At 60.7% G+C, this 57,347-nt stretch carries 51 protein-coding genes and 2 tRNA genes (1 of these 53 only partly in view); 28 read left to right on the forward strand and 25 right to left on the reverse strand.

The window, feature by feature from the left end:
* Together glnL and ntrC are read left to right on the forward strand one after the other, a co-directional pair.
* Window positions 1–514 carry the end of a nitrogen regulation protein NR(II) gene (glnL, locus tag M2394_RS13145; protein WP_016979130.1) on the forward strand. It extends 572 nt beyond the left edge of the window, so 514 of the gene's 1,086 nt are visible here — the last part of the coding sequence; its start codon lies off the left edge, out of view; it ends in the stop codon at window positions 512–514.
* On the forward strand, window positions 511–1,947 hold the full coding sequence (ntrC, locus tag M2394_RS13150) for a nitrogen regulation protein NR(I) (RefSeq protein WP_017529547.1): 1,437 nt from the start codon (window positions 511–513) through the stop codon (window positions 1,945–1,947). Before glnL ends, ntrC begins: the two co-directional genes overlap by 4 nt.
* 624 nt (window positions 1,948–2,571) lie before the next feature.
* Here the strand turns inward: ntrC and M2394_RS13155 are convergent.
* Entirely contained in the window at window positions 2,572–3,012 is a 441-nt protein-coding gene (locus M2394_RS13155) for a hypothetical protein (RefSeq protein WP_178918549.1), read from the reverse strand.
* On the opposite strand from M2394_RS13155, the gene M2394_RS13160 reads away from it, so the two are divergent.
* The gene (locus M2394_RS13160) at window positions 3,011–3,466 is read left to right on the forward strand and encodes a tRNA (cytidine(34)-2'-O)-methyltransferase (protein ID WP_259172760.1); all 456 of its coding nucleotides are present in this window, start codon (window positions 3,011–3,013) and stop codon (window positions 3,464–3,466) included. The two genes, M2394_RS13155 and M2394_RS13160, sit on opposite strands and share 2 nt — an antisense overlap.
* A 120-nt stretch (window positions 3,467–3,586) precedes the next feature.
* On the opposite strand, the gene secB is transcribed toward M2394_RS13160, so the two are convergent.
* Genes secB through M2394_RS13175 form a run of 3 tightly spaced genes read right to left on the reverse strand, consistent with a single transcriptional unit; the run spans window position 3,587 to window position 4,778 of the window.
* Window positions 3,587–4,066, reverse strand: a complete 480-nt coding sequence (secB, locus tag M2394_RS13165; RefSeq protein ID WP_012721755.1) for a protein-export chaperone SecB — start codon at window positions 4,064–4,066, stop codon at window positions 3,587–3,589.
* Between the two features lie 42 nt (window positions 4,067–4,108).
* The gene (grxC, locus tag M2394_RS13170; RefSeq protein ID WP_259172761.1) at window positions 4,109–4,363 is read right to left on the reverse strand and encodes a glutaredoxin 3; all 255 of its coding nucleotides are present in this window, start codon (window positions 4,361–4,363) and stop codon (window positions 4,109–4,111) included.
* A gap of 1 nt (window position 4,364) precedes the next feature.
* A complete protein-coding gene (locus tag M2394_RS13175) occupies window positions 4,365–4,778 on the reverse strand; it encodes a rhodanese-like domain-containing protein (protein WP_176997282.1) in 414 nt (137 codons plus the stop codon).
* 151 nt (window positions 4,779–4,929) lie between these two features.
* Here M2394_RS13175 and gpmI point away from each other — a divergent pair, with 151 nt between their 5' ends.
* The 5 genes from gpmI to M2394_RS13200 all read left to right on the forward strand — a co-directional run bounded on the left by gpmI (window position 4,930) and on the right by M2394_RS13200 (window position 11,498).
* Window positions 4,930–6,456, forward strand: coding sequence for a 2,3-bisphosphoglycerate-independent phosphoglycerate mutase (gene gpmI, locus M2394_RS13180; RefSeq protein WP_178918548.1), 1,527 nt, complete (start codon window positions 4,930–4,932; stop codon window positions 6,454–6,456).
* A 256-nt stretch (window positions 6,457–6,712) separates the two neighbouring features.
* Window positions 6,713–8,008 carry a murein hydrolase activator EnvC gene (locus M2394_RS13185; RefSeq protein WP_178918547.1) on the forward strand — a complete coding sequence of 432 codons (1,296 nt, stop codon included), beginning with the start codon at window positions 6,713–6,715 and terminating at the stop codon, window positions 8,006–8,008.
* A 30-nt stretch (window positions 8,009–8,038) separates the two neighbouring features.
* Complete coding sequence (locus tag M2394_RS13190) at window positions 8,039–9,355, forward strand: S41 family peptidase (protein WP_178918546.1); 1,317 nt, start codon at window positions 8,039–8,041, stop codon at window positions 9,353–9,355.
* A 1-nt stretch (window position 9,356) separates the two neighbouring features.
* Entirely contained in the window at window positions 9,357–10,142 is a 786-nt protein-coding gene (locus M2394_RS13195; RefSeq protein ID WP_259172762.1) for a divergent polysaccharide deacetylase family protein, read from the forward strand.
* Window positions 10,143–10,205: 63 nt separating this feature from the next.
* Window positions 10,206–11,498 carry a Vps62-related protein gene (locus M2394_RS13200; RefSeq protein WP_259172763.1) on the forward strand — a complete coding sequence of 431 codons (1,293 nt, stop codon included), beginning with the start codon at window positions 10,206–10,208 and terminating at the stop codon, window positions 11,496–11,498.
* Here the strand turns inward: M2394_RS13200 and M2394_RS13205 are convergent.
* The 7 genes from M2394_RS13205 to M2394_RS13235 all read right to left on the reverse strand — a co-directional run bounded on the left by M2394_RS13205 (window position 11,451) and on the right by M2394_RS13235 (window position 17,276).
* The gene (locus M2394_RS13205) at window positions 11,451–12,206 is read right to left on the reverse strand and encodes an ABC transporter substrate-binding protein (RefSeq protein ID WP_178918543.1); all 756 of its coding nucleotides are present in this window, start codon (window positions 12,204–12,206) and stop codon (window positions 11,451–11,453) included. The genes M2394_RS13200 and M2394_RS13205 overlap by 48 nt on opposite strands.
* A 66-nt stretch (window positions 12,207–12,272) precedes the next feature.
* Window positions 12,273–13,043 carry an imidazole glycerol phosphate synthase subunit HisF gene (gene hisF, locus M2394_RS13210; RefSeq protein ID WP_016972251.1) on the reverse strand — a complete coding sequence of 257 codons (771 nt, stop codon included), beginning with the start codon at window positions 13,041–13,043 and terminating at the stop codon, window positions 12,273–12,275.
* A 9-nt stretch (window positions 13,044–13,052) separates the two neighbouring features.
* Entirely contained in the window at window positions 13,053–13,790 is a 738-nt protein-coding gene (gene hisA, locus M2394_RS13215; protein ID WP_008435688.1) for a 1-(5-phosphoribosyl)-5-[(5-phosphoribosylamino)methylideneamino]imidazole-4-carboxamide isomerase, read from the reverse strand.
* A 39-nt stretch (window positions 13,791–13,829) separates the two neighbouring features.
* Window positions 13,830–14,087, reverse strand: a complete 258-nt coding sequence (locus M2394_RS13220; protein ID WP_259172765.1) for a DUF2164 domain-containing protein — start codon at window positions 14,085–14,087, stop codon at window positions 13,830–13,832.
* Window positions 14,088–14,726, reverse strand: coding sequence for an imidazole glycerol phosphate synthase subunit HisH (hisH, locus tag M2394_RS13225; RefSeq protein ID WP_178918541.1), 639 nt, complete (start codon window positions 14,724–14,726; stop codon window positions 14,088–14,090).
* Window positions 14,726–15,319: an imidazoleglycerol-phosphate dehydratase HisB gene (gene hisB / locus M2394_RS13230; protein WP_017849940.1), complete on the reverse strand. Its 594-nt coding sequence runs from the start codon at window positions 15,317–15,319 to the stop codon at window positions 14,726–14,728. Before hisB ends, hisH begins: the two co-directional genes overlap by 1 nt.
* Window positions 15,320–15,614: 295 nt before the next feature.
* Entirely contained in the window at window positions 15,615–17,276 is a 1,662-nt protein-coding gene (locus M2394_RS13235) for an OFA family MFS transporter (protein ID WP_178918540.1), read from the reverse strand.
* Window positions 17,277–17,602: 326 nt separating this feature from the next.
* Between M2394_RS13235 and M2394_RS13240 the strand changes: the two genes are divergently transcribed.
* The 11 genes from M2394_RS13240 to M2394_RS13290 all read left to right on the forward strand — a co-directional run bounded on the left by M2394_RS13240 (window position 17,603) and on the right by M2394_RS13290 (window position 29,137).
* Complete coding sequence (locus M2394_RS13240) at window positions 17,603–19,813, forward strand: AsmA family protein (RefSeq protein ID WP_259172767.1); 2,211 nt, start codon at window positions 17,603–17,605, stop codon at window positions 19,811–19,813.
* The gene (mutY, locus tag M2394_RS13245; protein WP_259172768.1) at window positions 19,810–20,877 is read left to right on the forward strand and encodes an A/G-specific adenine glycosylase; all 1,068 of its coding nucleotides are present in this window, start codon (window positions 19,810–19,812) and stop codon (window positions 20,875–20,877) included. Before M2394_RS13240 ends, mutY begins: the two co-directional genes overlap by 4 nt.
* Window positions 20,874–21,146, forward strand: a complete 273-nt coding sequence (locus tag M2394_RS13250; protein ID WP_176997294.1) for an oxidative damage protection protein — start codon at window positions 20,874–20,876, stop codon at window positions 21,144–21,146. Before mutY ends, M2394_RS13250 begins: the two co-directional genes overlap by 4 nt.
* Window positions 21,147–21,249: 103 nt before the next feature.
* Window positions 21,250–21,325, forward strand: a tRNA-Phe gene (locus M2394_RS13255).
* 436 nt (window positions 21,326–21,761) lie between these two features.
* The gene (locus M2394_RS13260; RefSeq protein ID WP_259172769.1) at window positions 21,762–23,195 is read left to right on the forward strand and encodes a UbiA family prenyltransferase; all 1,434 of its coding nucleotides are present in this window, start codon (window positions 21,762–21,764) and stop codon (window positions 23,193–23,195) included.
* Window positions 23,192–24,505, forward strand: a complete 1,314-nt coding sequence (locus M2394_RS13265; RefSeq protein WP_259172770.1) for an FAD-binding oxidoreductase — start codon at window positions 23,192–23,194, stop codon at window positions 24,503–24,505. Before M2394_RS13260 ends, M2394_RS13265 begins: the two co-directional genes overlap by 4 nt.
* A complete protein-coding gene (locus tag M2394_RS13270) occupies window positions 24,502–25,242 on the forward strand; it encodes an SDR family oxidoreductase (RefSeq protein WP_259172771.1) in 741 nt (246 codons plus the stop codon). The genes M2394_RS13265 and M2394_RS13270 overlap by 4 nt, the downstream gene beginning before the upstream one ends.
* 73 nt (window positions 25,243–25,315) lie before the next feature.
* Window positions 25,316–26,512 carry a glycosyltransferase 87 family protein gene (locus tag M2394_RS13275; protein WP_259172772.1) on the forward strand — a complete coding sequence of 399 codons (1,197 nt, stop codon included), beginning with the start codon at window positions 25,316–25,318 and terminating at the stop codon, window positions 26,510–26,512.
* On the forward strand, window positions 26,509–27,450 hold the full coding sequence (locus M2394_RS13280; RefSeq protein ID WP_259172773.1) for an NAD(P)-dependent oxidoreductase: 942 nt from the start codon (window positions 26,509–26,511) through the stop codon (window positions 27,448–27,450). Before M2394_RS13275 ends, M2394_RS13280 begins: the two co-directional genes overlap by 4 nt.
* A 2-nt stretch (window positions 27,451–27,452) precedes the next feature.
* On the forward strand, window positions 27,453–28,742 hold the full coding sequence (locus tag M2394_RS13285) for an NAD(P)/FAD-dependent oxidoreductase (protein ID WP_259172774.1): 1,290 nt from the start codon (window positions 27,453–27,455) through the stop codon (window positions 28,740–28,742).
* 26 nt (window positions 28,743–28,768) lie between these two features.
* On the forward strand, window positions 28,769–29,137 hold the full coding sequence (locus tag M2394_RS13290; RefSeq protein WP_259172775.1) for a GtrA family protein: 369 nt from the start codon (window positions 28,769–28,771) through the stop codon (window positions 29,135–29,137).
* A gap of 95 nt (window positions 29,138–29,232) precedes the next feature.
* Here the strand turns inward: M2394_RS13290 and M2394_RS13295 are convergent, their stop codons facing one another.
* Both M2394_RS13295 and M2394_RS13300 read right to left on the reverse strand, forming a co-directional pair.
* Window positions 29,233–30,840: a glycosyltransferase family 39 protein gene (locus M2394_RS13295; RefSeq protein ID WP_259172776.1), complete on the reverse strand. Its 1,608-nt coding sequence runs from the start codon at window positions 30,838–30,840 to the stop codon at window positions 29,233–29,235.
* A gap of 87 nt (window positions 30,841–30,927) precedes the next feature.
* A complete protein-coding gene (locus M2394_RS13300) occupies window positions 30,928–31,893 on the reverse strand; it encodes an arsenic resistance protein (protein WP_259172777.1) in 966 nt (321 codons plus the stop codon).
* A gap of 175 nt (window positions 31,894–32,068) precedes the next feature.
* Between M2394_RS13300 and M2394_RS13305 the strand changes: the two genes are divergently transcribed.
* Both M2394_RS13305 and M2394_RS13310 read left to right on the forward strand, forming a co-directional pair.
* Window positions 32,069–32,989, forward strand: a complete 921-nt coding sequence (locus M2394_RS13305) for an alpha/beta fold hydrolase (protein WP_259172778.1) — start codon at window positions 32,069–32,071, stop codon at window positions 32,987–32,989.
* A gap of 71 nt (window positions 32,990–33,060) precedes the next feature.
* Window positions 33,061–33,468, forward strand: coding sequence for a hypothetical protein (locus tag M2394_RS13310; RefSeq protein WP_178918533.1), 408 nt, complete (start codon window positions 33,061–33,063; stop codon window positions 33,466–33,468).
* 77 nt (window positions 33,469–33,545) lie between these two features.
* On the opposite strand, the gene gabP is transcribed toward M2394_RS13310, so the two are convergent.
* Window positions 33,546–34,937 carry a GABA permease gene (gene gabP, locus M2394_RS13315; RefSeq protein ID WP_259172779.1) on the reverse strand — a complete coding sequence of 464 codons (1,392 nt, stop codon included), beginning with the start codon at window positions 34,935–34,937 and terminating at the stop codon, window positions 33,546–33,548.
* Window positions 34,938–35,492: 555 nt separating this feature from the next.
* On the opposite strand from gabP, the gene M2394_RS13320 reads away from it, so the two are divergent.
* The 5 genes from M2394_RS13320 (at window position 35,493) to M2394_RS13340 (ending at window position 39,696) form a co-directional block, all read left to right on the forward strand.
* Entirely contained in the window at window positions 35,493–36,266 is a 774-nt protein-coding gene (locus M2394_RS13320; RefSeq protein WP_178918531.1) for an ABC transporter ATP-binding protein, read from the forward strand.
* A gap of 13 nt (window positions 36,267–36,279) precedes the next feature.
* Complete coding sequence (locus tag M2394_RS13325; protein WP_060754625.1) at window positions 36,280–37,032, forward strand: ABC transporter substrate-binding protein; 753 nt, start codon at window positions 36,280–36,282, stop codon at window positions 37,030–37,032.
* 72 nt (window positions 37,033–37,104) lie between these two features.
* A complete protein-coding gene (locus M2394_RS13330) occupies window positions 37,105–37,800 on the forward strand; it encodes an ABC transporter permease (RefSeq protein ID WP_178918530.1) in 696 nt (231 codons plus the stop codon).
* Between the two features lie 38 nt (window positions 37,801–37,838).
* Window positions 37,839–38,528, forward strand: a complete 690-nt coding sequence (locus M2394_RS13335) for an ABC transporter permease (RefSeq protein ID WP_259172908.1) — start codon at window positions 37,839–37,841, stop codon at window positions 38,526–38,528.
* On the forward strand, window positions 38,509–39,696 hold the full coding sequence (locus tag M2394_RS13340; RefSeq protein WP_259172781.1) for an SAM-dependent methyltransferase: 1,188 nt from the start codon (window positions 38,509–38,511) through the stop codon (window positions 39,694–39,696). The genes M2394_RS13335 and M2394_RS13340 overlap by 20 nt, the downstream gene beginning before the upstream one ends.
* A gap of 240 nt (window positions 39,697–39,936) precedes the next feature.
* On the opposite strand, the gene bcsQ (M2394_RS13345) is transcribed toward M2394_RS13340, so the two are convergent.
* The 10 genes from bcsQ (M2394_RS13345) to bcsQ (M2394_RS13390) form a co-directional block, all read right to left on the reverse strand.
* Window positions 39,937–40,863 carry a cellulose biosynthesis protein BcsQ gene (bcsQ, locus tag M2394_RS13345; RefSeq protein ID WP_259172782.1) on the reverse strand — a complete coding sequence of 309 codons (927 nt, stop codon included), beginning with the start codon at window positions 40,861–40,863 and terminating at the stop codon, window positions 39,937–39,939.
* Window positions 40,864–41,040: 177 nt separating this feature from the next.
* Window positions 41,041–42,165 (reverse strand): alginate O-acetyltransferase AlgX-related protein, encoded by a 1,125-nt coding sequence (locus M2394_RS13350; protein WP_259172783.1) that lies wholly within the window; start codon window positions 42,163–42,165, stop codon window positions 41,041–41,043.
* A 12-nt stretch (window positions 42,166–42,177) separates the two neighbouring features.
* Window positions 42,178–43,593, reverse strand: coding sequence for an MBOAT family protein (locus M2394_RS13355; protein WP_259172784.1), 1,416 nt, complete (start codon window positions 43,591–43,593; stop codon window positions 42,178–42,180).
* Window positions 43,594–43,610: 17 nt separating this feature from the next.
* Window positions 43,611–44,276, reverse strand: coding sequence for an alginate O-acetyltransferase AlgF (locus tag M2394_RS13360; protein ID WP_178918525.1), 666 nt, complete (start codon window positions 44,274–44,276; stop codon window positions 43,611–43,613).
* The gene (locus tag M2394_RS13365; protein WP_176997313.1) at window positions 44,276–44,938 is read right to left on the reverse strand and encodes an SGNH/GDSL hydrolase family protein; all 663 of its coding nucleotides are present in this window, start codon (window positions 44,936–44,938) and stop codon (window positions 44,276–44,278) included. The genes M2394_RS13360 and M2394_RS13365 overlap by 1 nt, the downstream gene beginning before the upstream one ends.
* Window positions 44,939–44,954: 16 nt before the next feature.
* Window positions 44,955–48,845, reverse strand: coding sequence for a cellulose biosynthesis protein BcsC (locus M2394_RS13370; protein ID WP_259172785.1), 3,891 nt, complete (start codon window positions 48,843–48,845; stop codon window positions 44,955–44,957).
* Complete coding sequence (bcsZ, locus tag M2394_RS13375; protein ID WP_259172786.1) at window positions 48,827–50,023, reverse strand: cellulose synthase complex periplasmic endoglucanase BcsZ; 1,197 nt, start codon at window positions 50,021–50,023, stop codon at window positions 48,827–48,829. Before bcsZ ends, M2394_RS13370 begins: the two co-directional genes overlap by 19 nt.
* Entirely contained in the window at window positions 50,020–52,293 is a 2,274-nt protein-coding gene (gene bcsB, locus M2394_RS13380; protein WP_259172787.1) for a cellulose biosynthesis cyclic di-GMP-binding regulatory protein BcsB, read from the reverse strand. The genes bcsZ and bcsB overlap by 4 nt, the downstream gene beginning before the upstream one ends.
* Window positions 52,290–54,509 (reverse strand): UDP-forming cellulose synthase catalytic subunit, encoded by a 2,220-nt coding sequence (gene bcsA / locus M2394_RS13385; protein WP_178918521.1) that lies wholly within the window; start codon window positions 54,507–54,509, stop codon window positions 52,290–52,292. The genes bcsB and bcsA overlap by 4 nt, the downstream gene beginning before the upstream one ends.
* On the reverse strand, window positions 54,506–55,558 hold the full coding sequence (bcsQ, locus tag M2394_RS13390; protein WP_259172788.1) for a cellulose biosynthesis protein BcsQ: 1,053 nt from the start codon (window positions 55,556–55,558) through the stop codon (window positions 54,506–54,508). Before bcsQ (M2394_RS13390) ends, bcsA begins: the two co-directional genes overlap by 4 nt.
* 585 nt (window positions 55,559–56,143) lie before the next feature.
* Between bcsQ (M2394_RS13390) and M2394_RS13395 the strand changes: the two genes are divergently transcribed.
* Window positions 56,144–56,368, forward strand: coding sequence for a DUF2790 domain-containing protein (locus M2394_RS13395; protein ID WP_178918520.1), 225 nt, complete (start codon window positions 56,144–56,146; stop codon window positions 56,366–56,368).
* Between the two features lie 50 nt (window positions 56,369–56,418).
* Here the strand turns inward: M2394_RS13395 and M2394_RS13400 are convergent, their stop codons facing one another.
* Window positions 56,419–56,829, reverse strand: coding sequence for a hypothetical protein (locus M2394_RS13400; protein ID WP_259172789.1), 411 nt, complete (start codon window positions 56,827–56,829; stop codon window positions 56,419–56,421).
* Window positions 56,830–57,014: 185 nt separating this feature from the next.
* Between M2394_RS13400 and M2394_RS13405 the strand changes: the two genes are divergently transcribed.
* Window positions 57,015–57,090, forward strand: a tRNA-Thr gene (locus tag M2394_RS13405).
* The last annotated feature ends 257 nt before the right edge of the window (window positions 57,091–57,347 follow it).

Genomic DNA, 57,347 nt, shown 5'->3' on the forward strand with positions numbered 1-57,347 from the left:
CAACAAGTTGCCGTCGCTGGCGATGACCAACGTGCACGAAGTGCTCGAACGCGTCTGCCAGTTGGTGGAGGCCGAAAGCCAGGGCTGCATCACCTTGGTGCGCGACTATGACCCGAGCATTCCCGATGTCTTGATCGACCGCGAACAGATGATCCAGGCGGTGCTCAACATCGTGCGCAACGCCATGCAGGCCATCAGCAGCCAGAACGAGCTGCGCCTGGGCCGCATCAGCCTGCGCACCCGCGCCCTGCGCCAGTTCACCATCGGCCATGTACGCCATCGCCTGGTGACCAAGGTCGAGATCATCGACAACGGTCCGGGCATTCCTGCGGAACTTCAGGAAACCATCTTCTTTCCCATGGTCAGCGGCCGCCCGGATGGCACCGGGCTGGGCCTGGCCATTACCCAGAACATCATCAGCCAGCACCAGGGTCTGATCGAATGTGAGAGCCATCCTGGCCACACCACCTTCTCGATCTTTCTGCCTCTGGAACAAGGAGCCCCATCGACATGAGCCGTAGTGAAACTGTCTGGATCGTCGATGACGACCGTTCTATCCGCTGGGTCCTCGAGAAAGCCTTGCAACAGGAAGGCATGACCACCCAGAGCTTCGACAGCGCCGATGGGGTGATGAGCCGCCTGGCGCGTCAGCAACCGGATGTGATCATCTCCGATATCCGCATGCCCGGCGCCAGTGGCCTGGACTTGCTGGCGCGCATCCGCGAGCAGCACCCACGCTTGCCGGTGATCATCATGACCGCGCACTCGGACCTGGACAGCGCTGTCGCATCCTACCAGGGTGGCGCCTTTGAATACCTGCCCAAGCCGTTCGACGTGGACGAAGCGGTGGCACTGGTCAAACGCGCCAACCAGCACGCCCAGGAACAGCAGAACCAGGAAGCGCCGCCGACCCTGACCCGCACCCCGGAAATCATCGGCGAAGCGCCGGCGATGCAGGAAGTGTTTCGCGCCATCGGGCGTTTGAGCCACTCCAACATCACCGTGCTGATCAACGGCGAGTCGGGCACCGGTAAAGAGCTGGTGGCCCACGCCCTGCATCGCCACAGCCCACGGGCGGCCTCGCCGTTTATCGCGCTGAACATGGCGGCAATTCCCAAGGACTTGATGGAGTCCGAGCTGTTCGGCCATGAAAAAGGCGCCTTCACCGGTGCGGCCAACCTGCGCCGTGGGCGTTTTGAGCAGGCCGACGGCGGCACCTTGTTCCTCGATGAAATCGGCGACATGCCAGCCGACACTCAGACGCGCCTGCTGCGTGTACTGGCTGACGGCGAGTTCTATCGCGTGGGCGGGCACACACCGGTCAAGGTGGACGTGCGCATCATCGCCGCGACCCACCAGAACCTGGAAACCCTGGTGCACGCCGGCAAGTTCCGCGAGGACTTGTTCCACCGCCTTAATGTGATCCGCATCCATATTCCGCGTATGTCGGACCGTCGCGAAGACATCCCGACCCTCGCCCGCCACTTCCTCAGCCGCGCCGCCCAAGAGCTGGCCGTGGAGCCGAAGCTGCTGAAAAGCGAGACCGAGGAGTACCTGAAGAACCTGCCATGGCCCGGCAACGTGCGCCAGCTGGAGAACACCTGCCGCTGGATCACGGTGATGGCGTCCGGGCGCGAAGTGCACATCAGTGACCTGCCGCCCGAGCTGCTGAGCCTGCCGCAGGATTCGGCACCGGTGACCAACTGGGAGCAGGCCCTGCGCCAATGGGCCGACCAGGCCCTGGCACGCGGCCAATCGAATCTGCTGGACAGCGCCGTACCGGCGTTCGAGCGGATCATGATCGAGACCGCGCTCAAACACACCGCAGGTCGCCGCCGCGACGCCGCCGTGCTGCTGGGCTGGGGCCGCAACACCTTGACGCGCAAGATCAAGGAATTGGGGATGAAGGTTGATGGTGGGGATGATGACGAGGGCGATGAAGCCTGACCCCAATTTCTGAATTGCTGGAAATGTAATGTGGGAGCGGGCTTGCTCGCGAATGCGGTGGCTCAGACAGAACATCTGTGCCTGATATACCGCATTCGCGAGCAAGCCCGCTCCCACATTTGGATCTGCACAGGGCGCCATGACCGTGCACCGCTTCAATGCACCATGAACTAGCATCGGGCACGGATCCACTACCTGAAAGTCCCGCGATGCGGAAAAATTCCTGAAATCCAAAAACACCAAAGCCCCGTATTCCGGGGCTTTGCGCTTTCTGTAGAATTTTTTTGGCACAGCTCGGCCACTCTGGCACGCGCCCTGCAATAACCCTTGTACAACCCAGTTTCGGGGACCTTGGTACAGGCAGGCCGAGAATCCCCTCTTTACACCCGGGGTGCTTGATGCGAACCGCGTCGCGCTCCACACCGCTTTGGGGAACCTCGGTACAGGCAGGCCGGGGATTCCCTCTTTAACACCGAAGCCTTGAAGGCTTCACCCCGTTTTGGGAGCCCTGGTACAGGCAGGCCGGGAACTCCCTTCTTTACACCCGGGGCTTATGTGGCACAGCGCCCATAGCCCCAGCCCGTTTCGGGGACCTTGGTACAGGCAGGCCGGGGATTCCCTCTTTTATTGCTCTTGGAGATGGATCTCCAGCCGCCAGCGGCCATCGACCTTCTCCCCCTTCCACGCTCCACGCAACGGCCGGGCCGCCACCAGGTTCAGCAGCAGGCCGCCATCGGTCTTGCGGGTACGCCAATTCACATCCTTGTCATTGACCTTGAGCTGCCCGCTGGCCGCCTTGCCCTGGGCGTCGAACAGCAAGGCCACGGTGCCGTCGATATGCTCGCCGTGCAGCTTGGGTTCGCTGTTGAACCACACCACCACGCCATCCGCCGCCGTCTCGACCTGCTGCAGTTCGACGGGGTCGGGTGTGGTCAGGCGGCCGATCATCAAGCCGATCATCAGCCCCACAATCGCCAAAGAGCCCATCACTCGTGGCAATAGCTTCGGCCTTGGGTCGTCTTCAGGGGTAGAATGCAGCGCATCTTTACCTTCGGAGCCGTGCATGTTTCACGTCATCCTTTTTCAACCAGAAATTCCGCCGAACACCGGCAACGTTATCAGGCTGTGCGCCAACAGTGGCTGCCACCTGCATTTGATCGAGCCCCTGGGCTTCGACATGGACGACAAGCGCCTGCGCCGCGCCGGGCTGGACTACCACGAGTACGCCACCCTCCAGCGCCATGCCGACCTGGCCAGCTGCCTGGAAAGCCTGGGGAATCCACGGCTGTTCGCGTTCACCACCAAGGGCTCGCAGCCGTTCCATGATGTCAGCTTTGCCGAAGGCGACGCCTTCCTCTTCGGCCCGGAAAGCCGTGGCCTGCCGGCCGAGGTGCTGGACGCCCTGCCCGACGGCCATCGCCTGCGCTTGCCGATGCGCGAGGGCTGCCGCAGCCTGAACCTGTCCAACACCGTGGCGGTTGCCGTCTACGAGGGCTGGCGCCAACTCGGTTTCAAGTAACACCCATAACAAATGTGGGAGCGGGCTTGCTCGCGAAAGCGGTGTGTCAGTCAATGAAGATGTCGACTGAAGTACCGCATTCGCGAGCAAGCCCGCTCCCACATTTTTTACATCGTCGGCTTACTGAACCGTCGACGAACCTTCCTGTTGCATGCGCTGCAGCTCTTGAGCGTACAGGGCATCGAAGTTCACCGGAGCCAGCATCAACGCAGGGAACGAGCCACGGGTGACCAGGCTGTCCAGGGTCTCACGGGCATACGGGAACAGGATGTTCGGGCAGAACGCGCCCAGGGTGTGGCTCATGGACGCTTCGTCCAGGCCCTGGATCAGGAAGATACCGGCCTGTTGCACTTCAGCGATGAAAGCCACTTCTTCGCCGTTCTTGACGGTCACCGACAGGGTCAGCACGACTTCGTGGAAGTCACCTTCCAGGGCTTTCTGACGGGTGTTCAGGTCCAGCGCAACGCTTGGGGTCCATTCCTGGCGGAAGATCGCCGGGCTTTTCGGCGCTTCGAACGACAGGTCACGCACGTAGATCCGCTGCAGCGAAAACTGTGGGCCTTGAGCTTCTGCTGCTTCGGTGTTCTGTTGGTCAGTCATCGCAGATCCTTCTTGATCTTGGGGTCTTTTAGGGTTTAGGAGTCAGACGAGCAGCAGCGCATCGAGTTTACCGGCGCGCTCCAGGGCGAACAGGTCGTCGCAACCACCGATGTGCTTGGCGCCGATCCAGATCTGCGGCACAGACGTGCGCCCCGCCCTCTGGGCCATTTCGGCACGCACCTGGGGTTTGCCGTCGACCTTGATCTCTTCGAAGGCAACGCCCTTTTTCTCCAGCAGGGCCTTGGCCCGCATGCAGTAAGGGCACCAATCGCTGGAATACACGACAACCTGGCTCATATCACTTCACCAGCGGCAGGTTATCGGCGCGCCAGCTGCTGATACCACCAGACAGTTTGGCGGCGGTGAAACCGGTCTTGAGCATTTCGCGGGCATGGGTGCCGGCGTGCTGGCCTTGGGCGTCGACCAGGATGATGGTCTTGGCCTTGTGCTTTTCAAGCTCGGCCAGGCGCGCGATCAGCTTGTCCTGTGGAATGTTCAGGGCACCGACGATATGGCCGGTGGCGAATTCCTTGGCCGGGCGGATATCCACGACAACGGCCTCATCCTTGTTGACCAGCGCGGTCAGCTCCGCCGTGCTCAGGCTGCGGCCACCGCGGCTCAATTCATGAGCGATCAGCAGCGCCAGCAGGATGACGAAGGCACCCACGAGCAGGTAGTGGGCAGTGGCAAATGCAATCAGGTGATCAACCATCAAGGAGGTTCCAGGGCGTTAAAATGGCGGTAAGTATACACAGCCGTCAGGGGGGGCCAACCCCCGTAAAGCGGTGACGTCGTCGGAACTTCGCTTTAAACTGCCACTCCCTTTTCAATTGTCTTCCTTTATTACCGCCGCGAGAGGATCTATGACTACGACGCCTAAACCTTTGGTCCTGATAATTCTCGATGGCTTCGGACACAGTGAAAGCCACCACGACAACGCCGTGTACGCGGCCAACAAGCCGGTACTGGACCGCCTGACCGCCAGCGTACCCAACGGCCTGATCTCCGGTTCCGGCATGGACGTGGGCCTGCCCGACGGCCAGATGGGCAACTCGGAAGTCGGCCACATGAACCTCGGCGCCGGACGAGTGGTATATCAGGACTTCACCCGCGTGACCAAAGCCATCCGCGACGGCGAGTTCTTCGAGAACCCGACCATCTGCGCGGCGGTAGATAAAGCAGTTGCGGCTGGCAAGGCCGTGCACTTCATGGGCCTGTTGTCCGACGGCGGCGTCCATAGCCACCAAGACCACTTGGTCGCCATGGCCGAACTGGCCTTCAAGCGCGGCGCCGACAAGATCTACCTGCACGCCTTCCTCGACGGCCGTGACACGCCGCCAAAAAGCGCGCAATCGTCCATCGAACTGCTGGACGCCACGTTCGCGGCGCTGGGCAAAGGCCGCATCGCCAGCCTGGTCGGCCGCTACTTCGCCATGGACCGCGACAACCGCTGGGACCGCGTGTCCCAGGCCTACAACCTGATCGTCAACGGCCAGGCCGAATTCAACGCCGCCACCGCCCAGCAAGGCCTGGAAGCCGCCTACGCCCGTGGCGAGAGCGATGAGTTCGTCAAGGCCACCACCATCGGCGAACCGGTGAAGGTCGAAGACGGCGACGCCGTGGTGTTCATGAACTTCCGCGCCGACCGCGCCCGCGAACTGAGCCATGTGTTCGTCGATGACGGTTTCAAGGACTTCGAGCGCTCGCGCCAGCCGAAAGTCGAGTTCGTGATGCTCACCCAATACGCCGCCAACATCCCGGCCCCGTCGGCTTTTGCCCCGGGCAGCCTGGAAAACGTACTGGGCGACTACCTGGCGAAAAACGGCAAGACCCAGCTGCGCATCGCCGAAACCGAGAAATACGCCCACGTGACCTTCTTCTTCTCCGGCGGGCGCGAAGAACCGTTCCCGGGCGAAGAGCGCATCCTGATCCCGTCGCCAAAAGTCGCCACCTACGACCTGCAGCCAGAAATGAGCGCGCCGGAAGTGACCGACAAGATCGTCGACGCCATCGACAACCAGCGCTATGACGTGATCGTGGTCAATTACGCCAACGGCGACATGGTCGGCCATAGCGGCAATCTGGACGCCGCGATCAAGGCTGTGGAGTGCCTGGACACGTGCGTCGGCCGTATTGTCGACGCCCTGGAAAAGGTCGGCGGCGAAGCGCTGATCACCGCCGACCACGGTAACTGCGAGCAGATGTCCGACGAGTCCACCGGCCAAGCCCACACCGCTCACACCACCGAGCCGGTACCGTTCATCTATGTCGGCAAGCGCGACCTGAAAGTGCGCGAAGGCGGTGTGCTGGCAGATGTGGCGCCGACCATGCTGAAGCTGATGGGGCTGGAGAAGCCGGCCGAGATGACCGGTACATCGATCCTGGTTTAACCCTCACAAGCGCCGCGAGCCCCTGTGGGAGCTGGCTTGCCTGCGATAGCATCAACTCGGTATCGCTGAAACACCGAGGTGTCCGCATCGCAAGCAAGCGAGCTCCCACAAGGTCAAGAGGCGCTTTTGAGTATGTCTTTTTGCCATACCCCCACCACTCAGCACCTATCTTGCGGCCCAGCCCGAATTGGGCATTTTTTTTGCCGCGCTTGGCGGGCATACTAGGCCGTCCCTTTCCCTGGTGTCGCCCGCCTCTATGCTTCGCGCCTTGATTACCCTCGCTCTTGTCTGCCTGCTCCAACCGGCGTTTGCCGACGAGCGCGCACAAACCCAACAACAGTTGGACGCTACGCGTCAGGACATTACCGAGCTCAAAAAGCTGCTCGGCAAGCTCCAGGAAGAGAAATCCGGGGTACAGAAAGACCTGCGCGGCACGGAAACCGAGATGGGCAAGCTCGAGAAGCAGGTCCAGGAGCTACAAAAAGAATTAAAGAAGAGCGAGTCGGAACTGGAGCGACTCGACGCTGAGAAAAAAAAACTCCAGAGCGCACGCGTTGAACAGCAACGCCTGATCGCGATCCAGGCCCGCGCCGCCTACCAGAGCGGTCGCCAGGAATACCTGAAGCTGCTGCTCAACCAGCAGAACCCGGAAAAATTCGCCCGCACCCTCACCTATTACGACTACCTGAGCAAGGCACGCCTGGCGCAATTGAAGGGTTTCAACGAAACCCTGCGCCAACTGGCCAACGTCGAGCAGGAAATCGCCGACCAGCAGTCGCAACTGCTGGATCAGAAAACCGCTCTCGACACCCAGCGCGACCAGCTCGACAAAGTCCGTAAGGAACGCCAGCTGGCCCTGGCCAAGCTGAACGACGACGTAAAAGCCCGCGACGCCAAGCTGCAGGCACGCGAGCAGGACCAGGCCGACCTGGCCAAAGTGCTCAAGACCATCGAAGAAACCCTGGCCCGCCAGGCACGCGAGGCCGAAGAAGCGCGGCAAAAAGCGCTGATCGCCCAGCAGGAAGCCGAAAAAAAGCGCCAACGTGAGGCCGAGCTGGCAGCCAATTCGGATGCCCCGGCGCCCCGCAAACCGGCACATGCTGCGCCCGGCCCGCTGGTTTCCAGCAGCGGCGAGTCCTTCGGCGGCCCTTTTGCTTCAGCTCGCGGCAAACTTCCATGGCCAGTTGATGGTCGATTACTGGCACGCTTTGGTGAAACCCGCGGCGATGACACCCGGGCCAAGTGGGACGGCGTGATGATCAGCGCCGCTGCCGGCAGCCAGGTTCATGCGGTGCACGGTGGGCGCGTGGTGTTTGCCGATTGGCTGCGCGGGGCCGGTTTGTTGGTGATTCTTGACCACGGTAATGGCTATTTGAGCCTTTACGGCCACAATCAGACTTTACTCAAGTCGGCAGGTGATGTTGTAAAAGCCGGTGAATCCATCTCCACTGTGGGTAACAGTGGTGGCCAGGACACCCCGGCGCTGTACTTCGCTATTCGTCAGCAGGGTCGCCCGAGCGATCCTGCACAATGGTGCCGTTCCCAAGGATAGGGCCGCATCTACATTAGGAGTTCGTTCGACATGCTGCATTTGTCCCGCCTCACTTCGCTGGCCCTGACGATCGCCCTCGTGATCGGCGCGCCTCTGGCTTTCGCCGACCAGGCCGCACCGGCTGCGCCTGCCGCCACGGCAGCGACCACCAAGGCGCCGCTGCCGCTGGACGAGCTGCGCACCTTTGCCGAGGTCATGGACCGGATCAAGGCAGCCTATGTCGACCCTGTAGACGACAAAACCCTGCTGGAGAATGCCATCAAGGGCATGCTCAGCAACCTTGACCCGCACTCCGCCTACCTGGGGCCTGAAGACTTCGCCGAGCTGCAGGAAAGCACCAGCGGCGAGTTCGGCGGCCTGGGCATTGAAGTGGGCTCCGAAGACGGCAACATCAAGGTGGTGTCGCCGATCGATGACACCCCGGCGTCCAAGGCTGGCATCCAGGCCGGTGACTTCATCGTCAAGATCAACGGCCAGCCGACCCGTGGCCAGACCATGACCGAAGCCGTCGACAAGATGCGCGGCAAGATCGGCCAGAAAATCACCCTGACCCTGGTGCGCGACGGCGGCAACCCGTTTGACGTGACCCTGGCCCGCGCGACCATCACGGTCAAGAGCGTGAAGAGCCAGCTGCTGGAGTCGGGCTACGGCTACATCCGCATCACCCAGTTCCAGGTCAAGACCGGCGACGAAGTGGCCAAGGCCCTGGCCAAGCTGCGCAAGGACAACGGCAAGAAGCTCAACGGCATCGTGCTCGACCTGCGTAACAACCCAGGCGGCGTACTGCAGGCAGCGGTGGAAGTGGTCGACCACTTCATCACCAAAGGCCTGATCGTCTACACCAAGGGCCGTATCGCCAACTCCGAGCTGCGCTTCTCGGCCACCGGCAATGACCTCAGCGAAGGCGTGCCACTGGCCGTGCTGATCAACGGCGGCAGCGCCTCGGCTTCGGAAATCGTTGCCGGCGCCCTGCAAGACCAGAAACGCGGCGTGCTGATGGGCACCACCAGCTTCGGCAAAGGCTCGGTACAAACCGTATTGCCGCTGAACAACGATCGCGCACTGAAGATCACCACGGCGCTGTACTACACGCCGAATGGTCGCTCGATCCAGGCCCAGGGCATCGTTCCGGACATCGAAGTGCGCAAGGCCAAGATCACCAACGAGGCCGACAGCGAGTTCTACAAAGAGGCCGACCTGCAAGGTCACTTGGGCAATGGCAACGGTGGCGCCGACCAGCCTACCGGCAGCGGCACCAAAGCCAAGCCGATGCCGCAGGACGACGACTACCAACTGGCCCAGGCGCTGAGCCTGCTCAAGGGCTTGAGCATCACCCGCAGCCGTTGATATGCGTTTTGCCCTGATCATCGCTGTGCTGTGCAGCCTGGCCGGAGTCGCCCACGCGACCCCGGCCGGCGAGCCTCACAAAGCCTACCTCACCCTGATCATCGACGACCTGGGGCAGAACCTGCCCCGGGATCGGCGCGTGCTGGCCCTGCCTGGGCCGGTGACCACGGCGATCATGCCCGACACACCCCACGCCGCCGAATTCGCCCGCGAAGCCCACAAGGCCGGCAAGATCGTGATCCTGCACATGCCCATGGACCCGGCAACCGGCCCGTTCGCCTGGCACCCCGAGCTGCCCCTCGAAGAACTCGGCAAGCGCCTGGACGCCGCGTTCAAGGCCGTGCCCTATACCGCTGGCATCAACAACCACATGGGCAGCCGCATGACCGCACAGCCCGCCGCCATGGCATGGTTGATGGCCGAGCTGCAACGGCGCAACAAGTTCTTTGTCGACAGCCGTACCAGCGCGCAAACCGTCGCCGCCGCCGAGGCACAGAAGATTGGCCTGGCGCACGTCTCGCGGGATGTGTTCCTCGATGACGAACGCACGGAAGCAGCGATCACCACGCAACTGCAGACGGCCATCAAGCTGGCCCACAAGCAGGGTTCAGCCGTCATGATCGGCCACCCCTACCCCCAAACCCTCGCGGTGCTGGAGCGTGAGCTGCCCAAGCTCAAGGACCAGGGCGTTGACTGGATCGATATCAAGTTGATGATCAGCGTGCGCAGCAACCAGGCGATGGCGGCACATGGAAAAAACGGCACCTACCTTCCCGCGCGTAGATAGATACCACTCGGCGGCGCCCGCGCTGCTCGATAGTTGAGGCTTCAATCAACTGGAGAGCCCTCCATGAAGCCTCTGCAATTCAACGACCTGCTCATCAGCTTTACCAGCGAGTTCCTGCCCCTGTGGAATGACAAGGGCTCGGGTGCGCGCAAAGCCGTCAGCCTGTGGCGGCCCAGCGCAACGTCCGATGAGCTGAGCTCGTTTTTCTCCCTGGGGGATGTTGCGGTCGGTCATTACCGCAATATCAACCAAAACAAAGTCGTCGCCTTGGTCAGCGATGTCAACAAAACCGACGGCACCGCCCTGCGTCCGCCAGTCGACTACCAACGGGTATGGCATGACGAAGGAACCGGGGCGCGAAACAATGCGTCCATCTGGCGCCCACTGCCACCCGAAGGCTACGTGGCGATGGGGCTGGTGTTCGGGGTCGATTACGACAAGCCTTCACGCCATGCCGTGCGTTGTATCAGGGAAGACCTGGTGATGCCGGCTCAAGTAGGCGACCTGATCTGGAACGACAAAGGCAGCGGCTCCACCAACGACTTGAGTCTCTGGTCGACCGCCCTACCTGACGCTTGCGCAGGCGAACTCTATCTGGCGCCGGGTACATTCATCGGCACTGACAGCTATGCCAAGACGGGCCTTGCCGCCTATTCGCTGCGCCTGGCGCTCACTGCGCAGCTCAGCGACCTGCCACCGCCGCCCGCCCTCCTCGGGTATGAAAGCCCCCAGCAGGAGGAAACCGCCTCCGCGCTGCACGTGTGCGAATTGCCGTGGTTCTGCGTAAAAGACCTGGAACTGACGGCAACCGAGCAGCTCGGGACGTCGCCGGTTTATCGGCTGGAGCGTACTGATCGCCACGTGCTCGCAGGGTTTGGGCATAACACCGAGGCAACCAGCCAGCCGTTCATGTGGACAGCCACCAAAGGTGAGTTGGGTGGGAATGTCAAAGCATTGGCAGCCAACACCAGCGTGGAACTTGGCAAGGAATGGCCTGCGGGCGAACATGTCTTTGAGCTGAATTTTTCAGCGCATCTGGGTCGGGAGTTCACCCATACGCTGCGCTCGGCAAAAGGCTGGAGCCATTCTGCACCGCTTGAAATCATCACGTACGTGCCGCCGAAAAAAGCCGTTGCGGCTTACCTTCTGCACAGTGAATACCGTTTGCTGCGCGAGGATGGCAGCCAGGTGTCAGGCACCGTCGTCTATAACAATGGCGACCATGTGTACTTGAGCGAATCCTCCAACGTTGAGCCAACGCCCGAAGCGGTAACGCCAACGGTCGAAGTTCCTCAGGCAAAGCCGGAGCTAGAGGTAACGGGCCATGATCTGGTCGACAACACCCTCATTCCGTAACTGATCGAGTGCCGCCTGAAGCTTTGCGACCAGATCATCCGGTACGTCTTTGTTCAGCGCCAGGTACAACTGGGCACTGTTGAAGCGCAACACGGTTTTCAATTCGGTCACCCCGACCTGGCGGGCCAGGTAACGGCCCGCCGGATCACCGGTGGCCCACAGGTCGATCTGGCCATCCACCAGCTTTTGCGCGTTGTCCTGGTCGCGCAGGGCAACGATCGGGTTGAGGCCCTGCTTCTCCAGGGTCTCGGCGATGGCGTCACCTTTATAGGCCCCAATCTTGTAGCGCCGCGCCTGCTCCAGGTCGGCCAACTGGATCTTGCTGTCGGCCTTGGCCAGCATCACCCAATCGTCCGGGCCGATGGGGCCGACCCATTTGAACAGGGCTTCACGGTCTGGCAGGCGGGCCATCACGAACACGCCGTAACCGGGTTTTTCCAGGGCGAGCTTGTAGATTCGCTCCCAAGGGAATCGCAGGGTGAGGTTGTAGGAAACGCCGGCACGCTTGAAGGTCTCACGCACGATGTCCACGGCGATGCCTTCGATGTTCTCTTCCTTGGCGAAGTTCTTGCCGTTTTTCGCCATGTTGTAGGGCGGGAAATTTTCCGTCAGCAACACCAGGGCGGCGTCAGACGGCTCTTCGGCATGGGCCGAGCCCGCCAGGAAGATGGACGTACTGGCGAGGGCAAGCAGCAAGTGTTTGAACATGAAGGTTACCGAAATCCATGGCAAGCGCAGAGAGTGCCCCGCCCCTGCCATGGTGTCCAGCAGCGTTTAGCGAACGACGATACCGCGCGCCGCCATGTAGGCCTTGGCCTCGGGCACGGTGTATTCGCCAAAGTGGAAAATGCTCGCGGCCAGTACGGCACTGGCATGGCCTTCGGTCACGCCGTCGGCCAGGTGCTGCAGGTTGCCAACACCACCTGACGCGATCACCGGGATGCCCAGCGCATCGCTGATGGCGCGGGTCACGCCCAGGTCGAAGCCGTTTTTCATGCCGTCCTGGTCCATGCTGGTCAGCAGGATCTCACCGGCACCCAGGCCTTCCATCTTCATCGCCCACTCCACCGCATCCAGCCCGGTAGGTTTGCGGCCGCCATGGGTGAAGATCTCCCAGCGCGGGGTTTCGCCCGGGCCGGAAACCTTCTTGGCGTCGATGGCAACGACGATGCATTGGGAGCCGAAGTGCTGCGCGGCTTCGCCGACAAACTCCGGGTTGAACACCGCCGCCGTGTTGATCGAGACCTTGTCCGCGCCGGCGTTGAGCAGGTTGCGGATGTCTTGCACGGTGCGCACGCCACCGCCCACGGTCAGCGGGATGAAGACCTGGCTGGCCATGCGTTCCACGGTATGCAACGTAGTGTCGCGACCGTCGACGCTGGCGGTGATGTCGAGAAAGGTAATCTCGTCGGCACCCTGCTCATCGTAGCGACGGGCGATTTCCACCGGGTCACCGGCATCGCGGATGTTCTCGAACTTGACGCCCTTGACCACGCGACCGTTGTCGACGTCCAGGCAAGGGATGATGCGTTTGGCCAGCGCCATGGTCAGTCCTCAGCCGTTGTAGGCGTCGCAGTAAGCCTGGGCTTCGGCGACGTCCAGGGTGCCTTCATAGATCGCGCGGCCGGTGATGGCGCCGATGATGCCGGGCGCTTTGGCGTCCAGCAGCGACTTGATGTCACCCAGGTTGTGAATGCCACCGGAAGCGATCACCGGAATCCTGGTCGCGGCCGCCAGGGCAGCGGTGAACGGTACGTTACAGCCCTGCATCATGCCGTCTTTGGCGATGTCGGTATAAACGATGGCGGACACGCCGTCGGCTTCGAACTGCTTGGCCAGGTCGATCACCTGCACGGTGCTGATCTCAGCCCAGCCGTCGGTGGCGACAAAACCGTCCTTGGCGTCCAGGCCTACGATGACCTTGCCCGGGAACGCGCGGCAGGCTTCGGCGACGAAGGCCGGGTCTTTCACGGCCTTGGTGCCGATGATCACGTAGCTCACGCCCGCCTTGACGTAGTGCTCGATGGTTTCCAGGGAGCGGATACCGCCACCGATCTGGATCGGCAGGTTCGGGTAGCGCTTGGCGATCGCAGTGACCACTTCACCGTTGACTGGCTGGCCTTCGAAGGCGCCGTTCAGGTCCACCAGATGCAGGCGACGGCAGCCCCCTTCCACCCATTTGGCAGCCATGCTCACCGGGTCATCGGAAAACACGGTGGAGTCTTCCATGCGGCCTTGGCGCAGGCGTACACAAGCGCCGTCCTTGAGATCGATAGCGGGGATAATCAGCATCTGGCAAACCTTATTCGATATTCAGCAATGCTTGGGAAATCAGGGTTTCTCAAGCGACCACAGGTCGCTTTCGATGCTTTCGAACCTTTCCTTAAGGAGCGTCTGCGTGTCGAAAATCGCCCTGTTGTAATAGTGCGGCGCAACTTCGGTGGTAAACAGCTCAAGAATCTCGGCGACCTCGAACGAGCCCAGGCTGAGCTCGAAGCGGTCTTGCATGAAGCGCTTGATCTTCTGCGTCGCCTCACGCTCCTGTTCGGGCGTGAGGTTCAGGATCGGCAGCTTCGGCTTCTTGGCCATTTACCAGCGACCGTCCCACGCCGCGAAGTTCTGCAGCAATTGCAGGCCATGGGTATGGCTCTTCTCCGGGTGGAACTGCACGGCAAAGCGCGAACCTTCAGCCAGTGCGGCGGCAAAATCTACGCCGTAATGCCCGCCACCCACCACCTGGCGCGGGTTACCGGCGGCGATGTAGTAGCTGTGCACGAAGTAGAAACGCGCCAGGTCCGGAATGTTGTGCCACAGCGGGTGATCCACTGTCTGGCTGACTTCGTTCCAGCCCATGTGCGGGACTTTCAGGTGAGCGCCGTCTTCATGCAGATCTTTGCCGAAGAACTTCACCTGACCCGGGAACAGGCCGATGCAGTCGACGCCATCGTTCTCTTCACTGCGGTCGAGCAAGGCTTGCATGCCCACGCAGATGCCGAGAAACGGGCGGTCCTGGCTGACTTCACGCACCAAGCCGTCAAAGCCCAGGCGGCGGATCTCGGCCATGCAGTCGCGAATCGCGCCAACGCCCGGGAACACCACCCGGTCGGCTTCGCGAATCACGCTGGCATCGCTGGTAATCAGCACCTTGCCGGCACCTACGTGCTCGAGGGCCTTGGCCACCGAGTGCAGGTTACCCATGCCGTAATCGATAACCGCGACGGTTTGCATTACAGGACGCCCTTGGTCGAAGGCATTTGCCCGGCCATGCGCTCATCCAGCTCCACAGCCATGCGCAGCGCGCGGCCGAAAGCCTTGAACACGGTTTCGATCTGGTGGTGGGTGTTGGTGCCGCGCAGGTTGTCGATGTGCAAGCTGACGAGTGCGTGGTTGACGAAACCCTGGAAGAATTCCTGGAACAGGTCGACGTCGAAGCCGCCCACGGTGGCGCGGGTGTAGGGCACGTGCATCTGCAGGCCTGGGCGGCCGGAAAAATCGATAACCACGCGCGACAGCGCTTCGTCCAGCGGGACATAGGCATGGCCGTAGCGACGGATGCCTTTCTTGTCGCCGATGGCCTTGGCAAACGCCTGGCCGAGGGTGATGCCCACGTCTTCCACCGTGTGGTGGTCGTCGATGTGCAGGTCGCCCTTGCTGACGATATCCAGGTCGATCAGCCCGTGACGGGCGATCTGGTCCAGCATGTGCTCAAGAAAAGGTACACCGATATCAAATCGGGCCTTTCCGGTGCCATCCAGGTTGATCGAGGCTTTGATCTGGGTTTCCAGAGTGTCGCGCTCGACGGACGCCTTACGTTCGGCCATCACCAGCTCCGCAAAATCATTGGGCGAAAAAGGCAGCCATTATAGGGGCGCGGGCGCCAAACAGAAACATCGGAGGGGATAAGACTGACGAGTTGAAGCGAGGAATGTAGGGGATAGACATGTGCATACAAGCAAAAGCCGACTCATTGTAGTGAGCGGGCTTGCCCCGCGCCGGGCTGCGTAGCACCCCAACATCTCTCACCGCAGCATCACGGTGAATCTATTGGGGTCGCTTCGCGACCCAGCGGGAGCAAGCTCCCTCGCCACAACAAGCCGGCTCCTACAGGGGTTTACATCAGTGGAACAGTACGGCGGTTTTCTGCAGGGTGACCCACACGCCCCACGCCAGCGGGATGCCCACTACCAGCCAGGCCGCAATGGCCAATGGCACGGTGCCGGACGCGGCTTTCCACTCCAGGGAAGTGGTGGCATCCGCGCCTTTGTCGTGGCCCAGCGCCTGTTCGGCGGCCAGTTCGGCGTCGGTCATGAAGTACTTGTCGGCCACCGGGCGAACCAGCAGGTTGCAGAGGAAGCCCAGCACCAGCAGGCCAGCCAGGATGTATAGGGTGATGTCGTAGGCGGCAGCGCGTTCCACGCCGATGCTCAGCTGATACTCACGCAGGTAGTTCACCAGCACCGGGCCCAGTACGCCCGCAGCAGCCCAGGCCGTCAGCAGGCGGCCGTGGATCGCGCCCACCATCTGGGTGCCGAACAGGTCGGCCAGGTAAGCCGGAACGGTCGCAAAACCACCGCCGTACATCGACAGGATGATGCAGAACGCCGCCACGAACAGCGCCACGTTGCCCAGGTGCCCCAGGTTCGGGATCAGCGCGTACAGGGCAAAGCCCAGGGCGAAGAACACGAAATAGGTGTTTTTACGGCCCAGGTAGTCGGAGAACGACGCCCAGAAGAACCGTCCACCGATGTTGAACAGGCTCAACAGACCGGTGAAGCCTGCCGCGATCGCCGCGATGGACGCCAGTTGACCGGCGTCCAGTTGGCCGAACGGCACATCCACGCCCAGCAGCTTGCCGCCGAACACTTCCTGCAGCAGGGGCGAGGCCATGCCGAGGATGCCGATACCGGCGGAAACGTTCAGGCACAGCACCAGCCATACCAGGCGGAATTGCGGGGTTTTCCAGGCCACGTTCACGTGGACGTGACGGTGGGTGATCATCGCATTGCTGGCTTTTTTCGCCGGCGCAGTCCAGCCCTCAGGCTTCCAGCCGGTCGGCGGAACACGGTAGGACAGCGCGCCACCGATCATGAACACGAAATAGATCGCAGCCATCACCAGGAAGCTCTGCCAGACGCCGACGCTGGTTGGCGTTGCGAAGTGGCCCATCAGTGCTGCCGCCAGGGGAGCGCCGACCATCGCGCCGCCGCCGAAGCCCATGATCGCCATGCCAGTGGCCATGCCGCGCTTGTCCGGGAACCACTTGATCAGGGTCGACACCGGCGAAATGTAGCCCAGGCCCAGGCCGATACCGCCAATGACGCCGGAGCCGATCCACATCAGCCAGATCTGGTGGGTATAGATACCCAACGCCGAGATCAACAGGCCGCCACACCAGCACAGTGCCGATACAACGCCAGCCTTGCGTGGCCCGGCGTGTTCCAGCCAGCCGCCCCAGATCGCTGCCGAACAGCCCAGGAAGATGAAGAACAGGGTGTAGATCCAGCCCAGCATGGAGATGGGCCAGTCGCATTGGGACGAGAAGACTTGCGCGATGAAGCTCATGTCCGGCGCGCAGGCGACCGGTGCGGTGATGCCCAGCGCCTTGGACAGCGGCAGCCAGAACACCGAGAAACCGTAGGCCATGCCGATGCACAGGTGAATGGCCAGGGCGGCCGGCGGAACCAGCCAGCGGTTGAAGCCTGGCTTGGCGATGATGCGCTCCTTGGACAGGAACGCAGGCTGTGCGGCAGTATGGCCTGCCGCAGTGCTAGTGCTCATTGGTGTTTCCCCCAGTTATTAGTATGTGCCCGTCAGGCGCTCTCTCCCTCGACCTTGCACGCAGAGCGTTGGCCGTTGTTGTTGAGTAAAGCTCCATTTAAACGCGACGCTATGTCGCAGACGACAGACGAACCTGCGCAGATTAGCACCAGTGGATGACAGAAAAACCAAACTGATATCACCTTTTTCGGGAAATCTGTTTTGTTTGACGCCAGAATCCCGTTCCTCGGGCGCTGGATACAATGTAACGATCCGGGCACTGACGTGAGCCGTCGGGCGTTATACTCTGCGGCTAAATTTTGAATTCGACATACAAGGACTCGCCCATGAAAGCGTTCGGCAAAATCCTGGGTCTGGTACTTCTCGGGCTGTTGCTGATCATTGTGGCCCTGGGCTTTGCCCTGACCCACCTCTTCGATCCCAACGATTACAAAGACGAGATTCGCCAGATTGCCCGCGACAAGGCCCACATCGAGCTGACGCTCAATGGCGATATCGGCTGGAGCCTGTTCCCCTGGCTGGGCCTGGAGTTGCATGAAGCCAGTGTGGCGACCATGACCAACCCGACCCAACCGTTCGCCGACCTGCAGATGCTCGGCCTGTCCGTGCGCGTGCTGCCGCTGCTGCGCCGAGAAGTGCAGATGAGCGACGTTCGCGTAGAGGGCCTGAACCTGCGCCTGAGCCGCGACAAGCAAGGCCACGGCAACTGGGAAGACATCGGCAAGAACGTGAGCGAGACCACTGCCGGCGCGCCGACGCCTGCTGAGAAACCTGCCGAAGCCGAGCCGGAGAAACCGCCGAAGCCAATCCGCCTGGACATCGACAGCCTGACCATCAACAACGCCCGCGTTGAATACAACGATGAGCAGACCGGCAAGCAATACAGTGCCGAAAGCATCCAGCTGAGCGCCGGCGCCGTGCACGAAGGCGCGAGCATCCCGCTGAAGCTCACCGCATTCCTGGGCACCAACCAGCCGCTGATGCGCGTCAAGACTGAGCTGAACGGCAACCTGCGCATCCAGCGTGCGCTCAAGCGCTACCAGTTCGAAGACATGAAGCTCAGCGGCGAAGCCACCGGCGAGCCCCTGCAAGACAAGACTGTGACGTTCTCCACCCAGGGCCAGTTGCTGGTAGACCTGGCGGCCAACATTGCCGAGTGGACCAACCTCAAGCTGTCGGCCAACCAGCTGCGCGCCCTGGGCGAAGTGAAGGTCAACGACCTGAACAAGACGCCGCAAGTGAGCGGTGCCCTGTCCATTGCCCAGTTCGACCTGGCCAAGTTCCTCGACAGCATTGGCCACCCGTTGCCGGCCATGGCCGAGGGCAGCCTGAGCAAAGTCGAACTGGTCAGCCGCCTCAAGGGCACGCCCACCAGCGTGGCCCTGGAAGACTTGAACCTTAAGCTCGACGGCAGCACCTTCACCGGCCGCGTTGCCGTGGATGATTTCGCCAAGCAGTCCCTGCGGGTGCAGCTCAAGGGTGACACCTTCAACGCCGACAACTACCTGCCGGCCAAGTCCGAGTCCGCCAAAGGCGCCAGCGCCGCACGCCAGGCGGAAGTGCAGAACAGCGAAGCCGGCGCCATGGCCGCCGGTGGCACCACCCCGCTGCCGGACGCCCCGACCAAAGGCGCCTGGAGCACCGACAAGCTGCTCCCCCTGACGCGCTTGCGCACCCTGGACGTGAACGCCGATTTGTCCTTCGGCCAACTGACCCTGAGCAAACTGCCGATCCAGAACGCCGCACTGAAAGCCTCCGGCATCGATGGTCAGCTCAAGCTCGACACCCTCAGCGGCGGGCTCTACAACGGCACCTTCCAGGCCAACGGCTCGCTCGATGTGCGCCAGGACATTCCGGTACTCGCGCTGCAAAGCCATATCAAGCAAGTGCCGGTTGAACGCATCCTGCAAGCCCAGGGGCAAAACCCGCCGGTGAAAGGCCAGATCACCCTCGACAGCAACCTGACCGGACGCGGCAACAGCCAGAAGGCGCTGATCGACAGCCTCAACGGCACGGCAAGCTTTGTGATCAACAACGGCGTGCTGCTCAACGCCAACCTTGAACAGCAACTGTGCACCGGCATCGCCCTGCTCAACCGCAAGTCATTGAGCACCACGCCACAAGGCAAGGACACCCCGTTCCAGGAACTGCGCGGCAACCTGACGTTCCGCAACGGCGTGGCCAACAACCCGGACCTGAAAGTCCGCATCCCTGGCCTGACCGTCAACGGCAACGGTGACATCGACCTGCGCGTGCTGGGCATGGACTACCGCGTTGGCATCATCGTCGAAGGCGACCAACGCGACGTACCGGACCCAGCGTGCCAGGTGGGCGCCAACTTCCAGAACATCGAAGTACCGCTGCGCTGCCGTGGCCCCCTGGAACTGGGTGCCAAGGCTTGCCGGCTGGACAAGGACGGCTTGAGCCAAGTGGCCATCAAGGCCGCAGGCAACAAGCTCAGCGAGAAGCTGGAAGAGAAGCTCGACAAGGTCAACCCGCAACTTAAAGACGCTTTGAAGGGCCTGTTCAAGCGATGAGAAACGAGCAGTTTTCAACGGCGGTGCTGGACTGGTACGACCGCCATGGTCGCCATGACCTGCCCTGGCAACAGGGCATCACGCCCTACCGGGTGTGGGTTTCGGAGATCATGCTGCAACAGACCCAGGTGAGCACCGTGCTCAATTACTTCGACCGTTTCATGGCCTCGCTGCCGACGGTCGAAGCCCTGGCGGCCGCGCCGGAAGATGAGGTGCTGCACCTGTGGACCGGCCTGGGTTACTACACCCGGGCGCGCAACCTGCAGAAGACCGCCAAGATCGTGGTGGCCGAATACGGCGGCGAATTTCCCAGGGATGTCGAGAAGCTCACCGAGCTGCCTGGCATCGGTCTGTCTACTGCAGGCGCAATCGCCAGCCTGAGCATGGGCCTGCGGGCGCCGATCCTCGACGGCAACGTCAAGCGCGTGCTGGCGCGCTTTACGGCGCAGGAGGGTTACCCGGGCGAGCCGAAGGTGGCCAAGCAGCTGTGGGCCACCGCAGAGCGCTTCACGCCCCACGATCGCGTCAACGCCTACACCCAGGCGATGATGGACATGGGCGCCACCCTCTGCACCCGCAGCAAGCCCAGTTGCCTGCTGTGCCCCCTGGAAAAAGGCTGCGAAGCCCACATGCTGGGCCTGGAGACGCGCTACCCGATCCCCAAGCCGCGCAAGACCATCCCGCAGAAACGCACGCTGATGCCGATGCTGGCCAACGCCGAGGGCGCGATCCTGCTTTACCGTCGCCCGTCCACCGGCCTGTGGGGCGGCCTGTGGAGCCTGCCGGAGCTGGATGACCTGCAAGACCTGGAACACCTCGCCAACCAGCACGCACTGGCGCTGGGCGCACAACAGGAACTGCCAGGGTTGATCCACACCTTCAGCCACTTCCAGCTGGCTATCGAACCCTGGCTGGTGCGGGTCGAGGAATCCGCCCATCACGTGGCCGAGGCCGACTGGCTCTGGTATAACCTCGCCACCCCGCCGCGCCTGGGCCTTGCCGCCCCGGTGAAAAAACTGCTGAAGCGCGCGGCCGATGTATTGAATGCAGGAGAGTCGTCATGACCCGCACCGTAATGTGCCGCAAGTACAAAGAAGAATTGCCAGGCCTGGAACGCCCTCCTTACCCGGGTGCCAAGGGCCAGGATGTGTTCGACCACGTCTCCGCCCAGGCGTGGGCCGATTGGCTGAAACACCAGACCCTGCTGATCAACGAAAAACGCCTGAACATGATGAATGCCGAAGATCGTAAATACCTGGCAGGCGAGATGGACAAGTTCTTTTCCGGCGAAGATTACGCCAAGGCCGATGGCTACGTTCCACCTGCTCAATAATTGATCAAAAACCGGGGTCAGCACGTAAGCGACGGTAATAATTAAATATTTTTCGAAAACTTGCTTGACGACCCCCTGAAAAACCCGTTTAATGCGCCCCGTTGCCCAGATAGCTCAGTCGGTAGAGCAGGGGATTGAAAATCCCCGTGTCGGCGGTTCGATTCCGTCTCTGGGCACCACCTTCAGCTTTCAGGTGGTGTCAACATCACGTGAAAGCACACAAAAAACCCGCCTAGTGCGGGTTTTTTGTTGCCTGAAAAAAATCGAACCCAAGCATTACGAGCCATTCGTAAAAAGGCCCGGGGCATTTCTGGTAAAGCTCTGCATATCACGTCCGGGTTCAGGTGACCCTGATGGAGTGATATGATTCCGCCAGCTGGGATTTTTCCTACAGCAGTATCAGACAAAAACTACTGACCGCATCTCAGCATGGTCAGCGTTCGGCGATCCAAACACGAAGTGCAGGCTAGAAAAGCATAGCGCCGCAAATGCTGCCGGGCATGCAACTCTTCCCCACTGGACGCCCGCGTAGCTCGTGATAACACCCATCATTGTCACCTTGGATTCATTTCGCTGGCACCACTCTACTTGGCCAGCCATTAGGGAAAAGCTCCTTTGACCGCCTTTTCGCCCCTCCCCTTAGTAGTCGATCTCGATGGCACGCTGCTACGCTCCGACTTGCTTCTGGAAACGGGCATGGCCTACGTGCGCCTTCAACCGTTAAAACTGCTCAAGCCCTTCGGGTGGCTGGCCAAGGGCAAAGCAACCCTCAAGGAAGGGCTTGCCTGCGCAACCAATATGGATATCAGCGTGCTGCCCTATGACCCGGAGGTCATTGCGCTGATCAAGCTGGAGCGCAGCAATGGACGCCGCATCGTGCTGGCAACCGCCAGCCACTACACGCTGGCAGAACGCATCGCAGAGCATCTGCAACTGTTCGACCAAGTGCTGGCATCTGACGGTGAACGGAACCTGTCTTCTCATCGCAAGCGCGACTTACTGGTTGAACACTACGGCGAACAGGGCTTCGATTACGTAGGCAACTCCAGCGACGACCTTCCTGTGTGGTCGAAAGCCCGCAAGGCCTACGTCATCAACCCGGAAAACGGCGTAGAGCGGCGCGCAAAAGCTCAAGGCAACGTCGAGCAAGTCATTCACTCCAATCCTGGGGGCGCCAAGGATTGGCTCAAGGCTCTACGCCTGCACCAATGGATGAAGAACCTGTTGATCTTCGTTCCGCTGCTGGCAGCCCATCAGCTCACCAATTTCACGCTGTTATGGCAGGGCATACTGGCCTTCATCCTTTTCGGGCTATGCGCCTCTAGCGTCTACCTGCTCAACGACCTGCTGGATCTTGCCGATGACCGCCACCATGCAACCAAGCGAAAACGCCCATTTGCAGCAGGACGCCTATCGATAAAGTCGGGACTGCTTACTTTCCCGCTACTGCTGATTGGCGCATTTTCCGGCGCCGCCTTATTGCTGCCCTGGCAGTTCGCTGCAACACTCCTGGCTTACTACGTCTTGACCCTGGCCTATTCGCTTTCATTGAAGCGACACATGGCAATCGACGTTATAGCCCTGGCGAATCTGTACACCATTCGCCTGATAGCTGGCGCGGCAGCATTCAGCCTCGCCCTAACCTTCTGGATGCTTGCGTTCTCAATGTTCATGTTCCTCAGCCTGGCACTGGTCAAGCGCTATGCAGAGCTGCATGAAGCGCGACACAAGGGGCGTACCGGAAAAACCCGAGGACGAGGCTACTACCCCTCGGACCTTGAAATGATCTCATCTCTGGGAGCAGCCTCCGGCTACCTCGCAGTGATGGTGCTTGCGCTGTACATCCATGACCAGACAGACAGCGGGTTGTACGCTCACCCCCAATTGATCTGGATCTCCTGCCCGCTGCTACTGTTCTGGATAACGCGCGTCTGGATGCTCACCCACCGCGGGCAAATGCATGACGACCCGGTAGTTTTTGCCATTCGTGATCGTGTCAGCCTGATAGTCGGCGCACTGTTCGGTCTCGTGTTCTGGATTGCAGCATGAGTGATCCCCTTTACTCGTGGGGACGGTTCCCCTACGCACCACAAACTGCGCACGCCTGTAGCTGGCGCAGCGAACTTCCAGGCCTGCTCACAGAGCTGGCCGAAGCCCATGGCAGCACCCTGCCTTATGGCAACGGGCGCAGCTATGGCGACAGCTGTCTTGCCTCCAGCAGTCAAGTTCTGCATATGCGCAGCCTGGACCGTTTTATCCATGTCGATTGGCAGCAAGGGATCGTGCTGGCCGAAGCCGGTGTCACGCTGGCCGAAATCCTCGCCATGGCGATTCCCAATGGCTGGTTCCTCTGCGTCACCCCCGGCACCCAGTTCGCCACCTTGGGGGGAGCCATTGCCAACGACGTACACGGCAAAAACCACCATGTGCGCGGCACCTTTGGCAATCACGTTCGGCGCTTTGGCCTATTGCGTCATGAACAAGGCATGCTGACCTGCTCCCCGACAGAGAATACCGATCTGTATGCCGCAACTATTGGCGGGTTAGGCCTGACCGGGATAATCGCCTGGTCGGAAATCCAGCTGATGCCCATACGCAGCAGCCAGATTGATAGCAGCGTGGTGCGCTTCAGCAACCTGGCAGAGTTCTTCACCCTATCCGCCGAACTGGACCCGCAACATGAGTACAGTGTCGCCTGGATAGACTGCCTGGCCAAAGGGGCTCACGCCGGACGCGGGGTATTCATCGTCGGTGACCATGCGCCATACGGCTCGCTGGAGGTCGATGCTCGCTCCAAGCTTCAGATGCCCCTCACGCCCCCTGTTTCACTGATCAACAACCTGTCGCTGCGTGCTTTCAACGAAGCTTACTGGCGTAGCCATCCCGCCCAGCGCACCTTCAAGCGCAGCAGTTACGACGCCTTCTTTTATCCATTGGATCGCCTGCTGTACTGGAATCGAATCTACGGCCGCAAAGGTTTTCAACAGTATCAATGCGTGATCCCCGATGCGACGGCGCAAGCGGCAACGGAAGAGCTATTGAGGGTGATTGCCGAATCAGGCCAGGGTTCCTTTCTTGCAGTGCTCAAGCGCTGTGGAGACATCGCCTCACCGGGCTTGATGTCATTCCCGCTGCCGGGCACTTCACTGGCCCTGGACTTTCCACAAAAGGCCAGCCTTGCAGCACTTTTCACCCGCCTGGACGCCATCGTCCTCGAGGCGGGAGGGCGGCTGTACCCCGCGAAAGATGCCCACATGACCGGCATCGATTTCCGCCAGGCGTACCCAGCCTGGGAGCAGCTTGAAGCCCTGCGCGACCCTTCTTTGATGTCCCGCTTTTGGAACCGAGTTATCACATGAAACGAGTTTTGATTGTTGGCGCAACATCCGCGATCGCCACAGCCTGCGCACGCCTGTGGGCAGAGCAAGGCGCGGAGTTTTTCCTGGTCGCCCGCGATAGCGAAAAACTTGAGCAGACCCGTGCCGACCTGCTTGCACGCGGAGCCAAAGTTGCCACTTCCCACACCATGGATGCTGCCGATTTTTCCAGTCATGCCGACATGGTTGAACAGTGTCGCGTGGCCATGCAGCAGATTGATATTGCCCTGATCGCACATGGGACACTGCCAAGTCAGCAGGCCTGCGAACAGGATGTGGAGCTAGCCCTCAGAGAGTTCGCCATCAACGGAACCTCCGTTATCAGCCTTCTCACCCTATTGGCAAAACAGTTCGAAACCCAGCATTGCGGGACAATCGCCGTGATCTCCTCGGTTGCCGGCGACCGCGGCCGCCCATCCAATTATCTGTATGGTACTGCCAAGGCAGCGGTCTCGACCTTCTGCGAAGGCCTGCGCGCCCGTTTGTACAAGGTCGGGGTACATGTGATCGATATCAAACCAGGCTTTGTGGACACCCCGATGACGCGAGGCCTGCCATTGCCCGCCCCGCTGGTGGTCAAGCCGGAGCAGATTGCCAAACGCATCGTCAAGGGCATTGAGAACAAGACAGACGTCCTGTACGCCCCTGGATTCTGGAAAGCAATAATGCTGATAATAAAGCTGGTACCACAGTTTATTTTCAAAAAAACAAACCTGTAAGTTTGTGGTTCACATCACCCTCAACTTTAGTCTTTCCATCATCAGACTGGCTTGCGACAGGACAAAGCTTTAAATGAATCACCTAAAGAAAGCCAACTCAACCTTGTTCTTTGTTTTCATAGCAGCCTTTATCTTCCTGTGCTTTTTCTTTTACGACGATTTATGGTCGGCTTTAGGCGTCCAAATAGTAAAACCCATCTTCAATGACACACGCGTCATTACGGCCGGGGCAGAGTCCTACTACCAAGGCTTCGACCCACTGGTCAACAACCCGATGATGTGGTCGAAGAACCCGATGAACTACCCAAGAGTTTGGCATACTCTTTTCTACTTCGGACTCAACCAAAGCCATACTCTGCTGATCGGCTATTTGATGCTGGCTTTTTACTTAGTCGCTATTTTCCTGCTACTCAGGGTCAGCAAAAACACACTTTCCAATTTTTTGATTACCTGTTGCGCGATATCACCTGCAGCCATGCTCGGTGTCGAAAGGGGAAATATTGATTTATTGATATTCCTGATGGTTACCGTGGCGGCAGTTTATGTAAATAAGCGCCCTCTACTTTCAGCATTGATCTTGATGGCTTCAACCGTTCTGAAAATATTTCCCTTTTTCTGCCTGCCGATCATTGTCCTGGCATCGAAAAAAAGAAACCTGATCAGGATTTTCATTATTTCAACCATCGCCTGCCTGGCCTACTTTGCCTTTACCTATCAAGATCTGATTCTGATCAGTCACTCCACGCCAAGAGCCGGCGACCTCTCTTACGGAAGAAGCGTTTTCGCAAATCGCTTGAAAGGGAATATCCCGGAACACTTTTCAATTTACGTTGACATCGTCATCAACACACTGTTCCTCATCGCGTCGGGGCTCGCATACTTTGTCAGTAAGAAGCTGCTGCCGAGCAACGCGCAAGAGTTCAACGCCCTGGAAGGGAAAGGCTTTTTTCTTACAGGCGCCCTGATTTACGTCGGCACTTTCTTTATTGGAAACAACTGGGACTATCGCCTGATTTTTCTGATGCTGACGATTCCAGCACTTGCATCCGCGCTGACTATTTTTTCAAGCCGCACAGCCCGGCTTTGCACACAGGTTTTTATCGCAGCTGTGCTGCTGTCATTCTGGTACCTGTTTTTTGCACGATACCTGGATAGTTTCCTGGCAGCGCGAATTGCCCTTTATTGCTTTGATGAGGCTGTCGACTGGGTGATCTATATTCTGTGCCTTTCTTTCCTCTTCAAATATTTGAGCCTTGGGTTTAAAAAATGAACTTAAACAGCAAGATACTATTACCAGGCGGGGCAGGCCTGGTCGGCCAGAATCTAATAGCCAGGCTCATAGCAAGAGGCTACAAAAACATCGTTGTGCTTGATAAGCATCGCGCAAACCTTGCTACGCTAAAGAAAACCCAGCCTACGATTGAAGCTATATATGCTGACTTGGCTGTCGCCGGGGACTGGCAACAACATTTTTCCGGTGCCGACGCTGTTGTCATGCTTCAGGCGCAAATTGGTGGAAACGATTTTCAAGAATTTGTGCGCAACAACATAGATTCCACACGACTCATACTTGAGCAGATCAAGGCTAATGACATCCCACGCCTTGTGCACATCAGTTCTTCTGTCGTTGTGTCTGTCGCGGATGACTTCTATACACAAACCAAGACAACTCAAGAGCAAATGGTACTGGAGAGCGGTATCCCTTGCCCGATACTGCGTCCGACACTGATGTTCGGCTGGTTTGATCGCAAGCATCTTGGTTGGCTTTCCCGCTTCATGAAAAAAGTGCCTGTATTCCCTATCCCGGGAGACGGACGCTACATGAGACAGCCCCTTTATGTTGGCGACTTTTGCAACATCATCATCAGTTGCCTTGAGTCATCTTCGGCCACCGGAATATTCAATATCTCGGGGCATGAAAAAATCGATTACATTGACATCATCCGTGAAATCAAACGCGCCACAAAAGTCAATACCATTATCGCGCGCATTCCTTATGCACTCTTTTATGGTCTGCTGTGGGTGTGGGCTATCTTTGATAAAAACCCACCCTTCACCACGCAACAGCTCGCGGCATTAAGCGCGAAGGATGAATTCGAAATCATTGATTGGCCGACACTCTTTGATGTTTCCTATACGCCGTTCTCTCAAGCTGTGGACGAAACATTCAACCATCCCATTTATAGCAAGGTAGAACTGGAGTTTTGAGTATGGGACAGCGCATTGCCGTACTCGGCGCAGGCCCCATGGGTCTCGCCGTGGCTTACCAACTGGCAAAAGATGGACATAAGCCTGTCTTGTTCGAAGCCGATGATCGTGTCGGCGGGATGACTGCATGCTTTGACTTCGGCGGGCTGGAAATCGAGCGCTACTATCACTTTCACTGCATTTCGGATCATGCATTCCTGGCCATGCTGGATGAGTTGGGCCTGGCCGGAAAAATGCGCTGGGTCGAAACCAAAATGGGCTATTGGTTCCAGAACCAGCTGCAGCCGTGGGGCAACCCTATTGCCTTGCTGAAGTTTCGTGGCCTCGGGCTGATCGCGAAAATTCGTTATGGACTCCACGCATTCCTGTGTACGAAACGCAACGACTGGACCCCGCTCGACAATGTCGAAGCTTCCGGATGGATTCGCCGCTGGGTCGGCGAACAAGCGTGGGAAGTACTATGGCGCCGCCTGTTTGACTACAAGTTCTACAACTATGCAAACGGGCTCTCAGCGGCGTGGATATGGAGCCGAATTCGCCGGATTGGCCGCTCTCGCTACAGTTTGTTCCGAGAAAAGCTGGGCTACCTCGAAGGCGGCTCAACGACACTGCTGCAGGCAATGAAAGCAGAAATCGAGGCGCTGGGCGGAGAGGTCCACTTGGGTGCAAAGGTCGATTGCGTCCACATTAGCGATGGCCAAGTCAACAGCGTAGAAGTTGCCGGTGTGCAACACGTCTTTGATAAGGTGATAAGCACTGTGCCACTGCCCTATGTGCCGCACATCATGCCGGGCCTGCCTGTTGAGATACTGGAAAAATTCCGCGCACTCAAAAACATCGCAGTCGTCTGTGTGATTGCCAAACTGCGCAAGCCACTCACTGAGAATTTCTGGCTGAACACCAATGATCCGGACATGGATATTCCAGGCCTGGTCGAGTACTCGAACCTTCGCCCACTGGATCAACCTATCGTCTACGTTCCGTTCTATATGCCAGGTGAACACCAGAAATTTTCTGAACCAGACCAAGTATTTATAGACAAGGTCCGTGCATACCTGCAAAAGATAAATCCTGAGCTTGGTGCTGACGACTTTATTGATATTCGCGCAAGTCGTTATCGTCATGCCCAACCTATCTGCGACCCGGCTTATCTGGACCATCTGCCACCCGCAGCACTACCAGTACGGGGATTGTGGGTTGCGGACACATCCTACTACTACCCTGAAGACCGGGGGATCTCTGAAAGCATTGGGTTCGGTAGGCAATTAGCCAAGGATGCTGCAGCGTGCTAAAGCAGTTCAGGTCAAAGCAATTCATAATGTTTTTGCTGGTCGGCGGCTTTGCCGCCAGCATTAACTTTGGATCGCGAATTATTTATAACCATTGGATAAATTTTTCAGCGTCGGTGGTAGCAGCCTATATAACGGGCATGATAACTGCCTTCATGCTCTCCAAGATTTTTGTCTTCACGGAGAGTACGCGGGCGGTTCATCATTCCATTATGTATTTCGTACTGGTCAACTTAATTGCTATCTTGCAGACACTCGCCATTAGTCTTTTTCTTGCGTATTACGCATTGCCCGCATTAGGCGTGACTCATTTCATCAAAGAAATATCGCATGCCGTAGGTGTCATTGTCCCCGTGTTCACCAGCTATTTGGGCCATAAGCACTGGTCGTTCAAGTAAGAACGACCACGGCCTGCCAATGAATCACAGCAAAGCTGATACTCAGCCATCCAGGGCGGGAGCGACCGATCACATGAGCGCTACCCGCCGCCCACTCACTTGAGCAAAAACACCATCAACGGGTTGTCGTTCAAGCGGCCTTCAAAACTCGGTGCCATCGTCTCCATGGGCGTCCCGCTCAACAGCGCGGCCTCCTTGCGCGCCACAATGACCCACGACGGCCGAGGCAGCGCCGCGAGCTTCTCAAGCTCGTTACGCCCGACAAACAGCGGCTGCTCGTCGTGATCCAGGTTCATCATGTAGCGCACCGCCCAGGTGTCTCGACCCAGGTCGACGAACACCAACGGCCCGGGCGTCGACACGCGAAGCGCTTCGACCTGGCCGACAAACTGCCGGGTATCGAACTGCAGGTCCTTGGCCGGCTCTACCACGGTCACCAGCAGCAACCATTGCGCCGCCAATGCGATCAGGCTGAGCCACACCAACCGGCCCGCCCGCCGCCACACGACCAACGCTGCCACTTGCAGGATCACCAGCACCCCGATCAGCAGCGGCAACGAAACGTCAGGCCAGTAACCATGCTTCTGCCACCCGTGCCGGCAGACAAACACCACAACCACGCACAACGCCGGTAGCGCGGCGACAAGCCATTCGTAGCATCGGCGCACGCCGATCAACCAGCCTTGCGCCTGGAGCAGCCCATAGGCGGCGACAGCGGCAAACATCGGTACCATCGGCAGAATGTAGTAGGCACGTTTGAAATGCGGCACCGACAGCCCGAGCAGAATCATCAGGCCGCAAGCGCCGAGACGCAGCATCAGCTGCAGATCATTATTTTCCCAGCGCTCAGGCCAACGATGACGCAGCGCAATCATGGTGGCCAACGCCAGCGGTACTACCGGGAAATAGCGATACAGGCTCAGCTGGAAGTAGAAGTAGAACGGCTCGCCAATCTCATCCAGGCGCCCTCCTACCTGCATCTTGAATACGGCGTCAGCGAAAGCATCGCCACCACTGATGCGCGCCAGCTTCATCAAGGCCCACCAGCACGCCGTGAGCAAGACCAGGCCGACGCCCCCATGGATCAACACCTGCTTGACCCGCTCCCCGGGCTTGCCCAACGCCCAGTACACACACACCACGCCGCACACCTCGATCAGCCCCAACGGCCCACGAATCGCGAACGCCAGGACAAACAGCGGGAATACCGCCAACTGCCTCAAGCGCGACCCTAGACGCTCACTACTGTGCAACAGGTAGAAACTGCCCACGCACAGCAGCGCGACCATCTGATCCAGGCACACCGAGCGCGACTTCTCGAGCAGCTGGGTCGTGAGCAACGTCAGCAAGACGGTGAGCAACGCCCAAGGGCGATTGGACGGCGCCAGCAAACGATAGATCAGGGCTACCACGCCCGCTGAGGCGAGCGCCGTGGGCAGCACGTTCGCCAAGTGATTCGGCGCGCCAAACAGGCGGGCAACTACAAAGCTGAAGAAGGTCGCCGTACCCGGATAATCCGCGTAAGGCTGGCCGTAGGTGGTGGGGAATAGGCTCGCGCCATGGCGAAACATTTCTTGCAGGAACAGCGCCCAGCGCCCGTCAAACCCTTGGGGCTGCTGGTCCCAGATGCCCAGGGTAAACAGCAACAAAGCCATCAGGAAAATGCCCAGGGACTCCAGGCGAAAGCGGTTGCGGTGGTCCATCGGCTGTCCTTTCAGGTTGGGTGCGCTGACGCATGTTGCCGATGGCAACCCTGAATAACGCCTGAACAAACCCGAACAATTGCGGGTTTACCGACCTGCGGGCCATACGAGCATCGGAATCAACCGGATGTAGAGTAGCTCCCCCACCAGCTCGATGAGGGTTTGCAGGATCACCACCGTTGCGGCCAGCCCACGCACGTCCTCGGGCAAAGCCAGCGCCAGCGGCAACACCACCAGTGAATTGCGGGTGGACGCGCTGAACGTCACCGCCCGCGCCGTCGTCGCAGGCAGTGCAAACAGCCGCGAAGCCAGCCCCCCCATCAACGGCGCCAGCAGCAAGAAACCGATGTACACCGGGACCACCGGCAACACCAGGGCAATATCCCGCACCACCGAGGTGATCTGCGAGCCAATCACCACAAACAGCACCAACGCCATTGCCGGCACCGGTAGCCAGGCCCAGGCGTCGCTCCACGCGCTGACAATCCTGGATCGTCGCGCCAGGGACGTGGTCAGCACAGCCAACACCATGGGCACCACAATCAGCAGCAGGAATGCCTCGACAAACGGCCCGACCGCCACCACCACTTTCGATTGCGCCCCAAGCATGAAACCCAGGTACACCGGCAACAACGCCAATTGCAGCAATAGCAACACCGGCGTCGCCGCCAGCATCAACCGCGAATCGCCCTTGCCGATATGGGTGAACACCACCACGTAATCGATACACGGCGTGAGCAACACCAGCAAGGCCCCAACCAGCAGTGCCGGGCGCTCCGCGAGCCCACGGGTCAACACCCAGACCAGCAACGGCACAAGAATGAAATTGGCCAGCAGCAGGGCGGATATGAAGCGCTTGTTACTCAACCCTTCGCGCAAATCAAGAAAGGGTATTTGCAGGAACATGGCGTACATCAGCATGACGATAGCCGGCGTGATCAGCGTGCCTAGACCATGAGCCACAGAAGGAACAAGCAGGCCGAACAGGGCGGCCAGGAAGACGGTGGCGAAGTAGACGGGGATCTGATTGCGCTCGAGGGTGTCGCGGGTCATTGGCTGACTCTGCTGGATCGAAAGAACATCAGCCTAAGCATGCGGCAGGCCAAGGTCGAGCAACGCACGTTTTTTTTGCGCAAAGGCTCCGCCAAATTTGCTAATTTCGGGGAACTGATAAAAAAGCGCGCGGGCCTTCAAACCCACATTGAAAGCGCACATACCGAGCCGCCCTATGAATCTGCCAGCCCAACCTGCCCCCGAAACCTTTCGCGAGCCCGCTGCCGACGGCCACCTCCTCGGTGGTTTTACCTGGCGCCATGTCCGCACAGACCTGACGCGCCCCGTCGTGATCATCAACGCCGCCACCTCCGTACGCTGCCGCCATTACTCACGCTTTGCCGATTACCTGTTTGCCAACGGCTTTGACGTCATCACGTACGACTACCGTGGCATCGGCGAGTCACGGGCCGGCTCGCTGCGGGGGTTCAAGGCGTCATGGTCGGATTGGGGCGTTCTGGATTTCGAAGCGATGTTGCAGCGCGCGCAGCGGGAGTTTCCCGGGCAGCCGATTGATGTGGTCGCGCACAGCTTTGGCGGGTGTGCCGCGGGGCTGGGTGCCTCAGGGGCGGCAATTCGACGGATCGTGACGGTGGGCGCACAGTTCGCCTACTGGCGTGATTACCAGGCGAGCGGACGCTGGAAAATGTTCGGCAAATGGCATGTGGTGATGCCACTGGTAACGGCCGTGTGCGGGTACTTTCCCGGCAAGCGCATGGGTTGGCTGGAAGACACGCCAGCCGGCGTGGTACGGGACTGGAGCACGCCAACGGCCACCTATGAAACACGACCCAGCGGGCGCGCCCTGGCAGACTTGCCCTTCGCCCGGGTGAAGGCACAGGTACTGGCGATCAGCATCACCGACGACCCGTTCGGAACAGTGGCGGCTGTCGACCGCTTGCTGGGGTATTTCAAGAACAGCGAACGCACTCACTTGCGCATCGCCCCGCAGGATATTGGCGAAAAAGAGGTCGGGCATTTCGCGTTTTTCCGCAGCCAGTATCAGGACCGTTTATGGCCAATCGCACTGGCGTGGCTGCAACAGGGCGAGTTGGCGCACGGCACGCCCGGGCACAGGGTGACGGAACGCGCCTAGAAGCCCTTGGGATTTACGCCAACCTGCGCTTCAATACGCCACCCAGATACACACCTCAGGACGTTGAGCCCATGGCTTCGCCGAACAAGCAGCAAAAACGCGCCCACCGGGCAAAGGCCAAGGCCAAGCAGAACCGCACCCAACGCGCCGTCGCGACCAAGCCGGACGCCTTTGCCGGCGATGACAGCCGCATTGACCTTGAGTCAGTGGATTTGACCGAGTTGTTCGTAGAGATGCGCACCGCCGGCGAGACCAGCCAGCAGGCATTGTGTGCCGCATTCCTGTCCCACCCGTTGCTGGCCGTGGTGTTGGAGCAGGAAGGCGAAGAGGAAGCCACCGATTTCATTCTGGCGGCGTTGATCGAGTACCGGCAGTGGGTCACCGACACCGAGGATGAAGCCGCAGCGCTGGCGTGGATTGAGTCGCCGCAGTTCCAGGCGGACTACGTCGCAGCCTCCCAGGCCCTGACACAACCCTAACCCTGTAGGAGCCGGCTTGCCGGCGATAGGGCCCTTGAGGACGCCATCGCCGGCAAGCCGGCTCCTACAGTGAGGTGTCAATTAAGTACCGCAGCACCCACGCGCTGGGCCTTTCGACGGCTCGACACAATCAACCCAGCCAGCACCACCAGCAAGCTCAAGATTCCGGTCGCGATGATCTCGACCCGATGCGCTTCCTGGAACAGCATGATGGTCAGCGTGCCCACGATGAACACCATCACCGCGTAGGTCAGGCCTGGGAACAGCCACATCTTGAAGACAATCTTCTCACCCGCCGCCGTACGCTTCTGGCGCATGCGCAGTTGCGAGACCGCGATCACCAGGTACACCAGCAGCGCAATGGCGCCGGAGCTGGCCAGCAGGAATTCGAACACCGCCGCAGGCGCCACGTAGTTGGCGAATACCGCCAGGAACGCTGCACCGGTCGATAGCAGAACCGCCCAGTAAGGCGTGCCGCTCTTGTTGGTGCGCTTGGCCACGGCCGGGGCGTCACCGCGACGGCCCAGGGAAAACAGCATGCGCGATGCGGTATACAGCGCCGAGTTGAGGCAGCTGGTCACGGCAACCAAGACCACCAAGTCGACAATCAACTTGGCATTTGGGATGCCCATGCGTTCCAGCACGGTCTGGTAGGAGCCAACGGCTGCCAGGGTCGGATCGTTCCATGGCACCAGGGACACCACGATGAAGATCGACAGCAAGTAGAACAAACCGATCCGCCAGATCACTGAGTTGGTGGCCTTGGTGATTTGCTGGCCCGGGTTCTTCGACTCTGCGGCCGCGATGGTCACGATCTCGGTGCCCATGAACGAGAACATGGTGGTCAGGATCGCGGCCAATACCGCGCCCATGCCGTTTGGCATGAAGCCTTGGGTGTCGAACAGGTGCGAAACGCCGCTGACCTGGCTGGTGGGCAAGAAGCCGAAAATCGCGGCCAGACCCAGGATCACGAAGCCGACAATCGCCACCACCTTGATCAACGCGAACCAGAACTCGAACTCGCCGTAGTTCTTCACGCTGAACAGGTTGGTGGCCGTCAGCAACAAGGTAATGACCAGGGTAAACACCCAGATGGCCACGTCAGGGAACCAGGCATGCAGGATGGTTGCGGCGGCGTTGGCTTCCAGGGGAATCACCAACACCCAGAACCACCAGTACAGCCAGCCGATGGTGAAACCGGCCCAGTGACCGATCGCGCGGTCGGCATAAGTAGAGAACGAGCCGGTGTCGGGAGACGCCACGGCCATTTCGGCCAGCATGCGCATCACCAGCACCACCAGCGTGCCCGCTGCGGCATAGGCCAGCAGTACGGCGGGGCCGGCGGCAGCAATCGCGTGGCCAGAGCCGACAAACAAACCGGCACCAATAACGCCGGCAATCGACAGCATGGTGACGTGGCGCGGTTTGAGCCCCTGTTCGAGGTCATTGGAGCTTTGCGTACTACTCATTGACACACCTTTGCGAGGAATTGCGAAAACGGTCCGCCCGGCCTGCAGTCTTTCTCGTGAAAAGAATCCAACAGGGCGTTCTTTATTTTTTACGCAAGATTTGCGCCAAAATGTTACAGAGCCGCAATTGACGCGGGCTGCAGCGCACTTCAACAGCAATCGCAAGTCCTTGAGAACAATGGCATTCCGCTATAGCGTTACCGTGCGACCCACTTTAAAGACGAACGAGCGCACCAAAAACACACACAAAAAGTGCGTGACGCCCCATAAAAGGGCTGATATGCACCGTTTGCCCGGTTAACCCTTCCAACCCCCGTCCAAAGCTGGCACCATCGCGCCCTTTTTTACGCGAAACCTGTGGTTTTCCGGGTTCAAACGGCTGTTTGGTTGTTGATGGCGCGACACGCTGCTGTGCCGATGCGACACCCTGCCGCAGACCACCCGTTTACCGTCCGCAGCGCTGTTGGCTGTCATCCAAACCCTATGCTAGCTTGGCGCCTCGCCAGGAAGGCGGCCCAACAGCGAAGAACGCAACGAACACATTGAGGACCCCACATGGCTGAGGCCACGCCCGCGCTTGAAATCCGCAACTTGCATAAACGCTATGGTGAGCTGGAGGTACTCAAAGGTATCTCGCTGACCGCTCGCGACGGCGACGTGATCTCGATCCTGGGTTCCTCCGGTTCCGGCAAGTCCACCTTCCTGCGCTGCATCAACCTGCTGGAAAACCCGCACCAGGGCCAGATCCTGGTGGCCGGCGAAGAACTCAAGCTCAAGGCCGCCAAGAACGGCGAACTGCACGCCGCCGACGGCAAGCAGATCAACCGCCTGCGCAGCGAAATCGGTTTTGTGTTTCAAAACTTTAACCTGTGGCCGCACATGAGCATCCTCGACAACATCATCGAGGCCCCGCGTCGCGTGCTCGGCCAGAGCAAGGCCGAAGCCATCGAAGTGGCTGAAGCCTTGCTGGCCAAGGTCGGCATCGCCGACAAGCGCCACGCCTACCCCGCGCAATTGTCCGGCGGCCAGCAACAACGGGCGGCCATCGCGCGCACCCTGGCGATGCAGCCCAAGGTCATCCTGTTTGACGAGCCCACTTCCGCCCTTGACCCGGAAATGGTCCAGGAAGTACTTAATGTGATCCGCGCGCTGGCCGAAGAAGGCCGCACCATGCTGCTGGTCACCCACGAGATGGGCTTCGCCCGCCAGGTTTCCAGTGAGGTGGTGTTCCTGCACCAGGGCCTGGTCGAAGAGCAAGGATCGCCACAGCAGGTGTTTGAAAACCCGCTTTCGGCGCGCTGCAAACAATTCATGTCCAGCAACCGCTAACGGAGCAACATGCATGCAGAACTATAAAAAATTCCTTCTGGCCGCGGCCGTCTCGATGGCGTTCAGCGCCACGGCCATGGCAGAAACCTTGAAAATGGGGATCGAAGCGGCCTACCCGCCGTTCAACAATAAGGACGCCAGCGGCAACGTCGTCGGCTTCGACAAAGACATCGGCGACGCCCTGTGCGCCAAGATGAAAGTCGAGAAGTGCGAAGTGTATGTGTCCGACTGGGACGGCATCATCCCGGCCTTGAACGCCAAGAAGTTCGACTTCCTGGTGTCCTCGCTGTCCATCACCGATGAACGCAAGCAGGCCGTCGACTTCACCGACCCGTACTACTCCAACAAGCTGCAATTCATCGCGCCCAAGGCCACCGCAGACTTCAAGACCGACGCCGCTTACCTGAAGGGCAAGACCATCGGCGCCCAACGCGCGACGCTGGCCGGCACCTACCTGGAAGACAAGCTGCCGGACACCACCGCCAAGCTGTATGACACCCAGGAAAACGCCTACCTCGACCTGACGTCCGGCCGCCTCGACGGCATCCTCGCCGACAAGTACGTGCAGTACGAATGGCTCAAGAGCAAAGACGGTTCGGCCTATGAGTTCAAAGGCGACCCGGTGGTAGAGAGCGACAAGATCGGTATCGCCGTACGCAAGGGCGACCCGCTGCGCGAGCGCCTGAACAAAGCCCTGGCAGAGATCAAGGCAGACGGCACCTACAAGAAGATCAACGACAAGTACTTCCCGTTCAGCATCGAATGACCTGAGCGACTTGCCCGACGCGCTCACCTGAGCGCGTCGGCTTCTAGCAATGCCTTGCGATATGAAAACACCATGAATTTCGACCTCTACGGATTCGGCCCGGCGCTTGCCGCTGGCGCGCTGATGACCGTCAAACTGGCGCTCACGGCCCTGTGCCTGGGGCTGGTGCTGGGCCTTGCCGGCGCCTTGGCCAAGACTTCCCCGTACAAGCCACTGCAATGGCTGGGCGGTGCCTATTCGACGATCGTTCGCGGCATTCCCGAATTGCTGTGGGTGCTGCTGATCTACTTCGGCACCGTCAACCTGATGCGCGCCCTCGGTGAATTCTTCGGCAACCCCGACCTTTCCCTCAGTGCCTTTGCCGCCGGGGTCATCGCCCTGGGCCTGTGCTTTGGCGCCTACGCCACCGAAGTGTTCCGTGGCGCAATCCTCGCCATTCCCAAGGGCCACCGCGAAGCGGGTGTGGCGCTGGGGCTGTCGAAGCTGCGGATTTTCACCCGGTTGATCATGCCGCAGATGTGGCGCATCGCCCTGCCGGGCCTGGGCAACCTGTTCATGATCCTGATGAAGGACACCGCGCTGGTCTCGGTGATCGGCCTTGAAGAAATCATGCGTCATGCGCAGATCGGCGTGACCGTCACCAAGCAACCGTTCACCTTCTTCATGGTGGCGGCCTTCATGTACCTGGGCCTTACCGTGCTGGCCATGACCGGCATGCACTTCCTGGAAAAACGCGCCGCCCGCGGCTTTGCAAGGAGCACCCAATGAGCGGTGACTACAGCTGGCTGTCGCATTTCGACCTGGGCCTGAACTGGGCCGTGATCATCAAATGGCTGCCCAAACTCGCCCAAGGCGCAACCCTGACCCTGGAGTTGGTGGCCATTGCCGTGATCGCCGGCCTGTTGCTGGCGATTCCGTTGGGCATCGCCCGCTCGTCGCGCCGCTGGTACGTGAGCGCCCTGCCCTACGCCTACATCTTCTTCTTCCGTGGCACGCCGCTGCTGGTGCAACTGTTCCTGGTCTACTACGGCCTGGCGCAGTTCGACACGGTGCGCGAAAGCTTCATGTGGCCCTACCTGCGCGATCCGTTCTGGTGTGCCACCGCCACCATGACCCTGCACACCGCCGCGTATATCGCCGAGATCCTGCGGGGCGCCATCCAGGCCATTCCGCCGGGTGAGATCGAAGCGGCGCGCGCCCTGGGCATGTCCAAGCCCAAGACGCTGTTCTACATCATCCTGCCTCGCGCCTCGCGCATCGGCCTGCCGGCCTACAGCAACGAAGTGATCCTGATGCTCAAGGCCAGTGCCCTGGCCAGTACCGTGACGCTGCTGGAACTGACCGGCATGGCGCGGACCATCATTGCCCGCACGTACTTGCCGGTGGAGATCTTCTTCGCCGCCGGCCTGTTCTACCTGTTGATGGCCTACATTCTGGTGCGTGGCTTCAAACTGCTGGAACGCTGGCTGCGCGTCGATGCTAGCCAAGGACGCTGAGGCACGCTTCCAGGCACTGGACGCGTTCCTGATCGAGCACCAAGGGCTGTGGCGACCACGGCCCTTCACGCACCAGCACTTGCCCTGGGAAACCGAGCATCCGGAGCTCGCCAGGTGGCTGCGCCAACGCTCGTTAGACGACGCCGAAACCAGTCACAACCAACCCCATGACCTGCCCGCGCCGGCACCTTTTCCACAGCTGGCCGCCACAGCCCGCCAGCTCAGTGCTGTGGATAAGTTATCGACGCAGCCCTTGGCGCCTGCTCATCGTCGCTTGAACGTCGATGTGCCCGGGCGCAAGTGGCAACAGATCGAAGCCTTCGGCGCCGCCCTGACCTTCACCGACACACCCCGGCACTGGCTGGACTGGTGCGCCGGCAAAGGTCACCTCGGCCGTCGCCTGTTGCAACCCGGCCAGCGACTGACCTGCCTGGAATACGATCCAGCGCTGATTGCCGCAGGCCAGGCCCTGAGTGATCACCATCACTTGCCCGCGACCCACACCCTGCAAGACGTCATGGCGAACGTGGCGATAAGCCCCGAGCACACCCCCGTTGCCCTGCATGCCTGCGGCGATTTGCACGTGCGCCTGTTGCAGTTGGCCAGCGCCGCAGGCTGCAAACAACTGGCAGTGGCGCCCTGCTGCTACAACCGCATCGGTGCCGAGCGCTATCAAGCGCTGTCCGCTGTGGGACGTGCTTCGGCCTTGCAGCTGTCAGTGGATGACTTGGGCCTGCCGTTGAGCGAAACCGTTACGGCGGGCGCACGGGTGCGCCAGCAACGCGACGTGTCGATGGCCCGGCGCCTGGGGTTCGACCATCTGCAACGCCAGTTGCGCGGGTGTGACGACTACCTGCCCACCCCCTCCCTGCCCGCCAGTTGGCTGGGCAAGCCGTTTGCCGAGTACTGCCAGGCCCTGGCAACCCTCAAAGGGTTATCCACAGGCGAGCAGGATTGGGACGCGCTGGAAGCCCACGGCTGGCAGCGCTTGGCGCAGGTGCGCAACCTGGAACTGGTGCGTGGGCTGTTTCGGCGCCCACTGGAGATGTGGCTGGTGCTGGACCGGGCACTTTTCCTGAAGGAAGCAGGCTACATGGTTGAAATAGGCACCTTCTGCGAACCGGCCCTGACCCCGCGCAACCTGATGGTGCTGGCCGAGCGCGATTAAGGGGCAAACTCTTCGTGTTGCGCCCTGTGGATAACTCTGTTGATGAATTCTTTACGGAGGCTGTAGCCATCAGCGCTACAGCCCAAAAGGCCTGCTGGTCATTTTTTGTTCATAAAATAAAATGCACGCAAAACAGGCAGTTGCAGCGTGTTGAGAACGGCTCCACAAAATGGCTGTTTCGTGACAGGCCCAACCAACCGATTGTGCATAAGCATCGCGCGCTAAGCGTATAAACGCGCTTCAGACGGTTTTTTTGGGCGCCTTCAACACCCGGCACAGGTCGTTGATATCGTCACACGCCAGGCTGATCGTTGGGCTGTCCAACGGGTCGGTGCCAAAGGCCAGGGCTTCGCTGATCGCCGCGTCGTGATGCACTTCCATCGGGGCACTGCCCAAGCGCTGCTTGAAGGCTTCGAGCATGTCCAGGCTGAAGGCATTGTCCTCATCCAGTTGGTTGATCACGTAATGAACACGCGGCGCCTTAGGGTGCGCCAGGTACGGCGCGAGCAATACCTCCATCTGGTCGAGGGTGCCCAGGGAAGCGGCATCCGCCTGCGCCACGACCACCACCACATCGGCGATGCTCAGCGCTTGATGGAAATACACGTTATTGCCGGCCTGCGTATCGATGATCAACGTTTGCCGCTCGTTCAGGCCAAGGTCCGCCACGTGCCGCGCCAGCCAACCGGTTTCCTGCTTGAGCCAGCGGTGCAGGTTTTCCTGTTGTTGCTCGGTGGTGTCACCAAAGGCAATCATCTGGCAGCCGGCGAAACCGGCTTGTTGAAGTGGGCGCCACTGGCCGTGTTGCAGGCTGGTGCGCCCGATCCCCGGCAACGCTGCGCTCACCCCGAAGTGATGGCGCAAGGCGTTTTGCGGGTCCAGGTCCAGCGCGACCACCGATTCGCCCTGGCGCTGCAAGCCGCTGCTCAACGCCGCCGCCAGGGTGCTGCGACCCACGCCGCCATTGATCGACACCAACGCTACGACTTTCGGGCGCTGCGCCATCACCTGCACCGGCGGGGCGTGTTCATTGGCACTGGGAGGGGGAAAGGGGGTGCCGTCATCGACGGGAATGCTGCCAAAGAAATGCAGGCGCGCATTCAATCCTTGGGGATCTCGGGCGACATCCTTGCCTAGCAGACAGAAAATTCGATCAGTAAGGCTCATGGCCTGAACTCCACACGGCGCATCTTAAAGACGTGAGGGGTCGGCAAGAAAGGCGAGGGCTTACCGCAGGTCTTTTTGTGTGCGTCTCTGTGCAAGCATTCTGTTACAGGCCCATCAAAGTGTCATTATTTTGGTGGTATAGCTGCCTATTTTTTAGACAGGCGGCAATTCGTCAAATTACTGACCGACAGTGATCGGATCGTACGGCGTTTGCAGGTCCCGCTCGGGAATCTCCCAAATCAACAGCTTGGGCGGCGTCTGTTTGAACGCCGGGCTCTCGAAATAGGCTTTGGCCGCGCCGGAAAATTCACCGCCGTCTTTGCTGAAATTACCCACCGGCGCATTCAGGGCTTTTTGCAGGAAGCCGACGAAGTTGGAATTGCGCGAGAACGACGTGCCGATCAGCGCCACATTCGGCAGGCCCGCGTCGCCAAACAGGTCATCGGCATTGCTGGTGGTACCGCCCGTTTCATGGGCGCTGCTCGCCGCGACCGACTCCCCTGGCGGTTGCAACTTCGGCGGCAGCCAATCCAGGCCGGCCAGGCGCACCAGGTCACCGGGACGCACCGCGAGCGGCGCCTGGGTGATGTCGAACGCCTGCTCCGGCGTGGCCTGGATGCCGCGCTGCTGGATGCGCTGCGCCAGGGCCTTCGCACCGGCGTTGGAGCCGATCTCGCTCCAGTGGGTGTCGGTGCGCAGATACGCCTCAGCGCCCAAGGGTTTCAGGGTGTCGGTCAGGTCCAGCGCGGAAACGCCAGCGGCCTGCAACACACCGGTCCAACTCTGAATCCGGCTGTCGAGCACAGCTGGGCGGTACAGACCACAACGCTCGGCGGCAGCAATGCGGCTCTTGTCTGGCACCACCACCACTTGCAGGTCGATGCCTCTGTTGCCCAGCTGCTTCTGGAGGTCGATCACGGCCTGGGCCTTGGTCTGCGCGTTGGCCTCGGCGTGGCGGTTGATGCGCAGTTCATCGCTGATAAACAGCCAGCCCGGGCAGCCCTGGCGCACACGCGGCCCGGTGTCGCCAAACGCCAGCCAACTGCCGCCGCGCTCAAGGTTAGCGGCCTGGATCGCCATCGGCGCCTTGGCCAGCTCCTTGGCAAACCGATGGGTTACATCACCGTGCAGCAGCATATCGCTGTCGACCTTCGCCGGCAGGAAACTGATCGGCCCTTTGACCATCAGCCAGGCACAGGACAACAGCCCCGCCGCCAGGAAAGGCACCAGCACCCAGGCCGCCAGCGGGCTGGTACGAACGGCCACTTCACTCGGTGGCGTCGGCGCGGTAGGAGCAGGCATGGTCGGGCGTCCTTAGAACTGAAAGTACAGAAACGGTACGGCGTCGCGGCTGGCAATCAGCGCGAACGACAACACAAACCCGGCCACCGGCCACAACGAGGCCGCCACCACAAACCACGGCTGCGTGCCAAAGCGCTGCTCGCAGCGCACCTGCCAGATCGGCGCGATGATGCACACCAGGCCCAACAACGCGGCCATGCCATGGGCCGGACGCAGGGCCACGGCCATCGCATCACCCAGGCCCATGCCGTGCAGGCCGAACTGGCCGGCGTACATCGTCAGCGCCGAGTGGAAGTCCGGCGCGCGGAACAAGGTCCAGGCCAGGCACACAAACAGCAGCGTGAGGATGTGCGACAGCACCGGCGGAATGCTCGGCAGGCTCGACCGCGACCACGCACGGTCAACACACAGCGCCACGCCGTGGGCCGAACCCCACAGCAGGTAGTTCCAGCTGTCGCCGCCGTGCCACAACCCGGCAATCGCCATGGTCAGGAACAGGTTGCGATAGGTGCGCCACACGCCGTCACGGTTACCGCCCAGGGCGATGTACAGGTAGTCGCGCAACCAGCTGGACAACGACAGGTGCCAGCGCCGCCAGAAGTCCTGGATGCTGCTGGCCAGGTACGGCCGGTTGAAGTTTTCCGGGAAGTGAAAGCCCAGCATCAGGCCCAGCCCAATGGCCATGGCGCTGTAGCCGGCGAAGTCGAAGAACAGTTGCAGCGAATAGGCCAGGCAACCGATCCAGGCGTCCACCAGGCTGGGGTTTTCCAGGTGAAACGCGATGTCGACCAGGGGCGACAAGGTGTCGGCCACCAGCACTTTCATGCCCATGCCGATCATGAAGCGCCGCGCGCCCAGGGAAAAATTCGGCCAGTTGAAATAACGCTGGTTCAGCTCGCGGCGAACCCAGTCGTAACGGATGATCGGGCCCGCAATCGAGTGCCCGAACATCGAAATGTAGGTGGCGTAATTGATGAAGCTACGCTCCACCGGCACCGTATGACGGTGCACGTCCACCAGGTAGGAAATAGCCTGCAGCACGATGAACGACAAGCCGGCCGGCAAGGCCACGCGCTGCCAATCGAGCGGCATGTAGCCGTACCAGGTGATCACCTCGCTCACGGTGCCCGCGACGATGTTGGCGTACTTGTACCAACACAGCACCGCCGTGTTGAACACGATCAACGCGATCAACAGGCGCACCCGGCCTTTGCCGTCCTCACGGGAGCGGTCCACCAGCAAGCCGCCGACCCACGCCACCACGGTCAACACCATGTGCAGGAACAGGAACAACGGGCTCAACCAGCCGTAGAACAACCAGCTGCCGATCAACAGGATGACGTTGCGCCAGCTCGGACGAGCCAGGGCATAGATCAACAGGAAGGCCGGCAGGAACAGCGTGAGGAATTCGAGTGAGGCAAAGACCATGGTGGGTTCGGGCCCGATCAGTTAGCGAGCGTGTCAGGCGCGAACAACAACCTGGTACCGGCAGCGGATGGCAATGCCAGCACGCTGTAGCGCTCGCCGGCCTTGAGGGTGAACGTCAATGGCTGGCCGGTTGGCGTACCCGCGCACTTGAGCTGCACCGACAGTTCCACCGGGTTGATCATGCGACGTTGCACCGAACCTTCGGCGGCTTTCTTGAACAGTTCGGCCTTTTGCGCCACGGCTTCAAGGCTGGCGTCGGCGCACGCGGCGTCGGCGTTGACGAAGGCCAGTGAGGCCTTCAACGCGTTGAAGTCGTCCGGTTGCTCGTGGATCACCAACTGGCGAATACCGCCTTTGGCATCGGCCACTGCGATCACCGTGGCGAATTCGCCCGGGGCCACGGTGACCGCCAGATCAGCGGTTTTGCCGCCCTGGCTCAACACACCCTTGATCGGCGCAGTGCCCCCCGATACCGGCAGGTAGTCGGAAACGAGCTTGTCGCCGCCCAGCACCAGGCTGGCCTTGGACCCGTCGGCCACCAGCTTCAACTCGCTGCTGGTGCCGTTGGCAAAGCGCAGGAACGCCGAGTCTTTTTCCGGCCCGGTGGGGTACAGCGGGATGTCAGCGCTGTAGGCGCTGACGCTGGCGAGCAAGGTCGCCAGGCCCAAGGAAATGCGCTTCATCACTTGGCTCCCTTCACAGCGTCAGCCGGCAATGCCGACAGCGCGCCGCCGATGGCCTTGGCCCACTTCTGGTAGCCGTCGATGGTGAAGTGCTGGCCGTCGGTGGTGATCCACTCGCCCGGCTTGGAGAAGGTCAGCGAGTCGATGTAGGTGCACGGCGCGACGTTGGTGGCCAGGAACGACGACATCAGCTTGGTGCGCGCGTCATCCTTCTTGTACATAGTGCCGACCTTGCCCCAGGCCGGGCCGACCCACACGCACTTGGTGCCGGTTTCGCTGATGGCCTTGGTCAGGGACGTCACGCTTTTCCACGCCCAGACTTTCGGGAACTGCGGGTCCGGGTAGGACGCCATGGTGTCGCCAATGATGATCACGACGAGGTCGGGCTTGTCTTTGGCGATCAGGTCCTTGACCGGCGTGGTGCTCATGGCGTTCTTGCCGAACACCTGTGGCTTGGCGCCCGGCAGGTTCTCAGCACCGCAATCGACTTTCTTCGGCACGATCCAATCGGCCGCACCGGCACCGCAGGCGCCGATGGTGTGGACCTTGGCGCCTTGCGCCGTCAGGTTGGCTTGCAGCGGGTCAAGCAGGTGGTCGGGAAAGCTCAAGTGGCTTTCGCCCAGTACCAGCAGGGTCAGGCCGGCAATCGCGGAAACAGGCATGGATGACTCCTATCAATCAATTCGAATACGGGGAACGGTAAGGGCTGACCGGCAGCGGCATAGGTCCACTCAGGTCTTCAAACAGGTAGCGCAGGTACGCGTTGCCGACGTACTGGCGATAATCCTGGGCGTTGTCGACACCGACTTCGCCACCCAGGTAAAAGCGCGAGCTGAGGCGGTATTCGGCAGCCGCGTTGAGGCTGTAGCCGATGCCGGTCTTGCTGCTGCTGTCGTATTTCTGGGTGGGCGCATTGGCTTGCAAGCGACTGTCCGTCGGGAAGTAATCGGCGCCATCTTGCGCGATATGCTGCACGCCCACCGAACTTTTCAACTCGTAGCTGAAACGGTCGAAGCTCTGTGCCCAGCGAACCGGCACGGCCAGGGAGAAGAAGCGTTGCGGGCTGAAGTAGCCGCCCTGCCCGTAGGTGTAGAAACCCTGGTTGTCCTTGAAGCCCATGGCCATGCCGCTGACGCCCAGTGTAAGGGTGTCGGTTGGCGTGTTGCGCAGGTACCAGTAGACGCCGCTGCCCAATTCCATACGGGTGTTGTCTTCGACGTTGTTGCCCAGCAACTGGTGCAACGACGCGTAGCCGTAGGCACCCACTTCCTGGTCGTCGTAGCTCAGCTCGGCACGTCCGCCGTTGGCGGTGACGCCGCCCCACTTCTTCTCGCGGACCTGGCCATCAGCGTCAGTAATCCTCGCGGTCGAACCGGCAAACGAGGTCACGCTGTCTGTCACCGGGCGCCGCGAAACGTTGACGCCATAGCGCAGGTTACCGCCTTCGGTGAACGGTCGATTCACACTCACGCCACCCACCACGGTGTTGTAGGTAAAGCCCAGCGGGCTCACACCGATATCAGCCTTGACGCCTTGAGCCGGGTCTTCAACGGCAACAGCCAGGCCGACGCCGTTTTCTCGCTTGGCTTTGTCATTCCCTTCACCACCACCAAAACGCGCGGCCGAAATGGCTTTGACCGCACCCGAACTCAAGCTCACCGGCGTCGCACGCAACGCCACGTTCAAGTCACCCACCGGCATGCGCGCTTCGAACGGCGTGTCCACTTCGGTGATTTTGCTCAAGCCACTTTCACCGTTGTTACTGCGCACGCTCAGGCCCTGCACCAGGTAGCCGCTGCGATCCCGCAACAGGCCATCGAGGGCACGGCGCGCCGGGCTTAACGTCGGGTTATCCAGCGCGGCAATACGCGTCGGCGGTACAAACGGGTCGCTCAATTTGTTCGACGCTACAAAACCGTTGGCAGGGACCGCAGCCCCCGGCACGGCCACCGGCGCCGGTACCGTACTGGCCGGCGCATCGATGGGCGGCGGCACGGCGCCGCGATCGACGGCCAGGTCAGTGATCTGCCGACGCTGGCCCGGCAAGCCGACGAAGGGGTTGTAGGCCACGCCCTGGGCATCAGCCAGTGCCGAGCGCGCCTGGACGCGTTGGGCGCTCTCGATGGCCAGGGCGCGGCGCAGCAACTCGGCCGCCTCGGCATTACGGCCCAGTCCCTGATAGATCTGCCCGGCAGCGGTCAGCGTTTCGGCACTGGTCGGGTCCAGGCGCAGGGCCTTGTCGGTGGCCGATTCGGCCAGGCTGCGATTACCGCCCTTCAAGGCAATACCCGCAAGGCCCAGTTGCAGGCGAGCGTTGTTGGGGTTCTGCTGCACCAGCGGCTCGTACAGCGCCATGGCTTTCTTGCCATCGCCGCCATCGGCGTACATGCGCGCCAGCACACTGATCGCCGAGGTGTCGTGAGGACGCTGCACCAGCGCCGGCGAGAGCATGTCGTAGGCCGCCACCAGGTCATTTTTTTCGCGCAGCGCATCGGCTTGCTTGACGCGGTACTGGAAGATCAGGTCTTCGTAGCGCTGGCGCCCGGCATCGGTCAGCGGCTGGCCCTGCAGGTCGCGCAGGATGTCGCCCGCTTCGGTGTAGTGGTTGGCCTTGAGCAGCACGCCCGCGTAGAGCAGCTTCTGGTCGGGCGTCGGGTTCGAGGTCTTTTCCAGCACGCCTTGCATGATCTGCAAGCCTTCCTCCGGCGCGCCCACTTCGACGTAAGCCGATGCCAGCACCGCCAGGCGCTCGGGCTTCTTGCCGGCCAGGGAAGCGCTGCGCCCGAGCAGCGCCAACGCTTCGGGGCGTTGGCCACGGCGGGCGCTCTCGATGGCGATCTCAGTCTGTTTATGCAGGGCGATGTCACTCGCCAGCTCATTCATGTCCGGCGTGCGCTGGGCGGCAGGAATGCGCGACAGGGTCGCGTCCGCCGCTTTCCACTCATCCAGTTCAACCGAGAGCAAGGTGCTGGTGTACAGCGCATCCGGCTGGTTGGGCTGGCTTTTGAGTAGGCCATCGATCAGGGCACGGGCGTTGCGGATTTGCCCGTCGCGCAGGTACACGCGCGCCAGGGCGAAACGTGTCCAGGGGTTTTCCGGGTCGGCGTCGAGGGCTTGCTGGTAAGCCGCCTGCGCGGCTTTCAAGTCGCCGCGCTGATCGGCCACCTTGCCCATCTGGGTGGCGCGCAGGGCCTTGATCTTCGCACTCGAAGAGAACTTGCCACGGTCGGCCGCGGACAGCGAGTCGATCAGCTTCAAGGCCTCATCGGGCCGGCCGGATTGCGACAACACACCGATCAGGCCACTCAGGGCATCCGGGTCGTTGGGGTTGCGCGCCAGCACTTTGCGGTAGCTGGCTTCGGAGGCATCGAGCTGATTGTCTTGCGCCTGGAAACCGGCCAGGGCCATGGTGGCGTCGGTCTTGCTGGGGTTCAGGCGTTCGGCCTGGGCGGCGAGGTCACGGGCCTGGCTGCTGCGGCCGGCGCTCTGTGCGTCACGGGCTTGGTTCAGCAGACTCCAGTAGCGCACGTCATTCAAGGCTTTTTGCCAGGCAGCACCGCCGGGCAAACGCGTGGCTTGGCCGAGGTAGTTCTCTGCCTCGCTGAAGCGCTGCTGCTGTTGGCGCACCACGCCCATGCCGCCGAGGGCATCCACATCATTGGATTTTTCAGCCAGGCGCGCTGCCAGCAACGGTTCGGCGGTTTTCAGGTCGCCTTCGTCGAGGGCCTTGAACGCCTTGACCAGCTTGGGATCACGCTGCCAGCCGCCATCGCCCTTGCCTTGGGCAATGCCTTTGTTCATCAGGGCACGGATCTCAGTATCGTCCGGGTGCTTGGCCAGGAACTGCTGGAACAACGGCACCTGATCACGGTTGGGTGCGCCGAGCCAGACCAGCGCAAAACGCCAGCCTTCATCGGCGGCGCCGCCCACGTCGTTGTCGGTCGACAGGCGCTCCATCGCACGAATACCTTCGACGCGCGAAGACGGGTTACGCGCCAGGTGCCGCGCCAGGAACAACGCGGCGATCGAATCATTCGGGCGTTCACGTGTAACGCGTTGCAGGCCGGCGATACCTTCAGCCGTGCCTTTGGGCGTAAACGCCAAGGCGTTGTAGTACTCACGCGCGATCAAGCCCTGAGGCTGGCGCCCCTGGAAAATCTGGCGGTACAGCGCCACCGCCTGCTCGCGCTCTTCCACCGGTTCACCCAGTTCACGGGCCTGCTCCAGCAGCTTGGCGTTGGCGGGAATGTTGACGGTAATGTCTTGTTCAAGCTGCAAGGCTTGGCGCGGCAGTGGCGAAATTGCACGCAGGCGGGCCAGGTATTTCTGTGCCTCTTCCGGGTGCTGCTGTTGCACCTGGATCAGGCCGATACCGTACAGCGCGTCCGGCTGCTCGGGGCTCAGGCTGAGCAGTTTCTGCCAGCTTTCCAGGGCGCGCTCGGGGTTCTTCTTCGACTGCCAGTAGTTGCCCTGCTCGATCAGCAAGGCTTGTGGGTCGCTGGTTGCAGCCAAGCTGGCGCTAGACGCCAGGGTGGCCAGAATCGCAAGGGCTAGCGTGTGGCGGCGCATGCGCCCTCCCAGAATAATTTGACCGTACCGTCTTGTTCGAAACGGTACTTTTGATCGGCAAAACCTTTGCCGAACAGGCTCAGCATGTAGTCGTAATAAAGCGGCTGCGCGGTATCGGGCGCGGACGGCGCCATGGCCTTGCCCAGCACGTCGTCGAGCTTCTGCTTTTGCAGCTGCGCCAGGGCGGTCTCGCCGCGTGCCTGGAAGAACACCATGGCCGACGCCGAGAACCCCAGCGGCGAGTAGCCATTGTTCTTCTCGACTTCACCGGTAAGCACATGGACCTTCTCCGGCGGCAGGCCATTGGCCGATGCCGCCGTCGCCCGCGACAGCCCGCCCAAGGCCTTGAGCATCGGCGCGGCGAGTGGGTCGCTCTTGGCGCTCATGCCGGCCCACAGGTAGGCGCGGATGGCATCGTAGCTGCCCAAGTCGTCGGAGTACGGATCGACCACAAACACGCCGGCAGTGGCGCTGGTGGCGCGGTAGCCCACCCAGTTGGCGGCAAAGCCATGGGGGTTGCTGTGCGGGTCGGCCAGCATCTTCGCGTTGCTGTCGGCGACTTCATTCCAGCCGCCGTTCGGGCGCTCTTTATTGAAGCGACGCAATTGCGCCAACACTTGATAGCTGGGGTTGAAGCGCCACAAACCACCCGGATAGGCATAGCCCACCGGCCCCGGCAACAGCATCTTGCCCAGGCCCGGTACACGCACGATCAGGGTTTTTTCCACATTGGCCAACACCAACTGCGCATCGGCGCGGTATTGCGGCACGTTCCAGATACGCGCCGCTTCGAGCAGCGAATAGGCGATCCACAGGTCGGCATCGCTGGCGGAGTTGGCGTCGATCACGCCCCACTCGCCGTCCTTGTTCTTGCCCCACAGCCAAGCGAACAGGTTGTGGCTGATGTCATTGCCGGCCATGTTGGACTTGGTCCAGGTCCACAGCTTGTCGAACCGCGCCCGGTCGTTGCCCACCAGGGCAAAGAACATGGCGTAGGACTGGCCTTCGGAATTGCTCTCGCTGGGGTTCAGGGACGAGTTCAGCACCCGCCCGTCTTCCTGCACAAAGCGCGTGGCGTAGTTCTGCCACAGCGGCCATTGCGCGTCACACGTCTGGGCCTGGGCAGCCCCCGCACACATCGCGGCGCCCACCACAACCCAAGCGGCTGGACGCATCATGCCAACCGCCGTTTTGCACGGGCACGCAGGGACAGGTAAATCAGGCAGGAGACAATCGCCAGGCCGAGGAAGGTGAACAACAGCATCCACCCCAGGTTCTGCGACAGTTGCCATTGCACCGACTTGAACAGGCCCAGTTTGCCGACGTAGTACTGCTGGTCAGCCACCAGTGAGTCGACCTGCGTGCCTTGCACCACCGCCAGGCTGCCCTGGATGGTGTCTTTGTATTGGTCACCGCCAATCAGTACAGCGGTCGCGGCTTGCAAGCCTGCGGGCTTGGTACTGGAGATCAACACCACGCTGCGCCCGGCCTTGAGCGGCGATTCGAAACCGGCAAACCAGGTGCTGGTGCTCAAGCTGTTGAAGCTGATGGCCGCGTTGGCCGCGTGCTTGTTGGCTTCGGCATCCGGGCTGATCCAGGTACTGACGTAGCGCGGCAGGTCGGACAGTTTGAAGTGCTGTTGCGGGCCGTCGGCGGTCGCCGGCAGGTATTGCTGCCACTGCTTGAACAACGGCTGGTCGGCACCGGTGGCGATGACCAGCAGGTCTTTATCGGCAACGCTTTGCACGTCCTTGGCTTGCACCACTTTGACGGCTGTCGCCGGGTAACCGGTGGACTCGCCGAAGCGGCCCAGGATGGTCAGGTACGCGCTCAGCTCGTCGGTGCCAAAGGTGTCAGGCAGCACCACGGCCGATTCGGACAGGTCCGCCAGGCGGGTGAACGGGAAACCTGCGTCATTGAACACACCCAGGTTAGGCATGGCGATGAAGTGCTGGTAGCCGCTGATGTCCAGGCTCGAATCCGGGTCGATCGCGCCGCGCATGTTGTCGACGATGATGTCCCGGCATTCGCCTTCCTTGATGTAGTCGTACATAAAGCGCAGTTGCAGCTTGGACATCGGCGACGCGGAGCTGATCGGCAGCAGCACAGTGGCTTCGCGCGGCAGCGTGTTGTCCTTTTGCATCATGCTCAACAGGGTCTTGCCATCCGCCAGGTTGGTGATCGACGGCAGCGGCATGGACTTCATGAATTGGTCGTCCAGGCCCACCAGCAGCGACGAATTGGTCGACACCTGCTGCGGCGTGTAGCGGTATTTGAGGTGCAGCGGCACACCCTCTTCACGCCAGTTGAACAGATCAGGCGGCAGGCGGAAATCAACGCTGATGGCGCCCGGGTTGTAGCCCGAGACACTGAGTTTTTTCAGCTCGATCAGTTCACCCAGGCGCACCGGGCGATCGCTGGGCACCCAGTTCGGCGCGTCATAAGGACGGCGCGGTGCCAGGCTTTCGAGTTTGTCGATTACCACGCTGTTGCCAGCGAGCACCGGGCTGCCCAGCGCCACAGCGGTCGCTGCGCGCTTGAGTTCGGCGCCGTCGCGACCGGACACGATCAGCAATTTGCCCTGAGGGTCGTTAGGGTTGGCGATCAGGTTGAGGGTCGGCCCGGTGGCTTGCGCCACTTTCACGCCATTGACGTCGACGGCGTTGGGGCTGAGCACCAGCACAATGGCATTGCCCTTGGCCGGAATCGTGCCGTAGGCCGTAGGGAACGTAGCGCCACGGTAGCTGGCCATTGCGCCGAACCACGAAGACAACGTGGCCGCCGCTTCCAGGGTGGCGTTATCCGGCGCGGTGGCGAACACGAACGGCAGGTTGACCTGGCGGGCATCGCGCTTGTCGAAGAACGGCAGCGGCAACACCGACAGATCATCTTTCAACTGGATCGACGAAACCTGCACTTTCAGTTCGCTGGTGTTGCTGATTTTCGCCCACAGGCTGCTGTGCAGCGGGTCTTCACAGGACATGCTGTAGTGACCGATGAACTGCAACCGCAGGCGGTTGAACTCGGTGATCAGGTGCGGCGGAATCTGTACCACGGCCTGTTGCGCCGTGCCGGCACCCTCTTTGGGCAACGGCAGGCTGGCGGCGACTTCGTCGTTGACCAGCACGTTGATCTGCGAGAGGTCCGCCAGCAACGCCGGCGAATAGCTGTAGTTGAGCAACAGTTGGGCGCCCGTTACTACCTGGTCGGCGCGGATGTCGAAGTTGACGCTGTCGGACGACTCCACACCCTGCAGGTTCATCGTGTCGCGACGGCCCAATTGCTTGAGCGTGAGGCTGTAGCCGTTCTCGGCACCTTGCGCGGCAACGGGGGCAATCGCTGCTTTGTCGGCCGCCTGCAGCAGCGGGCTCAGGCCCAGCAGCGAAGCGATCATCAACGCGCGTGCGGCACGCGAAGGGGCGCGCGCGAAAAGAGGTGTGAAGGTCATGGCTTGTCCATCAGCGTATCAAGCGGTTGTGAGGGCGTGCGGCGCAGGGCCATACGTAATTCATGCAGGGTGGCGCGGCACAACGTGAACAGACCACCGATGCCGATACCGCCGACTTCGCGCAAGGCGGCCAGCGGCGTATCGGGTTGGCCGGCACCCCAGCTGGCGGCCCAGGTGTCGGCACGTGAGAACGTCAGGCGCACCAGTTCGCTTTGCTCGCGCAGGCTCAATGACTCGAACTGCGCACCAATCTGGGTACCTTTGCTGAACGCCACTCGCGCCTGGAACAGGTTGTCCTGACCGTTGCGCGCCAACACCAACTGCACCCGTTCGCCTTGGACAATGGAGTGGCCATCATCGAGGATCAGGCCGAAGCCGTTCTGCGAAAAGTCCTGGGTGATCCCGTGAAGCACGCGACCGTCGGAACAGATCACACTCACTGGCAGCTTCGCACTCACACGCGGCTCGGAACGCACCTGGCGCGTCTCGGAGGCCACGGCCACGGCGGCGCTGGTGATGATCAGGTTGTAGAGGGTCCAGGTCATGTTGATGGCGACGGTGACGGCGGTGTTTTCCGCGCCGTACACCAGTTGATGCACGCCAAAGCCCAGGCCCACCAGGTTCACCACCAGCAACACCAGGTAGGGGCGCGCCAGTTTCCAGTCGAAGAACTGCTTGTCGATGATGCCGCCCTTGTCGGTAACGTTGAAGCCACCGGCCTTGGGGTTGACCAGCGCCACCAGCACCGGCGGCAGGATGTACCAGGCCAGTACCGTCTCGTACACCTCGTTCCAGAACGAGTGGCGGAAACGCCCCTGGATCCGTGAGTTGGTCAGGCTGGAGTGCACCAAGTGCGGCAGTACGTAGGCCACGATCATCAGGGCCGAGGCGTGGAAGATCTCGGCACCGAATACCAGGTAAGCCAGCGGCGCGGTGAGAAACACCAGGCGTGGCAAACCATAGAAGAAGTGCAGCATGGCGTTGGCGTAACAGATGCGCTGGCCCCACTTCAGGCCTTTGCCCAGCAGCGGGTTGTCGGTGCGGAAAATCTGCGCCATGCCCCGCGCCCAGCGAATCCGCTGGTTGATGTGCCGTGACAGGCTTTCGGTCGCCAGGCCCGCAGCTTGCGGGATGGCCAGGTAAGCGGTGTTGTAGCCCAGGCGGTTGAGCTTGAGCGCCGTGTGGGCGTCTTCGGTCACGGTCTCGACGGCCACGCCGCCGATTTCCAGCAGGGGCTTGCGACGGATCACCGCGCAGGAGCCGCAGAAGAAGGTGGCGTTCCACAGGTCGTTGCCGTCCTGCACCAGGCCGTAAAACAGCTCGCCCTCGTTGGGTACGGCGCGGAAGGTGTCGAGGTTCTTCTCGAACGGATCCGGCGAGAAGAAGAAGTGCGGCGTTTGCAGCATCGCCAGCTTCGGGTCTTTCAGGAACCAGCCCAGGCTGACTTGCAGGAAGGAGCGCGTCGGCACGTGGTCGGCGTCGAACAGGGCGACGTATTCGCCGTCGGTGACCTTCAAGGCTTCGTTGAGGTTACCGGCCTTGGCGTGGAAGTTGTTGTCGCGGCGGATGTAGTTGACGCCGATCTTGCGGCAGAAGTCGCGGAAGTCGTCGCGACGGCCGTCGTCCAGCACGTGGACGCGCAGCTTGTCTTTTGGCCAGTCCATCGCCTGGGCGGCGAAGATGGTCAGTTTGACGATGCTCAGGGCTTCGTTATAGGTGGGGATGAACACGTCGACCGTCGGCCATTCTTCCGGCTCGGTCTTGAGCCACACGGGCTGGCGGCGCAGGGGCCAGGCGGTTTGCACGTAGCCGAAGATCAGCACGACCATGGCGTAGAACTCGGCCGCCACCAGGCCGTAGCCGAAGAACATGTCGACCCAGGTTTCAAACCCGAGGGTGGAGGTGAGTCGCCAGAAGATGTAGCGCAGCGACGCCACCAGCGACAACACCACCAGCGCGAGGATCGCCAGGCGCCCCGGGATCTTGCGCAATACCAGCACCGCCAGGAAGCACACGCCGGCAAACAGGAACTGGCTGTAGAGGTCCAGCGGTGCAGCGATGATGCTCATCAACAGCAGGGCGCCGAGCACGCCACTGGTGACAACCAGTACCGTACGCAGCGCCGCCGGCCAGCGATTGAAGCGCGCAATGGCGCCATTTAGGCGCTGTTCAGCGCGCCCTTCGACGAAGGGCGTGGAGGACGTAGTGTCGGTCATGGAAGGTCCGAGTCGATGCGTTCGAGCAAGGCGCGGCACAGGGCGTGGACGTCCTGGCAGCCGATACTGTTGACGGTAGGGTCGAGGGGGTCACGCCCGTAGGCCTGGGCTTCGCTGAAGGAAGGATCGCGGTGCACGGTACCCAGCAGGGCATCGCCCAGGCGCGTCTTGAACACCTCGACCATGTCCAGGCTGAAGCGGTGCGCGGCGTCCAACTGGTTGATCACGTAGCAGCGTTGTGGCGGTGTTTCGCGCGCCAGGGCCGGTGCGAGCAGGCTGTCTACCTGCGCCAGGGTGCTGAACGACGCCACGTCGGGCTGTACGGCCACCAACACGAGATCCGCCACCGACAGGGCCTGGCTCAGGTACACCGAATTGCCGGCCGGGACGTCGATGATCACCGTGTCCTGGCCGTTCAGCTTGAGGCTGTCCAGACGTTTGCTCAGCCACTCGGCATCCTGGCCGAGCCAGCGGTTCAGGCTCTGCTGTTGGGTGTGGTCGGTGCTGCCGAATGCCACCAGGCGGCAGCCGGCAAAACCACGCTCGGGCAGCGCTTCCCAACCTTCATTGAGCAGGCTGGTGGCGCCGACGCCCGGCATGTCCAGGCCCAGGCACAAGTGATGACGCAGGGCATCTTGCGGGTCCAGGTCCAGGGCGAGTGCCGGGCGACCCTGGCGCTGCAAGCCGCTGGCAATCGCTGCCGCCAGCGTGCTGCGACCAACGCCGCCTTTGATCGAGACCACCACCACGACGGTCGGGCTGGAAAGCTCCGAATACACCTCGCCGTCCCGGCCCTCCACCACTTCGGGCGGGTGCAGGTGGTCGGCTTCGCCGTGGTTCAGTTCTTCGAGCAAACGCAGCAAGGGAGCGGAAGGCGCCTCCATGACCGGGGGCACTTCTATCACCGGGGGCGTTTCAACGACTACCGGGCTTTCCAGAACCTCTACATCGTCCTCGAGGTACTCGTGGACAACGTTGATCTCGCGGTAACCATTCGGGTTGGCACCCAGCTTGTTGAATAGTTTTGAAATGTCATCTGCCCGACTCACTCACTGCCCCTCCCCACCCGGTTTGCGCTTTAAAGGCGATAAAAAGGTCAGCGATGTGCTGACCTTGAATTCTTCTAGTTATGTGGTGTGGGGCGCATTCTGTGATATCACATTGATGGTGTCAGTATTTTGATGCTTTTAGTTCAATTTAATCCGACGAACGGCATGACGCCATTTTTATGACAGTTTGACGGCGAAAAATGCATTCACTTAGAGAACATGAAGTTGCGCTACTTTTTCGCAAACATTGCTGCCCAGGCGGACAAGAACGGCGCATAACTGACACACCCATCAACAAATATTCGGTTGCCCTACACTGTCTCGAAAATTTGCCTACATGAAACCGCGATTAAACCGACGGTTTATATCGCGCAACAGAATACGGAAACCTCACCCGGATTCAAGGGAAAACCGGCTGAGCGGTCGACCCAAAATCCCCGGCAAAGCCACGGCCCGTGTATCTCTGTGTATGCAGGCTTACCCCCTATACACAACGAAGCAAAACCCGCGCCGCCTGACACAGGCCAGATACCTCCCCGGCTTTCAATAAGCCCACACCCTTATTGAACCCGGAGGATACCCACCATGAACTGGAACACCTTGATCGCCGTCAGCCTGCTGGCTTTTGCCGTAAACGCACACGCCGACATGAAGCCAAAGCCCGATATCCAGCGCGTACTGTCCACCACCGAAGACACCCGCGCAGGCTGCGGCGTGGTGGATGCACGGATGACCTACCTGGACTCGAAAGGCCAGACCCAGGTGCTGGCCTACAAGAAATTCACGGATAACTGCGGGGACGGGAACTGAGGCATGCGCCAACCGGGCACAGCGGTGCCCGGTTTTAGCGCGACGGTGAGTCAGCCGCGAATGCGGTGCTCGGTAAACGCATAGTCTTCTTGGCAGTCCCCACTCGGGCTCGCCGACACACTCACGTAATGCACCGTGTCCGGGTCCACCAGCTTATAGGTGTACAGATCCGGCGTACGCACACCGTCGGTGCGCACCTCATTCTTGCCATTGGCCGCCGACCAACTGCCCTGCTCCGTCTGGATCACCTGCGTCTGCTGCGCATCGCGGAAGAAAGTAATGGTGAAACGCCCGTCGGAACGCAGGTTGTTGGTCCACGAGAGAAACTGGCATTTGTCGGTCTGCGTGCGAAGGCCTTTCCACGTGCCTACCAGGGCGGGGTCGTTGGCAGGCTTATTAGACGAGCAGCCGCTGAGGGCGGCGGTTAGCAGGAGGAGAGACAGGCATAGCGTCCGTTTCACGTGGGGCGTCCTTTTGATTTGGATGGGTTGCGCGCTGGCGCTGAAGGCTCTGAGGCGCGGTAGGCATCCTAACCTTGCCTGTAGGAAAAAGGAGCGCGAGGGAGAAAAGCGTGGGTTTTGTAAAAATAGTCAGAATTCAGGGGTTTACAGAAGCTTGCCAATCGCTATAATCGTCGCCCTAACACGCCGGTATAGCTCAGTTGGTAGAGCAACTGACTTGTAATCAGTAGGTCCCGGGTTCGACTCCTGGTGCCGGCACCATATAAGACGAAGCCCCTGCAGAAATGCAGGGGCTTTGTTGTTTCTGGGGTTTGGGTGAGCGTCCACAAAACGTCCACGCCTTGTTCCCCTTATCGTGCAGCCCACCCTCTCTTTTCTCCCTTCGCTGTTGCCTCACCCAATCCAGGCGTTCAAAGCCGCCGAAGACGCGATAAATTCACGCCCCACTGCGCCGGGCGACTTTCTATTTATTGGCACTCGCTCTCACGAAGAACACGTGAATGAACTGACGACCACTC

The organism is Pseudomonas sp. BIGb0164, from assembly GCF_024810135.1.
Taxonomy (GTDB): domain Bacteria; phylum Pseudomonadota; class Gammaproteobacteria; order Pseudomonadales; family Pseudomonadaceae; genus Aquipseudomonas.

Excerpts from the sequence above, each read along its gene's own strand:
- gpmI (WP_178918548.1), top strand. The coding sequence starts at position 4,930 with ATGACTACGACGCCTAAACCTTTGGTCCTGATAATTCTCGATGGCTTC.
- M2394_RS13220 (WP_259172765.1), bottom strand. The coding sequence starts at position 14,087 with ATGGCCAAGAAGCCGAAGCTGCCGATCCTGAACCTCACGCCCGAACAG.
- M2394_RS13250 (WP_176997294.1), top strand. The coding sequence starts at position 20,874 with ATGACCCGCACCGTAATGTGCCGCAAGTACAAAGAAGAATTGCCAGGC.
- M2394_RS13320 (WP_178918531.1), top strand. The coding sequence starts at position 35,493 with ATGGCTGAGGCCACGCCCGCGCTTGAAATCCGCAACTTGCATAAACGC.
- M2394_RS13280 (WP_259172773.1), top strand. The coding sequence starts at position 26,509 with ATGAACTTAAACAGCAAGATACTATTACCAGGCGGGGCAGGCCTGGTC.
- M2394_RS13270 (WP_259172771.1), top strand. The coding sequence starts at position 24,502 with ATGAAACGAGTTTTGATTGTTGGCGCAACATCCGCGATCGCCACAGCC.
- M2394_RS13365 (WP_176997313.1), bottom strand. The coding sequence starts at position 44,938 with ATGCCTGTTTCCGCGATTGCCGGCCTGACCCTGCTGGTACTGGGCGAA.
- M2394_RS13190 (WP_178918546.1), top strand. The coding sequence starts at position 8,039 with ATGCTGCATTTGTCCCGCCTCACTTCGCTGGCCCTGACGATCGCCCTC.
- M2394_RS13360 (WP_178918525.1), bottom strand. The coding sequence starts at position 44,276 with ATGAAGCGCATTTCCTTGGGCCTGGCGACCTTGCTCGCCAGCGTCAGC.
- hisF (WP_016972251.1), bottom strand. The coding sequence starts at position 13,043 with ATGGCGCTGGCCAAACGCATCATCCCTTGCCTGGACGTCGACAACGGT.
- M2394_RS13205 (WP_178918543.1), bottom strand. The coding sequence starts at position 12,206 with ATGTTCAAACACTTGCTGCTTGCCCTCGCCAGTACGTCCATCTTCCTG.
- M2394_RS13310 (WP_178918533.1), top strand. The coding sequence starts at position 33,061 with ATGGCTTCGCCGAACAAGCAGCAAAAACGCGCCCACCGGGCAAAGGCC.
- M2394_RS13290 (WP_259172775.1), top strand. The coding sequence starts at position 28,769 with ATGTTTTTGCTGGTCGGCGGCTTTGCCGCCAGCATTAACTTTGGATCG.
- M2394_RS13195 (WP_259172762.1), top strand. The coding sequence starts at position 9,357 with ATGCGTTTTGCCCTGATCATCGCTGTGCTGTGCAGCCTGGCCGGAGTC.
- secB (WP_012721755.1), bottom strand. The coding sequence starts at position 4,066 with ATGACTGACCAACAGAACACCGAAGCAGCAGAAGCTCAAGGCCCACAG.
- hisA (WP_008435688.1), bottom strand. The coding sequence starts at position 13,790 with ATGCTGATTATCCCCGCTATCGATCTCAAGGACGGCGCTTGTGTACGC.
- M2394_RS13175 (WP_176997282.1), bottom strand. The coding sequence starts at position 4,778 with ATGGTTGATCACCTGATTGCATTTGCCACTGCCCACTACCTGCTCGTG.
- M2394_RS13200 (WP_259172763.1), top strand. The coding sequence starts at position 10,206 with ATGAAGCCTCTGCAATTCAACGACCTGCTCATCAGCTTTACCAGCGAG.
- M2394_RS13155 (WP_178918549.1), bottom strand. The coding sequence starts at position 3,012 with ATGCACGGCTCCGAAGGTAAAGATGCGCTGCATTCTACCCCTGAAGAC.
- bcsB (WP_259172787.1), bottom strand. The coding sequence starts at position 52,293 with ATGACCTTCACACCTCTTTTCGCGCGCGCCCCTTCGCGTGCCGCACGC.
- bcsQ (WP_259172782.1), bottom strand. The coding sequence starts at position 40,863 with ATGAGCCTTACTGATCGAATTTTCTGTCTGCTAGGCAAGGATGTCGCC.
- ntrC (WP_017529547.1), top strand. The coding sequence starts at position 511 with ATGAGCCGTAGTGAAACTGTCTGGATCGTCGATGACGACCGTTCTATC.
- M2394_RS13160 (WP_259172760.1), top strand. The coding sequence starts at position 3,011 with ATGTTTCACGTCATCCTTTTTCAACCAGAAATTCCGCCGAACACCGGC.
- M2394_RS13355 (WP_259172784.1), bottom strand. The coding sequence starts at position 43,593 with ATGGTCTTTGCCTCACTCGAATTCCTCACGCTGTTCCTGCCGGCCTTC.
- M2394_RS13285 (WP_259172774.1), top strand. The coding sequence starts at position 27,453 with ATGGGACAGCGCATTGCCGTACTCGGCGCAGGCCCCATGGGTCTCGCC.
- mutY (WP_259172768.1), top strand. The coding sequence starts at position 19,810 with ATGAGAAACGAGCAGTTTTCAACGGCGGTGCTGGACTGGTACGACCGC.
- grxC (WP_259172761.1), bottom strand. The coding sequence starts at position 4,363 with ATGAGCCAGGTTGTCGTGTATTCCAGCGATTGGTGCCCTTACTGCATG.
- M2394_RS13305 (WP_259172778.1), top strand. The coding sequence starts at position 32,069 with ATGAATCTGCCAGCCCAACCTGCCCCCGAAACCTTTCGCGAGCCCGCT.
- M2394_RS13235 (WP_178918540.1), bottom strand. The coding sequence starts at position 17,276 with ATGAGCACTAGCACTGCGGCAGGCCATACTGCCGCACAGCCTGCGTTC.
- hisH (WP_178918541.1), bottom strand. The coding sequence starts at position 14,726 with ATGCAAACCGTCGCGGTTATCGATTACGGCATGGGTAACCTGCACTCG.
- M2394_RS13395 (WP_178918520.1), top strand. The coding sequence starts at position 56,144 with ATGAACTGGAACACCTTGATCGCCGTCAGCCTGCTGGCTTTTGCCGTA.
- bcsZ (WP_259172786.1), bottom strand. The coding sequence starts at position 50,023 with ATGATGCGTCCAGCCGCTTGGGTTGTGGTGGGCGCCGCGATGTGTGCG.
- M2394_RS13300 (WP_259172777.1), bottom strand. The coding sequence starts at position 31,893 with ATGACCCGCGACACCCTCGAGCGCAATCAGATCCCCGTCTACTTCGCC.
- M2394_RS13350 (WP_259172783.1), bottom strand. The coding sequence starts at position 42,165 with ATGCCTGCTCCTACCGCGCCGACGCCACCGAGTGAAGTGGCCGTTCGT.
- M2394_RS13330 (WP_178918530.1), top strand. The coding sequence starts at position 37,105 with ATGAATTTCGACCTCTACGGATTCGGCCCGGCGCTTGCCGCTGGCGCG.
- M2394_RS13265 (WP_259172770.1), top strand. The coding sequence starts at position 23,192 with ATGAGTGATCCCCTTTACTCGTGGGGACGGTTCCCCTACGCACCACAA.
- M2394_RS13370 (WP_259172785.1), bottom strand. The coding sequence starts at position 48,845 with ATGCGCCGCCACACGCTAGCCCTTGCGATTCTGGCCACCCTGGCGTCT.
- hisB (WP_017849940.1), bottom strand. The coding sequence starts at position 15,319 with ATGGCCGAACGTAAGGCGTCCGTCGAGCGCGACACTCTGGAAACCCAG.
- M2394_RS13295 (WP_259172776.1), bottom strand. The coding sequence starts at position 30,840 with ATGGACCACCGCAACCGCTTTCGCCTGGAGTCCCTGGGCATTTTCCTG.
- M2394_RS13325 (WP_060754625.1), top strand. The coding sequence starts at position 36,280 with ATGCAGAACTATAAAAAATTCCTTCTGGCCGCGGCCGTCTCGATGGCG.
- bcsA (WP_178918521.1), bottom strand. The coding sequence starts at position 54,509 with ATGACCGACACTACGTCCTCCACGCCCTTCGTCGAAGGGCGCGCTGAA.
- gabP (WP_259172779.1), bottom strand. The coding sequence starts at position 34,937 with ATGAGTAGTACGCAAAGCTCCAATGACCTCGAACAGGGGCTCAAACCG.
- M2394_RS13340 (WP_259172781.1), top strand. The coding sequence starts at position 38,509 with ATGCTAGCCAAGGACGCTGAGGCACGCTTCCAGGCACTGGACGCGTTC.
- M2394_RS13275 (WP_259172772.1), top strand. The coding sequence starts at position 25,316 with ATGAATCACCTAAAGAAAGCCAACTCAACCTTGTTCTTTGTTTTCATA.
- M2394_RS13240 (WP_259172767.1), top strand. The coding sequence starts at position 17,603 with ATGAAAGCGTTCGGCAAAATCCTGGGTCTGGTACTTCTCGGGCTGTTG.
- M2394_RS13185 (WP_178918547.1), top strand. The coding sequence starts at position 6,713 with ATGCTTCGCGCCTTGATTACCCTCGCTCTTGTCTGCCTGCTCCAACCG.